This is a genomic window from Burkholderia cepacia (genome assembly GCF_001718835.1).
Classification (GTDB): Bacteria; Pseudomonadota; Gammaproteobacteria; order Burkholderiales; family Burkholderiaceae; genus Burkholderia; species Burkholderia cepacia_F.
In genome coordinates this window covers 748,697-806,367 of record NZ_CP013442.1, presented here as the reverse complement: position 1 = coordinate 806,367, position 57,671 = coordinate 748,697, and the positions used below count along the sequence as shown (strand labels likewise).

45 protein-coding genes and 1 pseudogene (1 of these 46 cut by a window edge) are annotated in these 57,671 nt (G+C 67.1%); 25 read left to right on the top strand and 21 right to left on the bottom strand.

The features are described 5' to 3' along the window. The 12 genes in view from WT26_RS03150 to WT26_RS03095 are tightly spaced (at most 56 nt apart) and all read left to right on the top strand, a layout consistent with a single transcriptional unit that may run on beyond the window. Nucleotides 1-283, top strand: partial view of an alkaline phosphatase family protein gene (locus WT26_RS03150; protein WP_059807684.1) — the end only. The gene continues 1,220 nt to the left of window position 1, outside the view; only the last 283 of its 1,503 coding nucleotides appear in the window; its start codon lies off the left edge, out of view; its stop codon occupies nt 281-283. A gap of 1 nt (nt 284) precedes the next feature. Further along, entirely contained in the window at nt 285-2,084 is a 1,800-nt protein-coding gene (locus WT26_RS03145; protein ID WP_059879410.1) for a B12-binding domain-containing radical SAM protein, read from the top strand. Next, a complete protein-coding gene (locus WT26_RS03140) occupies nt 2,081-3,202 on the top strand; it encodes a radical SAM protein (RefSeq protein WP_059821079.1) in 1,122 nt (373 codons plus the stop codon). The genes WT26_RS03145 and WT26_RS03140 overlap by 4 nt, the downstream gene beginning before the upstream one ends. After that, the gene (locus WT26_RS03135) at nt 3,189-5,414 is read left to right on the top strand and encodes a class I adenylate-forming enzyme family protein (RefSeq protein WP_069269681.1); all 2,226 of its coding nucleotides are present in this window, start codon (nt 3,189-3,191) and stop codon (nt 5,412-5,414) included. The genes WT26_RS03140 and WT26_RS03135 overlap by 14 nt, the downstream gene beginning before the upstream one ends. Nucleotides 5,415-5,417: 3 nt before the next feature. After that, on the top strand, nt 5,418-5,672 hold the full coding sequence (locus WT26_RS03130) for an acyl carrier protein (RefSeq protein WP_059713100.1): 255 nt from the start codon (nt 5,418-5,420) through the stop codon (nt 5,670-5,672). Nucleotides 5,673-5,709: 37 nt separating this feature from the next. Beyond that, nucleotides 5,710-6,354: a sulfotransferase gene (locus WT26_RS03125; protein WP_155123037.1), complete on the top strand. Its 645-nt coding sequence runs from the start codon at nt 5,710-5,712 to the stop codon at nt 6,352-6,354. Then, on the top strand, nt 6,347-7,006 hold the full coding sequence (locus WT26_RS03120; RefSeq protein ID WP_059713104.1) for an HAD-IA family hydrolase: 660 nt from the start codon (nt 6,347-6,349) through the stop codon (nt 7,004-7,006). Before WT26_RS03125 ends, WT26_RS03120 begins: the two co-directional genes overlap by 8 nt. Continuing rightward, a complete protein-coding gene (locus WT26_RS03115) occupies nt 6,991-7,452 on the top strand; it encodes a type II 3-dehydroquinate dehydratase (RefSeq protein WP_059713106.1) in 462 nt (153 codons plus the stop codon). The genes WT26_RS03120 and WT26_RS03115 overlap by 16 nt, the downstream gene beginning before the upstream one ends. Nucleotides 7,453-7,463: 11 nt before the next feature. Further along, a complete protein-coding gene (locus tag WT26_RS03110) occupies nt 7,464-8,753 on the top strand; it encodes an alkaline phosphatase family protein (RefSeq protein WP_069269680.1) in 1,290 nt (429 codons plus the stop codon). 56 nt (nt 8,754-8,809) lie between these two features. Further along, nucleotides 8,810-10,012 (top strand): DegT/DnrJ/EryC1/StrS family aminotransferase, encoded by a 1,203-nt coding sequence (locus WT26_RS03105; RefSeq protein WP_059886472.1) that lies wholly within the window; start codon nt 8,810-8,812, stop codon nt 10,010-10,012. Nucleotides 10,013-10,017: 5 nt separating this feature from the next. After that, on the top strand, nt 10,018-11,139 hold the full coding sequence (locus WT26_RS03100) for a Gfo/Idh/MocA family protein (RefSeq protein WP_157645158.1): 1,122 nt from the start codon (nt 10,018-10,020) through the stop codon (nt 11,137-11,139). Further along, nucleotides 11,136-11,999, top strand: coding sequence for a glycosyltransferase family 2 protein (locus WT26_RS03095; protein ID WP_059713114.1), 864 nt, complete (start codon nt 11,136-11,138; stop codon nt 11,997-11,999). The genes WT26_RS03100 and WT26_RS03095 overlap by 4 nt, the downstream gene beginning before the upstream one ends. Here the strand turns inward: WT26_RS03095 and WT26_RS03090 are convergent. Together WT26_RS03090 and WT26_RS03085 are read right to left on the bottom strand one after the other, a co-directional pair. Further along, on the bottom strand, nt 11,954-12,712 hold the full coding sequence (locus WT26_RS03090; protein WP_059807709.1) for a PIG-L deacetylase family protein: 759 nt from the start codon (nt 12,710-12,712) through the stop codon (nt 11,954-11,956). The genes WT26_RS03095 and WT26_RS03090 overlap by 46 nt on opposite strands. 57 nt (nt 12,713-12,769) lie before the next feature. Further along, nucleotides 12,770-13,399: a glutathione S-transferase family protein gene (locus tag WT26_RS03085; RefSeq protein ID WP_059807712.1), complete on the bottom strand. Its 630-nt coding sequence runs from the start codon at nt 13,397-13,399 to the stop codon at nt 12,770-12,772. Here WT26_RS03085 and WT26_RS37065 point away from each other — a divergent pair. The 3 genes from WT26_RS37065 to WT26_RS03075 are packed head-to-tail and all read left to right on the top strand — an operon-like array spanning nt 13,394 to nt 15,766. After that, a complete protein-coding gene (locus WT26_RS37065; RefSeq protein ID WP_155774625.1) occupies nt 13,394-13,537 on the top strand; it encodes a hypothetical protein in 144 nt (47 codons plus the stop codon). The genes WT26_RS03085 and WT26_RS37065 overlap by 6 nt on opposite strands. A 31-nt stretch (nt 13,538-13,568) precedes the next feature. Then, the gene (locus WT26_RS03080) at nt 13,569-15,377 is read left to right on the top strand and encodes a B12-binding domain-containing radical SAM protein (RefSeq protein WP_080407956.1); all 1,809 of its coding nucleotides are present in this window, start codon (nt 13,569-13,571) and stop codon (nt 15,375-15,377) included. A 35-nt stretch (nt 15,378-15,412) separates the two neighbouring features. Further along, the gene (locus tag WT26_RS03075) at nt 15,413-15,766 is read left to right on the top strand and encodes a helix-hairpin-helix domain-containing protein (protein ID WP_059713119.1); all 354 of its coding nucleotides are present in this window, start codon (nt 15,413-15,415) and stop codon (nt 15,764-15,766) included. Between the two features lie 234 nt (nt 15,767-16,000). Here WT26_RS03075 and WT26_RS03070 read toward each other — a convergent pair whose 3' ends face one another. Continuing rightward, entirely contained in the window at nt 16,001-17,704 is a 1,704-nt protein-coding gene (locus WT26_RS03070) for a site-specific integrase (RefSeq protein WP_069272156.1), read from the bottom strand. A 160-nt stretch (nt 17,705-17,864) separates the two neighbouring features. Here WT26_RS03070 and WT26_RS03065 point away from each other — a divergent pair, with 160 nt between their 5' ends. Further along, entirely contained in the window at nt 17,865-18,338 is a 474-nt protein-coding gene (locus WT26_RS03065) for a sodium:proline symporter (protein ID WP_069269678.1), read from the top strand. A gap of 54 nt (nt 18,339-18,392) precedes the next feature. On the opposite strand, the gene WT26_RS35150 is transcribed toward WT26_RS03065, so the two are convergent. The 5 genes from WT26_RS35150 to WT26_RS37060 form a co-directional block, all read right to left on the bottom strand. Further along, entirely contained in the window at nt 18,393-23,318 is a 4,926-nt protein-coding gene (locus tag WT26_RS35150; protein ID WP_081333700.1) for a beta strand repeat-containing protein, read from the bottom strand. Between the two features lie 553 nt (nt 23,319-23,871). After that, the gene (locus WT26_RS03040; RefSeq protein ID WP_059713129.1) at nt 23,872-24,165 is read right to left on the bottom strand and encodes an H-NS histone family protein; all 294 of its coding nucleotides are present in this window, start codon (nt 24,163-24,165) and stop codon (nt 23,872-23,874) included. Between the two features lie 31 nt (nt 24,166-24,196). Then, nucleotides 24,197-24,955, bottom strand: coding sequence for an IclR family transcriptional regulator (locus tag WT26_RS03035; protein ID WP_069269674.1), 759 nt, complete (start codon nt 24,953-24,955; stop codon nt 24,197-24,199). A 76-nt stretch (nt 24,956-25,031) separates the two neighbouring features. Further along, the gene (locus tag WT26_RS35145; protein WP_230461536.1) at nt 25,032-25,397 is read right to left on the bottom strand and encodes a hypothetical protein; all 366 of its coding nucleotides are present in this window, start codon (nt 25,395-25,397) and stop codon (nt 25,032-25,034) included. A 252-nt stretch (nt 25,398-25,649) separates the two neighbouring features. Beyond that, on the bottom strand, nt 25,650-25,949 hold the full coding sequence (locus WT26_RS37060) for a hypothetical protein (RefSeq protein WP_155123036.1): 300 nt from the start codon (nt 25,947-25,949) through the stop codon (nt 25,650-25,652). Nucleotides 25,950-26,014: 65 nt separating this feature from the next. On the opposite strand from WT26_RS37060, the gene WT26_RS03030 reads away from it, so the two are divergent. Then, entirely contained in the window at nt 26,015-26,485 is a 471-nt protein-coding gene (locus WT26_RS03030) for a YbhB/YbcL family Raf kinase inhibitor-like protein (protein ID WP_059491216.1), read from the top strand. A gap of 96 nt (nt 26,486-26,581) precedes the next feature. On the opposite strand, the gene valS is transcribed toward WT26_RS03030, so the two are convergent. Further along, nucleotides 26,582-29,146 carry a valine--tRNA ligase gene (gene valS / locus WT26_RS03025; RefSeq protein WP_069269673.1) on the bottom strand — a complete coding sequence of 855 codons (2,565 nt, stop codon included), beginning with the start codon at nt 29,144-29,146 and terminating at the stop codon, nt 26,582-26,584. A gap of 560 nt (nt 29,147-29,706) precedes the next feature. Further along, complete coding sequence (locus tag WT26_RS03020; RefSeq protein ID WP_069269672.1) at nt 29,707-30,633, bottom strand: ATP adenylyltransferase family protein; 927 nt, start codon at nt 30,631-30,633, stop codon at nt 29,707-29,709. A 235-nt stretch (nt 30,634-30,868) separates the two neighbouring features. Between WT26_RS03020 and WT26_RS03015 the strand changes: the two genes are divergently transcribed. Next, nucleotides 30,869-32,056: a TIGR03118 family protein gene (locus WT26_RS03015; protein ID WP_069269671.1), complete on the top strand. Its 1,188-nt coding sequence runs from the start codon at nt 30,869-30,871 to the stop codon at nt 32,054-32,056. A gap of 54 nt (nt 32,057-32,110) precedes the next feature. Here the strand turns inward: WT26_RS03015 and WT26_RS03010 are convergent, their stop codons facing one another. The 5 genes from WT26_RS03010 to WT26_RS02990 all read right to left on the bottom strand — a co-directional run bounded on the left by WT26_RS03010 (nt 32,111) and on the right by WT26_RS02990 (nt 38,332). Beyond that, complete coding sequence (locus tag WT26_RS03010; RefSeq protein WP_081333699.1) at nt 32,111-33,370, bottom strand: porin; 1,260 nt, start codon at nt 33,368-33,370, stop codon at nt 32,111-32,113. 332 nt (nt 33,371-33,702) lie between these two features. After that, entirely contained in the window at nt 33,703-34,116 is a 414-nt protein-coding gene (locus WT26_RS03005; RefSeq protein WP_069272153.1) for a DoxX family protein, read from the bottom strand. Nucleotides 34,117-34,377: 261 nt separating this feature from the next. After that, complete coding sequence (locus tag WT26_RS03000; protein WP_059739346.1) at nt 34,378-35,643, bottom strand: MFS transporter; 1,266 nt, start codon at nt 35,641-35,643, stop codon at nt 34,378-34,380. Between the two features lie 23 nt (nt 35,644-35,666). Beyond that, nucleotides 35,667-36,947, bottom strand: a complete 1,281-nt coding sequence (locus WT26_RS02995) for a Zn-dependent hydrolase (protein ID WP_059556087.1) — start codon at nt 36,945-36,947, stop codon at nt 35,667-35,669. Then, on the bottom strand, nt 36,944-38,332 hold the full coding sequence (locus tag WT26_RS02990) for a dihydroorotase (protein WP_069269722.1): 1,389 nt from the start codon (nt 38,330-38,332) through the stop codon (nt 36,944-36,946). Before WT26_RS02990 ends, WT26_RS02995 begins: the two co-directional genes overlap by 4 nt. Before the next feature lie 99 nt (nt 38,333-38,431). Here WT26_RS02990 and WT26_RS02985 point away from each other — a divergent pair, with 99 nt between their 5' ends. The 6 genes from WT26_RS02985 (at nt 38,432) to WT26_RS02960 (ending at nt 46,410) form a co-directional block, all read left to right on the top strand. Further along, entirely contained in the window at nt 38,432-39,322 is an 891-nt protein-coding gene (locus tag WT26_RS02985) for a LysR family transcriptional regulator (protein ID WP_059897954.1), read from the top strand. 179 nt (nt 39,323-39,501) lie between these two features. Continuing rightward, nucleotides 39,502-40,593 (top strand): DUF917 domain-containing protein, encoded by a 1,092-nt coding sequence (locus tag WT26_RS02980; RefSeq protein ID WP_069269670.1) that lies wholly within the window; start codon nt 39,502-39,504, stop codon nt 40,591-40,593. Nucleotides 40,594-40,608: 15 nt separating this feature from the next. Continuing rightward, the gene (locus WT26_RS02975; RefSeq protein WP_069269669.1) at nt 40,609-42,249 is read left to right on the top strand and encodes a urocanate hydratase; all 1,641 of its coding nucleotides are present in this window, start codon (nt 40,609-40,611) and stop codon (nt 42,247-42,249) included. A gap of 26 nt (nt 42,250-42,275) precedes the next feature. Next, a complete protein-coding gene (locus WT26_RS02970; protein WP_069269668.1) occupies nt 42,276-43,598 on the top strand; it encodes an MFS transporter in 1,323 nt (440 codons plus the stop codon). Nucleotides 43,599-43,614: 16 nt separating this feature from the next. Further along, nucleotides 43,615-45,249, top strand: a complete 1,635-nt coding sequence (locus tag WT26_RS02965) for an HAL/PAL/TAL family ammonia-lyase (RefSeq protein WP_069269667.1) — start codon at nt 43,615-43,617, stop codon at nt 45,247-45,249. Nucleotides 45,250-45,306: 57 nt separating this feature from the next. After that, nucleotides 45,307-46,410 carry a porin gene (locus WT26_RS02960; protein ID WP_069272152.1) on the top strand — a complete coding sequence of 368 codons (1,104 nt, stop codon included), beginning with the start codon at nt 45,307-45,309 and terminating at the stop codon, nt 46,408-46,410. A gap of 34 nt (nt 46,411-46,444) precedes the next feature. Here the strand turns inward: WT26_RS02960 and WT26_RS02955 are convergent. The 5 genes and pseudogenes from WT26_RS02955 to WT26_RS02935 all read right to left on the bottom strand — a co-directional run. Further along, nucleotides 46,445-46,900: pseudogene (locus WT26_RS02955) on the bottom strand (IclR family transcriptional regulator domain-containing protein); the annotation flags it as partial. Then, the gene (panE, locus tag WT26_RS02950) at nt 46,861-47,805 is read right to left on the bottom strand and encodes a 2-dehydropantoate 2-reductase (protein WP_069272151.1); all 945 of its coding nucleotides are present in this window, start codon (nt 47,803-47,805) and stop codon (nt 46,861-46,863) included. The gene panE and the pseudogene WT26_RS02955, both read right to left, overlap by 40 nt. A 222-nt stretch (nt 47,806-48,027) precedes the next feature. After that, nucleotides 48,028-49,563: an efflux transporter outer membrane subunit gene (locus WT26_RS02945; protein WP_069272150.1), complete on the bottom strand. Its 1,536-nt coding sequence runs from the start codon at nt 49,561-49,563 to the stop codon at nt 48,028-48,030. After that, nucleotides 49,563-52,763 carry an efflux RND transporter permease subunit gene (locus WT26_RS02940; protein ID WP_069272149.1) on the bottom strand — a complete coding sequence of 1,067 codons (3,201 nt, stop codon included), beginning with the start codon at nt 52,761-52,763 and terminating at the stop codon, nt 49,563-49,565. The genes WT26_RS02945 and WT26_RS02940 overlap by 1 nt, the downstream gene beginning before the upstream one ends. A 15-nt stretch (nt 52,764-52,778) precedes the next feature. Then, nucleotides 52,779-53,969: an efflux RND transporter periplasmic adaptor subunit gene (locus WT26_RS02935; RefSeq protein ID WP_069272148.1), complete on the bottom strand. Its 1,191-nt coding sequence runs from the start codon at nt 53,967-53,969 to the stop codon at nt 52,779-52,781. Nucleotides 53,970-54,690: 721 nt separating this feature from the next. Between WT26_RS02935 and WT26_RS02930 the strand changes: the two genes are divergently transcribed. Continuing rightward, nucleotides 54,691-56,748 carry an insecticidal delta-endotoxin Cry8Ea1 family protein gene (locus WT26_RS02930; RefSeq protein ID WP_080485602.1) on the top strand — a complete coding sequence of 686 codons (2,058 nt, stop codon included), beginning with the start codon at nt 54,691-54,693 and terminating at the stop codon, nt 56,746-56,748. A gap of 15 nt (nt 56,749-56,763) precedes the next feature. On the opposite strand, the gene WT26_RS02925 is transcribed toward WT26_RS02930, so the two are convergent. Continuing rightward, nucleotides 56,764-57,654 (bottom strand): LysR family transcriptional regulator, encoded by an 891-nt coding sequence (locus WT26_RS02925; protein WP_069272147.1) that lies wholly within the window; start codon nt 57,652-57,654, stop codon nt 56,764-56,766. Between the last annotated feature and the right edge of the window lie 17 nt (nt 57,655-57,671).

Below are 57,671 nucleotides of genomic sequence, written 5' to 3'. Positions count from 1 at the left end.
GCCCGCGCAGCGCGGCGTGCACCGGCCGGACGGCATCGTGTTCGTCGCCGGCCCGGCGTTTCCGCGCGGCGCGGCGCTGTTCGCCCGCATCGAGGACATCTACCCGACCATCCTCGCCCATCTCGGCCTGCCGGTGCCCGATCGTCTCGACGGCCACTGGCTGGTCGAGCCCGGCGGCGATGTCGCCCGCGAGGCGGCGCAGCAGCACGCCGGCGGCCGGCGCATGACCGACGCCGAATCGGCGTTCATGGACAGCCAGCTGCAACAGATCGGCTATTTCTGACATGCCGGCTGTGCTTCACATCAAGCCCGTGATTCCGCTGATCCCGTTCGCCGCGCCCGGCGACGAGGACGCCGATCCGCTGCGCTCGGCCGTCGACTTCACGCATCCGCGGCCGATGCGGGTCTGCTTCCCGGTGCTGCTGGACGGCGATCTCGTGGTCAGCTCCGAGCATCTCGGCGTCAGTTATCTCGTCGCGATCCTGCGCCGCCTGAGCATCGACTGCCGCATCGTCGAGGTGCCGGCGGGCGGCGCCGGCGATGCCGCCGCGATCGAGCGAATCCGGGCATTCCGGCCGGACCTCGTCGGCCTGTCGCTCACGACCGTCAGCATCTCGCATGCGACGGCGTTCGGCCATGCGCTACGCGCGCACCTCGGGCCCGCGACCGCGTTCCTGGCCGGCGGCCCGCTCGCGACCTCGCTCGGCTCGCAGCTGCTGCGCAATCCGAACTGGTCGTTTCTCGACGCGCTGGTGCGCGGCGAAGGCGACGTGCCGCTCGTGCGCTATGTCGAGGCCCTCTGGCAGGACAGCGACTTCGCGAACGTGCCGGCGCTGAGCTGGCGGCGCGCGGCCGACGACTGTGTCGACAATCCGGTCGGCCGCACGGTCGTCGAGCTCGACATGCTGCCAGAAGCGATGCGGGACCAGTACGAGGCGAACGACGGCCGCCTGTCCAGCATGCGGGTGGCGACGACGCGCGGCTGCAGCGGCAGCTGCGCGTTCTGCAACGCGCCGCATGCGGGCAACAAGATCAACGGCGGGAAGCTGTGGCGCACGCGCTCGACCGCGCGGATCCTCGACGAAATCGAGCGGCTGCACCGCCAGTACCGGGTCGACACCTTCGAGTTCGTCGATTCGACGTTCGAGGATCCGGGCGGCGGCACGCTCGGCAAGCGCCGCATCGGCGCGATCGCGCAAGGCATGCTCGATCGCGGGCTGCACATCCACTACAGCTGCTGCACGCAGGCGCGGAGCTGGCACGAGGCGGATCGGCCGCTGCTGGCGCTGCTCCATCGCTCGGGGCTCGAAAAAGTGCTGATCGGCATCGAATCCGGCTCGCAGCGCGGCCTCGACCGCTGGAACAAGAAATCGACGGTCGAGGACAACATTCGCGCGATCGGGCTGTTGCGCGGCGCCGGCATTCACGTCGAATTCGGTTTCATCGCGTACCACCCATGGTCGTCGTTCGACGAGATTTACGCCAACAACGCGTTCCTGCACCGCTTCCTCGGCCAGCATCTGCGCCGCTATACGACGCCGCTGGAGCTCTACCCCGGCGCCAGCGTGCTCGACACGTTGCGCGCGGAGCGGCTGCTGCACGACGACTACGCGCTATCGCTCGACCCGTTCGCGTACGACTTCCAGGATGCGCGCATCGCGGCGCTGGCCGCGTCGATGCCGCTGCTGTTCAGGAAGGACGCCGCGTCGACGGACGGTGCGCTGCCGCCCGTATTCGAATTCGAGCGCAACGATCCGGCCTTCAGCCTGCGCCTGTCGCGGTTGAAGCGCCGGGCCGCTACGCCGGCCGGCGCGCGCGCGATCACGGCGGCTGAAGCCGGAGTGCGCGCGCTGCGCGACGCGCTCGCCGAATTCAACCTCGCGCTGATTTCGCGGCTGACGCTACGCGCCGAGCAGGGTGTGCTGACCGAAGCGGACGTGCTCGCCGAGCGGCCGGCCGTCGACGCCCGGTATCGCGCGGCGCTCAACGCGCTGCGCACGCTCGACGCCGAGCTCGCCGCCGGGTGGCGGCCGGCCGGCTCCCGACCATTCCATTCCCAACCCGACGAGGCGGTCCGACCATGAATCCACTCGCGCATGAACCCGACGTCGCCAGACAACTGCTCGGCAACGACCTGGTGATCAACGAGAACGCGTGCAACCTCAGCTGCGAATACTGCCTGACCGGGCAGAGCAACCTGAAGGCGTCGCACGAAGGCAAGCTGATCTTCCAGACGCCGACGATCGCCCGCTATGTGCAAGGCAACGATCTCGGCACGCGGCTCGACACGATCGTCGAGCGTGTCGACGAAGCGCTCGCCCCGCCGTTGCTGAAGCTCACCGGCGGCGAGATCTTCATCGTCAAGGGAATCATGACGTTCATCGAGAAGATGGCGCCGCGCTATGAAACGCTGATCGTGCAGACCAACGCGCTGCCGCTGACCGACGACAAGATCGAGCGGCTCGTCAGGCTCGGCAACATCACCGTGCAGGTGTCGCTCGACAGCAGCGACTACCGCGGCAACAGCTACCGCGTGCAGTCGGAATCGATTCATTCGATGGTGCTCGACCGGATCCGCCGGATCGTCGAGGCCGGCCTGCCGCTCGAAATCTACGGCGTGCTGAACGATCGCAGCGCGCCCTACCTGCGCGCGCTGGTCGAGTGGTGCGGGCAGTTTCGCGAGAATCCGCCGCAGCTGTTTCCGTTCCCGGTGCGCGGGCCCGACAGCGAGCGATTCCAGGTGCGTCCGGACCAGTACCACCACATCGACGCGCTGCCGTCGATGCTCGCGGAATTCGCGCACGTGCTGCCGCCGAGGCCCTATCTCGACCGGCTGATCGCGTTCTATCGCGACGGCGTGCGCTCGTGGCGCTGCCACCTGCCGCGGCTCGTCGTGTCGACGTTCGACGACGGCGTCGTGACGCCCTGCCCGAACATCTGGTTCCACAAGATGGGCGACCTGACCACGGACCATTGGGAAGCGGCGCTCGAGCAGGTCAACCGCACCGGTTTCTACGAACTGCTGCTGGGCGAGCGCCCGCGCCTCGACGCGTGCAAGGGCTGCTTCACGCCGTGGGACACGCTCAGCCTGTATTTCGAGGACCAGATCACGCTCGACGAGCTGTGCCGCGCGCCGTCCTATGCGCCGCCCGGCGTGCGCCGCCTGCTCGAAGCCAAGAAGGCCCACTATGCCGGACACTGAATTCATCGCGCGGCCCGCGCCGCCGGGCGACCCGTCGTTCGAGCAGGTGGCGGCGCGCCATGCCGGCGCGGCGGCGCTCGCCGCGTGGCGCGACGCGCTGGCCGCCGAGCACGGCATCGGCACGCGGGCGGTCGTCTACGTCGACAACACGCTGCCGCATGCCGCGCTGCTGTTCTTCCTGCTGGCGCACGGCATTTCGCCGCTCGTCCTGCCAGCCGACAGCACGGCCGACGAGGCGCGCGGCTACGCGCGCGAAATCGGCGCCGACTCCCTCTGGCGCCTGGCGGACGGCCAGTCGCTGACGATCGAGCGCATCGCGGCCGCGCCGGCGCTTTCCGGCGACAACCCGCTGGAAAGCGGCTTGCACCTGCTGACGTCGGGCTCGACCGGCCGGCCGGCCGTCGTGTTCCGTCCGGTCGCGAGCTGGCGGCATGAAGCGCGCCGCTACATCGACCTGCTCGGGCTCGCGCCCGAGCATCACGTGCTGCTCGTCGCGCCCGTCTACCACGCATACGTGCTGGGCTGGCTCTGGGCCGCCGCCGATGCGGGCTGCGCGCTCGAGATCTGTGCGCCGACCCAACTCGGCCGCACCGTCGACGCGCTGCGGCAGCGCGCCACGCATTGCGCGCTCACGCCGTTCATCGCGTCGCTGCTTGCGCGCCGCGCCGGCAGTGGTGCGCGCCCGGCGCGGCTGCGCGTGGCGATGGCGGGCGCGGGGCCGGTCGACGCGCCGCTCGACGCGCAGTTCCAGGCCGCGTTCGGGCTCGGGCTGTCGCGTAACTACGGCAGCACCGAGACCGGCGCGATGTTCGCGGGCATCGCGCCGCTGCCGCCGCTGTGCATCGGCCGACCGATGCCGGGCCTGCGGATCGCCGCAAGGCCGGGCGACGCGTCGGCCTTCCCGCTGGTGATCGAACTCGAGGACGGACGCCTGCATCCGACCGGCGACCTGGTGAGCGAAGGCGAGCACGGCTATCAGATCGTCGGCCGCGAAACGGCCGCGATCCGCCGCGGCGAGGCGTGGATCTCGCCGTTCGAGATCGAAGCGGTGCTGCGCGAGTGCCCGCTCGTCGACGATTGCCAGGTGCGCAGCGTGAAGTCGCGTCGCGGCGACGGCAACGACCACATTCTCGCGTCGATCGTGCCGCGCCCCGGGCTCGCCTGGGACGCCGGCGCGGTGCGCCGGTTCTGCCGCGAGCGGCTGCGCGAGAACAAGGTTCCGGACGTGTTTGAAGCCGTCGACGCCATCCGCCGCACCGCCAACGGCAAGGCTGCGCGCAGCCCGGTCTACCGCTGGGCGGCGCCGGAACGGCTGATCGAGGCGGCCGGCGCGTACAAGCGCTCCGCGCTGCTGTTCGCGCTATGCGGCTCCGGCGTGCTCGAACGGCTCGACGGCGTCGCGAACGTCGACCAGCTCGCGTACGAAAGCGGTCTGCACGCCGACGCGCTGGGCGAGCTGCTGTCGGTCGCGGCGCAATGCGGATTGCTGAGCGACGCGCCCGACGGTGCGCCCGCGCCGCTGCCGGACGCGGTGGCCGACCTGGTGCGGCTCGAAGCCGACGCCGCCGGCAGCTGGAACCGCGCCGAGGATCTGCGCGCGATCCTGCAGGCGGGCCGGCGCGCGCGACCGCTCGCAACGCATGCGCCGTCGCCGGCGTTCATCGCGCGTTACCAGCGCGCGATGAACGGGCCGCACAAGCAGCGCGCCGCGCTATTGGCGATGCGGCGCCTCGCGGCGCTGCACCCCGGGCCGTATCGCGTGCTCGACGTCAGCGCGACGTCGGGCGCCTATTCGGCGCGCCTCGCGGCGCAAGGCCTGGTGCGCGACGGCCGATGCGTGCTCGTCGGCGGGCTCAATGCGGAACCGGCGCCGGGCGTGCGGTGCTGCACGCTCGCCGACGCATGCGCCGGCGCCGGCGACCTCGACGTCGTGATCCTCGACAACGCGGTGCACCACCCCGACGTCGCGTCGAACCTGCTGCGGCTGACGGAGCGCTTGTCGACCGCGGGCGTCGTCGTCGTCGACGAGCTGTTCCTCGGCGACGGCGCGGGCGCCGCGATCGGCGTCGACTGGATCACGCACGGCGGCACCTGCCATCCCACCGAATCGAGCATCGACCTGCTGATGCTGAACCTGGGCTTCCGGAAACAGGACGTCATGAAGGACGACGCCACGGTTTCCCATCGTGTGAACTTTTACTCAAGGACCTGAGCCATGCAAATTTCCGAACGCCTGATCAACGTGTTCTCCGCGGTCACGCAACGCGACGTGACGCTGGACGCGTTGCGGGACAAGAACCTGATCGAGACGCTCGGCCTGAACTCGGTCGACGCGCTCGAAGTGCTGATTCGCGTCGAAGGCGAATTCGGCATCCAGATCGACGACGAAGACCTGTCGATCGACCTGGTCAGCTCGGTCGACACGCTCGAGCAGTACATCCGCAACCGGCTGCCGGCGGCCACCGCATGAAGCGGCGCACGCACCGCGCCCGCCCGGGGAGAACGGCATGCTGAAATCCCTAGCCTGCATGGAAGTCCTCGCGAACGATGCTTGGGGCGACGATGCGGTCACCGTCGTCTCGGGCCTGCCGCGCTCCGGCACGTCGATGCTGATGCGCGTGCTCGCGTTCGGCGGCATCGAGCCGTTGACCGATCACATCCGCGAAGGCAACTCGCGCAATCCGCACGGCTATTTCGAATGGGAGCCGATCAAGGAGCGGCACGGCTACGTGAACTGGATCGACAGCGCGGCCGGCAAGGCCGTCAAGGCCGTGTCGCGGTTCGTGCGGCACCTGCCGGCCACGCGCTGCTATTCGATCCTGTTCCTTCACCGGGACCTCGACGAAATCGTGCGCTCGCAGCGCGACATGGCGCTGCATCTCTCCGACGCGTCGTGGGACGACGCGGCGGCGGACAAGCTCAAGGACGTGTACCGCCGCCATGTCGATGAAACGCTCGCGTGGATCGACGCGCGGCCGAACATGCGGCTGCACACGCTGCACTACGAATCGATGCTGGCCGCTCCCGCGCCGGAGATCGACCGCATCCGCGCGTTCCTCGCGCCGCGCCGGCTCGACACGGCGCGCATGCTGACGGCCGTCGACGCGACGCTGAACCATGCGGCTTCGCCGCGGGAGGCATCGCATGCTTGACACGTTGTCCGCGGTCATCTTCGATCTGGACGGCACGCTGATCGACAGCAAGGACGTGATGCGCAGCGCGTATTTCGCCGCGTACGACGAGGTGGTCGGCGACGGCGCGCCGCCGCCGTTCAGCGAATACTGCCGCTATCTCGGCCAGAGCTTCCCGAACATCATGCGCCAGATGGGGCTGCCGCTCGAGATGCATGCGGCATTCAAGCGCGAGAGCATCCGCAACATGCACCGGGTGCGCGTATTCGACGGCATCGTCGCGATGCTGGAAGCGCTGTCGCTGCGCCGCGTGCCGATGGCGATCGCGACCGGCAAGGATCACGCGCGTGCCGTCGCGCTGCTCGAGCACTTGCGGATCGACTGCCATTTCGCGATGGTGCTCGGCAGCGACGACGTGCCAAACCAGAAGCCGGCGCCCGACATGGCGCTGCGCATCGCCGACGCGCTGGCGCTCACGCCGGCCGACACGCTGTTCGTCGGCGACGCGGCCGCCGACCTCGAATGCGGCGCGCGCGCCGGCATGAAAACCGCGCTGGCCCTGTGGGACCATCCGCCGGCGCACGTGCTGGCGATGCCCGTCGACGTGCGGTTCGCCGCGCCGGCCGATCTCCTGTCACTGCTGAGGATGCCCCTGTCATGCGTACCCTCCTGATGATCAACGGCCCGAATCTCGGTCGGCTCGGCAGCCGCAAGCCGGACATCTACGGCACGGCCACCCTGCACGACATCACGCGGCGCCTCGAGGCGCTGGCCGAGGCCGGCGGGTGGTCGGTCGTCGCGTTCCAGAGCAATCACGAAGGCGAAATCATCGACTGCCTCGAGGCGCGCCGCGACGTGGACGCGCTGATCCTGAACCCCGGCGCGCTGATGATGAACGGCTGGGCGTTGCGCGACGCGCTCGAGGATTTTCCGGCGCCGTGGATCGAAGTCCACCTGTCGAACATCTGGAGCCGCGAGAGCTTTCGCCATACGTCCATCCTCGCGCCGCTCGCGGCCGGCGTGATCGCCGGCCTCGGCAGCGAAGGCTACCTGCTGGCCGCCACCGGGCTGATGCGCGGCGCCGGCCGGCCGGCCGTCGAACCGGCCGCGCGCCCCTGATCTCCTGTCCCATGAAAGCACTCATCATCATCGCCGAAGGCATGGACCCGGTCGTCCTCGAGCATCAGGTGCAGCGCGGCCACCTGCCGTGGTTCGCCGAACGCCTGCGCGCGTCGCGCTACCGCCGCCTGGATTGCGGGCCGGTTCCGTACGAGCCGAGCAACCTGGCCACCGCGTTCTCCGGCGTCAATCCGGGGCGCCACGGCTGCTTCTCGTACTGGAGCACCCGTGGCGACGGGGAGCTGCCGCGCGTGCTCGAGACGGGCGACGTGAAGGCCGCGCGCGTGTGGGAATGGCCCGAGCTGAGCGACCTGCGCTTCAGCGTCGTGAACGTCCAGCTGACCCATCCGCCCAAGCCGCTGAACGGCCGGCTGGTGACGTACCCGATGTCGTATTCGCTGAACACCAGCTATCCGCGCAGCCTGCTCTCCGACCTGCACCGGCGCGGCATCCGCTACGCGCACGACGTGACGCTGTTCTACACCGGCCAGTCGTTCGACGCGTTCGCGCAGGATGCGTGGCGCGTCGCGTCCGCGCAGCTCGACACCGCGTTCGAGCTGGCGGCGGACACCGACGTGATGATCGTCAACCTCACGCTGATCGATCGCGTATCGCATTTCCTGTGGTACGAGATGCGCCAGGACGATCCCGCGCGGCGGCCGGTGGTGCTGCAGGCGTACGACTTCGTCGACGCGGCCTGCCGGCGCCTGCAGTCGCTCGAGCCCGACGCGACGCTGGTGTTCTCCGAGATCGGCTTCGGCGATCTCGACGGCTTCCATTCGATCGACGCGGCGCTGCAGGCCGGCGGCCTGCAGGTGCTCGCGGGCGACGGCCAGGTCGACTGCGCGCGCAGCCTCGCGATGGAGACGGTGCAGGGCTCGCACGGCATCGCGCTGCGCGGCGACCTGCTGGGTGGCCACGGCGCCCGCGACAGCGAAGTCGACGAGGTTCGCGCGTTCCTGCAGGCGCTGCGCTTCGACGACGGCACGCCAGTGCTCGCGAGCGTGCATCACCGCGACGAGCTCTACGTCGGCGACCACCGGCATCTCGCGCCCACGCTGATCGTCAAGCCGGCGAACGCGAAGCGCCCGCCGCTCGGCGATCCGCGCTGGGCACGCCACGTGCGCCGGACCGCCCAGTCGGGCTGGCACCGGGACCAGGGCTTCGTGCTGGTCGACAGCGCGCACGCGATGGCCGACCCGGGCGGCGACGCGCAGCTGCAGCAGATCGCCCCGACGATCGCGCATCTGCTCGGTCGCGCGCCCGCGCCCCAGTGCGAAATGGGCACCTTGCTGCAATGACGAACCGGGGGCGGCGCGGCCGCCCCGATCCCTCACAATTTTCCGGAACACTCCCCATGAAACTTGCAATCGACGGTGGCACCCCGGTCAAGACCGGCGAATTTCCGGCGTGGCCGCACTACGACGAACAGGAAGAAACCGCGCTGCTGCGCAGCCTGCGCCAGGGCCAGTGGTGGCGCGCGACGGGCCAGGAAAACCTGCGCTTCGAAGAGGAATTCGCCGCGCATCACGGCTGCGAGCATGCCGTGACCGTCACGAACGGCACGGTCGCGATCGAGCTCACACTGCTCGCGCTCGGCATCGAACCGGGCGACGAAGTGATCGTGCCGGCTTTCACATTCATCTCGACGTCGATGGCCTGCCAGAAGATCGGGGCGGTGCCGGTGCCGGTCGACGTGCTGCCGACGACCTACTGCATCGACCCGAAGGCGATCGAGGCCGCGATCACGCCGCGCACGCGCGCGATCATCCCGGTCCACATGTCCGGTCATTTCAGCGACATGGACGCGGTGCTCGCGATCGCCGGCAAGCACGGGCTGGCCGTCATCCAGGACGCCGCGCACGCGCACGGCGCACGAGGTGCCCGCGGCCTGCGGATCGGCGAATGGGGCACGACCGCCTGCTTCAGCTTCCAGAACTTCAAGCTGATGACGGCCGGCGAAGGCGGCATCATCACCTGTCCGGATGCCGCGCTTCGCGAGCGGATCTTCCTGTACAGCAATTGCGGCCGGCCGCAGGGCGACCGCGCGTACCAGCACACTGTTGTCGGGACCAACGCGCGCATGAGCGAGTTCTCGGCCGCCGTGCTGCGCGCGCAGCTCGCGCGCCTCGATGCGCAGACGCAGACCCGCGAGGCGAATGCCGCGATCCTGCGCGACGCGCTCGCCCGCATGCCGGAAATCCGCCAGCAGCAGCACGGCGAGCATGCGACCGTCCATCCGCACTACATGACCATCCTGACCCTCGAGCGCGATCGGCACGGCCGCCTGTTCGACCGCAACCGCGTGGTCGACTGCCTCATCGCCGAGGGGATCCCGGCATTCCGCGCGTATCAGGCGCTGTATCGCATCCCGAGCTTCTGGATCGCGCCGGCGCCGGCGACGACGCACGACGCGCTGGTCCAGGCCTGCCCGGCGACCGAGCACATCGCGGCGAACGGCATCTGGATCCACCATCGCGCGCTGCTGGGTTCGCGGGAGGACACCCTGGCCATCGCCGAGGCGCTCCGCAAGGTGCTCGACGGCGTCAACGCGTCGTGACCGCGATGCGCACGGCGACGATCGGCGGCGGCTGGGTCGCCCGCAACGTCTGGCTCCCGCTGCTCGAGGAGGCCGGCGCCACGCTCGCGAGCGTCGTCGATCCGTCGGCAGACGCGCGCGATGCGGTGGCGGCGCGCTTTCCAGGCATCCGCGTTCATCACGCGCTGGACGATGCGGCGCTGGACGGCTGCGATCTCGCGCTGGTCTGCTCGCCGAACGCCCATCACGTCGAGCACGCCGCGTTCGCGCTGGAGCGGGGCTTGCACGTCATCGTCGACAAGCCGGCCTGCTTCAGCCTCGCCGAGGCCGAGTTCCTGGTCGGCCTCAGCGAACGGCGGCAGCGCGGGCTGTGGGTCACGTCGGCCTCGTCGCGACGCGGCGACGTGCGCAGCCTGTACGAGCACGCCCGGCATGGCGCGCTCGGGGCGCCGCATTGCATCGACGTCGGCTGGCGTCGCCGCGCCGGCATTCCGCGCCCCGGCTCGTGGTTCACGCGTGCTGGCAGCGCGCTCGCCGGATCCGGCGGCGACCTCGGCTGGCATCTGCTCGAAGTCGGTCTCGGCCTGCTCGACTATCCGCTCGTGCAGGCCGGCTTCAGCCACCAAGTCATGACGGCCGGCGACCCCGCGGCCCAACTGGCCGCGTGGCGCGGCGACGACGCCACGGCGCCGGACGCCGAGCTCAGCGTCGACACGCAGTTGTTCGGCTGCCTGCTCGCCGACACGGGCGCGGTCGTGCGTGTATCGACCGCTTGGGCGTCGCATCGCGAACACGATGAAACCGTGATCCACGCATACGGGCAGAACGGCGAGCTGGCATTGCGCTGCACGTTTGGATTCAGCACCAACGGCGTGCGCGAGCCCACCCTGACGCTGGCGCAGGACGGCGCCGTGCACGCGCTTGCCTGCCCTTCCGAGGAGCGCATCGCGCCGTATCGGGCCTTCGTGCGCGACGCGCTGGCGCTTGCCGGCCGCGCGGCGGCGGGCGAGCGCGCGGCGCTGTCCGCCGACTACCGGAAGCTGCGCTCGCTCGGCTCGGCGATGGCCGTGCTTTACCCGGCGGCCGCGCGGGCCGGCGCGGGCGGCCCGGCCACCGAACCGGCGCGGGCCGGCGAGGTGGCGGCATGAGCCTGAGCGTGATCGTTCCGGCGCACAGCAAGGCCCCCCGGCTGGCGCTGACGCTGGCCGGCCTCGCCGGCCAGTCCGGGTGCGGCGACGTCGAGCTCGTCATCGTCGCGGACAACGCGACGCCGGCGGTCCGGCAGGTGATCGCCGCCGCGCCGCCGGCACGCGTCGTCGAGACGCCCGGCGTCGGCCGCGCGGCGGCCCGCAACGCGGGCGCAACCGTCGCGCGCGGCGAATGGCTGGTGTTCGTCGACGACGACATCCTCGTGCAGGCCGACTTCCTGGCCTGCCACCGGTCCGCGCAGGCGGAGCAGCCCGGCCTCGTGCACGGCATGCTCAGGGAGCTGATCGGGCTGTTGCGCGTCGACGATCCGGCGCTCGGCGGCCCGTCCTGCCCCCCGATCGACGCGGCGGCGTTGCGCGCCGGATGCTGGTCGCCCGGCGCCGCGCGCGCCGTCGCCAATCCGCTCGAACAGGCCGCCGAGCACGCCGAGGCGGCCCGCTGGCCGTGGCTCGCGTGCGCCGGCGCGAACCTGTCCGTGCCGCGCGCGACCTGGCTTGCCAGCGGCGGCTTCGACGAGGCCTATGGCACCCGCTGGGGGATGGAGGACATCGATTTCGCGTTCCGCCTGTGGGCGTCCGGGGTGCCGGTGCGGCTCGCGCCGCAGGCGCGCGGCTACCACATGTCGCATTACAACGCCGCGCGCTGGGACGAGCACCACGACAACCTGCGGCGGTTCCAGCAGCGCGCGGCCTGCCCGGAGGCGGACGCGCTCGATGCGCTGCTGTCGCCGGCCGGCTCGGTCGAGCGCTACCGTCAGCGCGTCGACCAGATCAGGCAGCGCGGCGTATCGCCGGCGTAGGCCGACAGCGCGTCGATGAAGCGCGCGCGGCCGCCGAACAGCCGGATCACCTGGCTGCGATAGCAGAGGCTCGCGTCGACCCACGCCGGCCAGTCGCATTCGAGCGCGACGGGCATCGCCGCCAGCCCGAGCGCGCGAACCTGCTCGGCGAGCGTGGCGGCATGCGCGGGCGCGTAATACGGAAACTCGGCGTAGTACGCGACGGTGTGCGGCAGGCGCCGCGCGAGCAGGTGGGCGATGCAATGGTCGACGTGGCCGCCGAAGCCGAGCGGCGCGATGACCTGGTCATCCGGGCGCAGCAATGCGCGCAGGCGCGCTTCGAGCGCGTCCGGCACAGTGGGCGCGCCGGCGCCGCCGGGCGCCGCGAACAGCGCGTCCGGCGCCGGGCATTCGAATTCACAGTCCGGCGACGCGCGCAGTGCGGCGTCCCGGTGGCCGAGGCCGATGCGCGCGCACCCGAGCATGGCCGCGGCGCGCGCGTCTTCGTCGCGCCGCGCGGCGACGCCGCCGAACGCGCGCCAGCGGTGCGCCGGCTCGGTCAGGCGCGCGGCGACGGCGGGCTCCGCGTCGCCGTCGCACAGCGTGACGATCGTGACCTCGCGGTCGCGGCGCCACGCCGGCACCGCGCCGCCGAGCGACCACACGGCGTCGTCGAGATGGGGCGACAGCAGCACGAGGCGGGCGTCAGGAACGAGTCGGGCGGTCGAGTTCATGCGGGATCGAGTGGAGAACGAACGATGCAATCCGGATGGGCCGTAGCGTCATGGCGGTCATGCGTGCGCGGCGCGCGCCATGCCGTCGGCCAGCGGGATGAAACCGTCGAGCGCTTCGATGCGCGCGATCCACGCGCGCAAGCGCGGATACGGGTCCAGCGCGAACCCGCCCACCGGCGCGTGCGCGAGGTACGTATGGCAGGCCACGTCGGCGATCGACGGCTGCGGGCCGAGCAGGAAATCGCGGCCCGCGAGATGCTGCTCGAAAAACGCGCACAGCCGCTCGGACAGCGCACGCGCGCGCACCAGGTCGTGCTGCCCGCCGAACAGCGCGTGACGACGCAGCACGGCGGGGCCGAACGCGAGCTCCCCCGCCGCGAGCGACAGGAAGCGCTGCACGGCGCCGGGCGGCGCGTCCGCGCCGCTCCAGTGACGCGCGCCGTATCGCTCGGCCAGGTAGACGAGGATTGCATGGGAGTCCGACAGGACGAGCGAACCGTCCTCGAGCACCGGAACCTGCCCGAGCGGATTGAGCGCGAGAAACTCCGGCGTCCGGTGCTCGCCGCGCAGCAGGTCGATTTCGATTGTCTCGATCGGGAGCTTCAGCAGCGAGGCGAACAATTCGACGCTGTGCGAATGGCCGGACAACGAGAAGCGGTACAAACGAATGGATTGTTTTGAATGCATGACTTCGAGCAGGTGAACACGGCAATGAACAACGTGACGGCGGCGCGATCCGGCACAGGCCCGCGGCCTGTCGCCCGCGCGACCGAGATGGGCGCGGCCGTCCTTCCCGGCCTTCCGTTTGGCGGCCGCTTTTTTTAACGACACGAGCATAGTTCTTTCGAGGCTGACCATGCAATTAATCGATATGCGAAATGCGCCGCTCGAGCGTGAATATCATTTCGAGCTGGATCCGCGCGTCACCGATCCCGGCCGCTTCAAGGTGGCGTTCGTGATATTCCTTGAGGGCGACCTCGTGATGTCACCGGAGCATCTCGGTGTCGCCTACATGGCAGCAGTGCTGCGCCGCGCCGGCTTCACCTGCGTCATCATGGAAGTGCGCGACGACAAGGAAGCCGCGCTCGAGACGCTTGCCGCGTTCGCGCCGGACATGACGTGCTTCACGCTGATGAGCCTGAACATCGTCACGTTCGGCAGCTTCTCCGAGCAGGTCCGCGCGCATCTGCCCGGCACGCGCATCGTGTGCGGCGGGCCGGCCGGCACGTATGCCGGGGTCGACGTGCTGCGCAACTGCCCGCACACCGACATCGTCGCGGTCGGAGAAGGCGAGCCGACCATCTTCGAGCTGGTGCAGCGGGTTTACCTGAACCTGCCGCTCGACACCTGCCCAGGCATCTGCTTTCGCGGCGCGGACGGCGAACCGGTGCAGACCCCGTTGCGGATGATGATGCACAACCTCGACGACCTGCCCTTCCCGTCGCGCGACCAGCTCGAGCTGCACGGCGGCAAGCTGGAATACATCCGCGTCAGCACGAGCCGCGGTTGCATTGCGCGCTGCACGTTCTGCAGCGCGCCGCACGCCGGCAACAAAATCCAGCCGGGCAAGGGCTGGCGCGGCCGATCGGCCGCATCGGTGCTGGACGAGCTCACCCATCTCGTTGACAAGTATCAGTTCCGCACCTACGACTTTATCGATTCCACGTTCGAGGATCCGGACGGACGGCGCATCGGCAAAGGGCGAATCCGCGAGATCGCGAACGGGATTCTCGATCGCAAGCTCGACATCTACTACAACGTCTGCATGCGTGCGGAAAACTGGACCGACGACGATTCAGAGTTGCTGCAGCTGCTGTTCGAGTCCGGCCTGGAGAAGGTCAACGTGGGGATCGAGTCGGGTACCACCGAGGAGCTCGCCCTGTGGCAGAAGCGCGCGAGCGTCGAGGACAACGAGCGGATCATCCGGCTGCTGCGCGAGCACGGCATCTATCTCGCGATGGGATTCATCCAGTTCCACCCTTACTCGACCGTCGACACGTTGCGTCGCAACGCCGAATTTCTGCGACGCAACAACGGCCACAATCTGCGCCGGCTCACCGAGCGGCTGGAAATCTATCCGGGCACGCCGTTGATCGGCAAAATGGAGCACGACGGCCTCCTGAACCCGGACTACTGGCAATCGCTCGACCATTACGGCTACCGCTACCAGGACGAAGCGGTGGCGAAGCTGGCGCTTCACTTCGCGTCGCTCTACAACAACGACGACTATCATGAGCGCGGCGTCATCACCGATCAGTCGGCCGTGTTCGAATTCGAGACGTTCAACGTGGTGCTGTCGACCTTCCTTTCGCGAACCCAGCGGCGCTTCCGGCACAACCCATCGGTCGTCGAGCTGATTCGCGAGTTTCGCTCGGGGCTGCACGCGAAGCACAAGGAGATGTCCGAGTTCAATTTCGCGTTCTTCACGTCGAGCCTCGACACGGTGCTGGCGGACCGGCTGGATGCGGAAAAGCACCGGCGCGACGTGGCGGATGTCGAGCAGTATTTCCGGTCAGCGATCGACGAGATCCGCACACGCCAGTTGCGGCTCGGCCGTGCGCTGCTGCGGGCGGGTGCCGACCTGAGTCAGATCACGTCGACCACCGACACGCGAAACTTCTCGATCTCCAAAACGTATACTGGCAACGGCACGCCCTGCTGGTGACACGGACGGCCGCCTCATTCCCGACCGACTTCACTATGAATCCCGCCAAGGTAGACCGAGCCCGCGTCGTCAAGCTGACCGACTTGCCCAACATCGGCCCCGCGTCCGCCGCCGACCTCGTGCTGATCGGCATCGGCCACCCCGCCGATCTCATCGGCCGATGTCCGTTTTGCCTGTACGACGAGCTGTGCATGCGCACCGCGACACGACACGATCCGTGCGTGATCGACGTGTTCATTTCCGTGACGCAGTTCATGGCGGGCGGCCCGCCCGAGCCTTGGTGGGCATTCTCCGACGCGCGCAAGCGGGTCATGAGCGGCGCGTCGCCTGCCGCCTGCGACACGCCCGCCGGCCGGCCGTGCGCGGTATGCGGGCGGCGGCTGGCCTGAGCCGGGCCACCATCCGGCGGGGCTCGCCGCCCGATCGCCACAAACCGGCGGCACGCCCCCGCTCAAGGCTCGATCAGATGTGCATCGCGTGCTCCAACGCCCGCAGCGCCGCGTCCTGGCGGTCGCGCAGGCGTCGATTGCGCTTGACCTTGCGATCCAGCGCGGGCGCCAGGAGCCGCGTGGGACGGACACCTCGAATTGACATCCTTGCTTTGCTCCACGCTCGCGCCGCCGTCACTTTTCCGCCGAGAACGCGTCCGACAGCTGGCGCGCCCGCTTCACGTCGTCGCCATGCAGGTAGATCGACGTCGTCGAGATCGATGCATGCCGCAGGTTGTCGCGCACGGTCGTCAGCTCCGCGCCGCGCGCCAACGCATGCGTCGCATGCGTATGACGCATCCAGTGCGGGCTCGCCTGCCGCAGCTTCTGCGCGAGCGCGGGGTTGTCGGCCTCGACCTGATCGGCCGTCTGCGCGAAGAAACGCTGCATCACCTTCCACAGGCGCACGCTCGTGATCGCGGCGGCGCCGTCTTCCGCGAGGCTCGCGATCAGCGGCGTATCGGGCCGCCAGCGCACCGGCGTAACCGGCAGCCGGCGTGCGACCAGGTAACGGTCGAGCGCCGTGCGGGCGAGCGGCGGCAGCGCGACCCTGGCCGCCTTGCGCCCTTTCCCGACGACCTTGATCCACGAATCGCCGTGCGCATCCGTCTCGATGCCGCCGAGCGTCGCGCCGACCAGCTCGCTCGCGCGCAGCCCGGTCGCATAGCCGAAATCGAGAATGAAGCGCAGCCGTTGCGCCGCTGCCGGCTCCCAGCCGTACGACCATTCGAGCCCGTCGGCGATCGTGCGCACGAGCAGCCATTCGCCTTCGGTGAACGCATGCGACGTGTCGAGTGCGTTCGCGCCGCGCGTGTCGCGCACCTTGACGCCCGCGAACGGATTCGCGAGCAGGTAGCGCTGCTCGATCAGCCAGCGAAACAGCGCGCCGAGCACCGACAGCGTGTACGCCGCCGAACGCGCGGACAACGCGCCCGAGAACGGCCGCCAGTCGGGCGCACCGCGCGGCCGCACGGGCCCGACCCAGCGCTCGTGCGGGCTCGGGCGCCGCACGAACGCGCGATACGCGACCGCGTCCTCGGTCGTCAGCGACGACAGCGCGCGGCCGCGCTCGACGATCGCCCACAGGATCAACCGCTCCGCCTCCTTCCGGTACGCACGCCGCGTCGCGGCCGATTCGTGCAGCGACAGCCACGCGTGCACGGCCGCGTAATCGTTGTCCGCATCGAGCGTGCTGGTCGCACGCGGCGCGCGGAACGTGCCGGCCGAACCGTCGACTTCGTGCGGCAGCTTCAGCTGCTCCCACGGCACGATGCCGCTCGGCGGCGACACCGCGACGAGCGCTCGCGCGCGCGCCGTCAGTTCCGGATGCGCGGCAAAGAATGCCTCGATGCGGCGCGCGCTGGCGAGGCCGAGCCCGGGAATCGCTTTCCACCACTGGCGTCGGCGCGGAATCCGCACCGTGAGATCGGCAAGCGTCGCGATTCCGTGCGCCCGCAGCGCGGCGACCGCGCGGGCGGGCAGCCAGTCGTCGACGGCGTCGCCGATGTGCGGCGACGGCGCGCGCGCATGCCGCAGGATCTCGATCGCTTCGGCGACTGCTTTTGCCTCCCGTAAATGCTCACCTTCGGGATGCGACAGCACGCGCGCGAGATCGGGCCGGCGCGCCGATTGCGCGACGCGTACGAGGCGGCGGCGAATCGCGCCGATCACGCCGCGCGCCGAGCGTCGTGCGCCCAGCCGGTCTGGCAGATAGCGTTCCACCGCGTCGCGGACCGTCATCCCGGCGTACCACGCGCGCAGCGCGGCCAGTTCGTCGGCGTCGGGATAGCCTGCGGGAGCGGATTCGGTCGGCAGAGGCGGGGGTGGGAGCGGGTTCATCCTGTCAGTGTGACATGGAAGCGATGGCATCAAGATAACTTTGATTATCTTGATGGATCGATCGCAAGGCAGCGGATGCCGACTCCCGGATCCGTCAGAATGGATCACCAGCGCGAAGCAGGCGCGGCACGAATCAACCAACCACCAAGGCAGACGACAAATGAACCCGGGCGCTTCGTTCGGGATCCTCTGGGCAGCGTTGTGCGCCGCTGTCGGCTCGACATGGGTGGAGCTGCTGTTGTGGTGGCTCCACGGCGACGATGCCGTTCGGAACCTGTATCGCGATGCGCGCCTCACGGCCGCCATCGTCATGGGTCGACGCGTGCTCGGGCCGCCAGCCGGCTTCGAGCCGCTCGTCATGGGCATGGCGACGCTCGTGCATCTGTTTCTATCGCTCGCCTACACCGCCGTGCTGGCGGTGGCAATTCATCGGCTATCGCTGCGGCCGGCGCTGCTCGTGGGAGCCGTGTTCGGGCTTCTTCTCTACGGGATCAACCTGTACGGTTTCACCGAGATCTTCCCGTGGTTTATTCCGGTTCGCGGCGCGATCACGCTGGCGGCCCATCTGGCATTCGGGATCACGGCGGCGGCGGCCTACCGGCTCGCCGGATGGTCGACACGGCGGCGCTTGTGACGCCCCCCCGAACGAGGACCGAACGGTCCTGCGCCGGGCGCGTTTGTTACCCCACTACCACTGGTACGACACACCTCCGCCGTATGTGCTGCCCTGCCCGCTCATGCCGACGCCGAGCTTCGCCTTCAGGTTGTCGGAGAATCGAACGGACACACCGATTGCCGATGCCGAATAGCCTTGATAGCTGCCGGCGCCGATCCCGACCGCGATCGTCTTGCCGGGATCGACTTCCGGGATCATCGTCAATGCGGTGGCGGCCGCCACGCCCGAATAGGCCCGGCGAGCAGCCTGGTCGACACTCGATTGCACGCCCCTGAGCTGATTCATGTTCGCCGCATCGGTGCCGCCAATCCCCGGTGCGACGTTCGTGAGCCGGCGTTCATGGTCCGGCGAACCGAATGACACCGTGTTCGGCTCGGACGCTACCGAGTTCGCACCGATCGCCACCGAATTCGGCGCCGATGCCGTCGAATGGGCGCCCAACGCGGTTGCGTTCGTACCGGAGGCGATCGCCCCCTGGCCGAATGCCGATGCTCCGTCTCCCGGCGCGCTCGCGCCCTGCCCCACCGCCGTGGAGCCGCTTCCGGACGCACTCGACGCCTGCCCCAGCGCCGTCGAGTTATCGCCCGATGCATTCGACGCCTGACCGACAGCCGTCGCGTTGGCTCCCGAAGCCGACGCCGCGCCGCCCACCGCCGTGCTGTTGGCGCCCGACGCGTTCGCGCCCGGTCCCACCGATACGCCGCCCACGCTGTTGGCGTGGATTCCGCCGCTGGTTATCGCAGTCGACAGCGACGCGAGACTGTCGTTCGTCGTGCTCAATCCCGTTGAAAGCGACGCAATCCCGCTCTGCGACGTGCTCAAGCCGGTCGACAGCGACGAGACGTTGCTGCTCGTCGTGCTCAGCCCGGTCGACAGGGAACTCACGCTGCTGTTCGTCGAACTCAGCCCCGTCGACAATGAACTCAGGCCGCTTTGCGTCGTCGACAGTGCACTTGCCGTCGAAGTCGACAACGAGGCCAGCGCCTGGGTGACGGCGTTCATCTGCGACCCGTTCACGGCGTCGGTCGACGTCGCGGAAATCCGCCCCGCCGCAACGTTGACGATCTGCCGTTCGGCCCCCGGTGCGCCGACACTCACCACGCTTGTCGGCAGGCCGCCCGCGAACGAATACGTCTGACCGGCAATGGGGGCGCTGCCTACCGGACTTGCGGTCGCGGTAACGCTGCCCGAGCCCAGCGCGACGTCATTGGCATTGCTTGCGATTGCATTGGCGCCCAACGCGATCGCGCCGCCCGCTGCCGCCGTGGAGGCATTGCCGAGGGCCAGCGAGCCCGTTCCCGTCGCAACGTTCGCGTTGCCGAGCGCCACGGCGCCCTGGCCGTTCGCCGAGTTGTTCGCGCCCAATGCAACCGCGCCGGTGCCCGTTGCGACGTTCGGATCGCCGATCGCCACCGCGCCGTCCCCGCTCGCCGTGTTTGCAACGCCGATCGACACCGATTGCCCGCCTGTCGCGACAGCGGTTCGGCCGATCGCCACCGCGCCGCCTGTCGACGCGTTCGCGTTATCGCCCATGGCAATGCTGCTCGCGCCCGATGCCGTGGCCGCCGGGCCGACGGCGATCGCGTTCGTCCCGAGCGCCTGGCTGTCAGGCTGCGTCGAGTTGGTGTGGAAGTACTTCGTTCCGCCGCCGTTGACCGCGGTCGACAGCGAACTCAATCCGGTGGACAGCGAAGAGATGTTGCTGCCCGCGGTGCTCAGGCCCGTCGAGGTCGAGGTGGACAGTGATGCGACCGAGCTGGTGGTCGACGAGAGACCTGTCGACAATGAGTTGATGCCGGTCGACGTTGAGGTCGACAGCGATGCGATCGAGCTGGTTGCGGAGCTGATGCCCGTCGAGACCGAGGTGGACAACGACACGACCGCACTGTTGGTCGACGACAGACCGGTGGACAGCGAATTGATGCCGGTCGACGTGGAGGTCGACAGCGAGGCAACCGCGCTATTGGTCGATGACAGACCGGTGGACAGCGAGTTGACGCCACTTTGCGCCGTGCTGATGCCCGTCGAGGCCGACGTGGACAACGATGCAACCGAACTATTGGTCGACGACAGACCGGTGGATAGCGAATTGACACCGCTTTGCGCCGTGCTGATACCCGTCGACGTGGACGTCGACAGCGACACAACCGCGCTATTGGTCGACGACAGACCTGTCGACAGCGACGATATCGAAGTCGTCGCCGAATCGAGCTTCGACGCGACCGCGTACAGCTGGCTGCCGTTGATCGCGTCGGTACTGGTCGACGTTACCTGGCCGGCGGCGACATTGGTGATCTGGCGTTCCGCGCCCAGCGCGCCGACGCTCACGACCCCCACGGGCGCGCTGCCGGCGAATGCGCCGAACGTGGTCGCGCCGACCGCCGCACTGCTGGTCGGGTTGGACACGGCCGTTGCCGAGTTCGCACCGAGCGCGATCGAGTCGTTGGTCGAGGCGGTCGCGCCCTTGCCGATCGCAACGGCGTCGGCGCCCGTCGCGACGCTGTCCGCGCCCGTCGAGTTCGCGTGGAAATACTTGATGCCGTGCGCGTTGATGTTGTCGATCGCCGAGCCGACGTTGTTGTTGGCCGTCGTCGTGCCGTTCGCGTTGTACGTCGTGTACGACGGCGCGGAAATCGCGCCCGTCGCCGGGTTGTACGCCGCGCCGCCGCCGAGCGCTGCAGCAGTGCTGCTGCCGAGGTTGTTGGTCGTGGTCGAGATCGTCGACAGGCCGGTCGACAGCGAGCCGATGCCCGTCGACGTGGAAGTCGACAGCGAGGTGATCGAGCTGTTGGCCGAACTGATACCGGTCGACGCCGAGGTGGACAACGACGCTACTGAACTGTTGGTCGACGACAGGCCGGTAGACAGCGAGTTGACACCGCTTTGTGCCGTGCTGATGCCCGTCGACGTGGAGGTCGACAGCGACGCAACTGAGCTATTGGCCGATGACAGGCCCGTCGACAATGACGCAATCGAACTGTTCGCCGAACTGATGCCCGTCGAAGCCGAGGTGGACAGCGACACCACCGCGCTGTTGGTCGACGAGAGACCGGTCGACAGCGAGTTGACACCGCTCTGCGCCGTGCTGATGCCGGTCGACGTCGAAGTCGACAGTGACACAATCGAACTGTTCGCCGAACTGATGCCCGTCGAAGCCGACGTGGACAACGACGCAACTGAACTGTTGGTCGACGAGAGACCGGTCGACAGCGAGTTGACACCGCTTTGCGCCGTGCTGATGCCGGTCGATGTGGAAGTCGACAGTGACACAATCGAACTGTTCGCCGAACTGATGCCCGTCAAAGCCGACGTGGACAGCGATGCAACGGAACTATTGGTCGACGACAAACCGGTCGACGTGGAAGTCGACAGCGTATTGATCGCCTGAACGGTTGCAAAAAGCTGCGAGCCGTTCACTGCGTCGGTGCTCGACGCCGTCAGGCTTCCGGCGGCAACGTTCGTGATCTGCCGCTCGGCTCCCGCGGCGCCGACGCTCACGACGCTGGCCGGCGCAGTGCCGGCGAACGTATAGGACGTTCCACCGATCGTTGCGCCCGGCGTCGCATTGGGCGCCGCGGTCACGGAGCTCGAACCCAGCGACACGTCATTCGCGTTATACGCCACTGCGCCGGCGCCGAGCGCCACACCGCCGTTGGCCACCGCGGTCGACGCATTGCCAAGCGCAATCGCGCCCGTGCCGGTTGCCATGTTCGAATTGCCGAGCGCGACCGCGCCCTGCCCGTTCGCCACATTGTTGGCGCCGATCGCAACCGCCCCGGTCCCGGTTGCCGTGTTGGGATCGCCGATCGCAACCGCACCGTTGCCGCTCGCCGTCTGCTGGCTGCCGATCGCGACCGCGCCCGTGCCGCTACTGGCGCTCGACTGGTAGCCGATCGCAGTCGCACCCGTGCCTGCGGACGCAGCAACCACGTTCGAATCGCCGATCGCGACCGAAGACGACGCGCCGGCGGACGCGCCCGACCCCAGCGAGACCGCCTTGGCCGCCGAGCTCGCCGCTCCGCCGATCGCGATCGAGCCGGTGCCGTTCGCGACCGCCGCATTGCCGACCGACACCGTGTTCTGGCCGCTCGCCGTCGCGGCATGCCCGAACGCCACGGCCGATTGCTCGGACGTGCCGGACGTGATGCCCGAATTGGCCGCCGCTTGCGCGCCGATTGCAATGTCGCCCTGCCCGCTGGCTTTCGCAAGCGCGCCCACCGCGAAGGTGTCCATCGCCGACGCGACCGCGCCGATCCCGAACGCGACCGCGCCTTGACCCGACGCAGTCGCATACACCCCAACCGCGACCGCCCCGGCTCCACTCGCATTCGCGCCCCAGCCGAATGCCTGCGACGCCCAGCCGTTCGCATGCGCGTCGCAGCCCATCGCCGTCGTCTGCAGCCCGTATGCAGTCGTGCCTGCGATCCCGTTGGCGCTCTGCTGGACATTGCCGGTCACGCTGTTGTTCGCGGTGTAGCCTTGCATTCCGGTCGTTTGTCCGGCACCTGCGTTCGTCGGCGTGTCGTAACTCGTTGCGGAGTTCTGAACGCCGAAGCCATAGATGCCCCCGGTGAAATTCGCCCCCGTACCGTAAACGCCGGCTACGGTGAATGGCCCTGAAGTCAATCTGTTGCAATCCCCGTCGCCCACCATCGCGATCGAGTTTGCCGATGCCGTCGCGCCAAGCCCCCCGGCACTCCCCCCCGCATGCGCGGTACCGGCACTGTTAGTCGAGACGCCGTTATCCGACACCGTTATCGCCGCATAGGCACTGGACGACAGCACCAACGTCGCAAGCAGCGACACCGCACTCCCGACGGCCGCCACCAGGCCGGTTCCCCGCGACGCGCTGCCAGGCGAGTTTCCGGATGACCGTTCGGAAACGACCACAATCTGGCCCCGCGACCTGTTCCAGACTTTTCTATATATCTTGTTCATAATCATTCACCCATCAAAGCAACGATACGCAGTCCAAATTAAATGTAAAACGACATTTCTTCTGATTTATATGTTTCGGTTACGTCAACAACGGACCCGGCGCACGCTATCCGCAGATTTCCTCGAAAGAAGAACGCCGCGCAGCGGATGCCAAATGAGTCAGATCAATCTCATCGTATTTTTCTGGATATAGACTGATCGAGAATCGCCATGGCGAGAAAAATGATTGATCGGCCGCCACACATCACCAACCGGTTCACACAGTTTATATTCGATTTAAAAAAGTGACGCGAATCGACACCACATCAGTGTTAAATTTGTATAAATTGATATCGCCAGATAAAACACGACATCTATTTTTTATTCAATAAAACAAGACCCGCAATTAATATGATCATCCGTATTGGCAAATAAAACGTCTCGCCCTGCGAAACAGAATGATTGAAATGCAAACGTCTTTCCTGAAGTGTTTTCGCAGAATCGTATCGGCCGCCAAATTGCCGGCATCCACGTCGTGGTTCCCGGTCTCACCTGGCCCACGCGCGTGCATCCGCTATTGCTCGTCGTCCGGGCTCGGAATCAGAAATTGACGTAGATCCTGGCCAACCAGCCACTTGGGCACCCGCCCCCGTCCCGACCACGTCGCGCCCGTGTGCGGATTCCAGTATTTCGGTGAAACTTTCCTCCCGCGGGGCGGCGACTTCGCCATTTCCCGAACGTCCACACCGCTTTCGGCCAACAGTTCAAGCACTCGCCGGGCGATGCGTTGAGCCTCGTGCTCCCTCGCGATTTCGATCTCTTTCTTCAGAAGATCGAATTGCATCATGAGTTCGCTATACGTCTTCATCACGTTCCCCTGCTCATCGAATCGAGGCCCATTACGTCACGGCGCGCGTCGAGACCCGGCTGAGTTCGACGGAGATCGCATTGCTGCAGGCCTGCAGCCGCGCAAGATAGTCGTGAACGTTGACGCGGCTGATCCGCACCTCCGGCCCCGTCACGCTGAGGGACGCGATCGCCGTGCCCGCCCGGTCGCAAATCGGCACCGCAATCGCGACGACTCCCGCCGTCACTTCGCCGACGCTCACCGCGTAGCCTTTGCACGCGACCGCGTCGAGTTCCTCGGCAAGCCTGAACGGATCGCCCTGCCCCGTTCTTCGCACTTTCGCGAAATAGGCGTCGCGCACCTCGCCGGGCGCGAACGCGAGCAGCACCTTGCCCGACGCGCCGAGGCTGACCGGCCGCCGATTGCCGACGGCGCCGATCGTCCGGATTTCGCGGGTTGTCTCGCAGCGCATGATGCAGACCGTGTCGAGTCCGTCTCGCACGCGCAGCACGACGGTCTCGTTGATCGCCTGGCTGAGCGCAAGCATGTGGCACTGTGCGGCGTGCACGAGCGCGGTCTGCCGCAACGCGGCAACACCGATCACAAACGCCTGCGTTCCAAGCGCATAAGTCGACGTGCGCTCGTCCTGCACGACGAAGCGATGGATCTCGAGCGTGCAAAGCATGCGGTACGCGCGCGATTTGTTGATGCCGAGCTTCAACGCAAGCCGGGTCACGCCGAGATGTGGATGCTCGGCCACACAGTTCAAAAGCTTCAGCGCGCTGTCAACCGCTTCGACGACGTAGTTCATTACAGGTCCCCCCCACCCTGGGCAACGCAGTTAATCTCGATTGCGTGGCTGGCTGCCTCGCACCGCACTCATGCGCTCAGCACGAGCCTCTCAAGTCCGCGCCGTGTTTAATGCCGATATGGCGCAGACTTTCCAGTTGATCGCTTGTCCATTTTGAATTCCCGACCGGACAGAGCGGCGACATCGACGATATTTCCACCAAGTCGTAATAGCTCAACGCGACAGACGATCCATAAATATTCTTCGCCTGCACATCCCCGGGTGTGATTTCATTGGATGCGCAGCGCTCGATGATCGTGTTGCCGCGCAGCACGCACCGCTGCGCCCAGACGACGGAGGGAAGATATTGATCGATCGGAAGCGGGCAATTTGCAAGCAGCCACAGACACAACCGTGGCGTCCGCCAACGTTCCGGCAGCCAACGCAGAATGCTCACCATCATCCCCGATCCCCGAATCGATGCCGACAATACCGTTATCCCCTGACGTCCTGCGAATATGTTATTTCGGCGCGAGACATATACTTCCATCACACAAATTCGCAGCTTGTTTTATTAGGCGACACACGGACGGCATCGCATATCATCACACGATTAATCGCCCGCACATCATTATTGCGGGACGCAGTCTAACTCGACTCCTTATTTGTTTACCAATGAAAATGACACGAATTTGTTAAATTTGGACAAGCTGTTTTACCTGTCAAAAATCTCTTCGCTTTGTTTTTCCTGTTGAAACACAAAAATGGATTTCCGCCGGTCATGTATCGGCAGGCAAAACATTTCGTCGAAGGAGCGGCAACCGCCGCCCGCCTTGCAATTCGTCCGACGAGACGATCGCGTTCGCCCCATCGCGCGCCGCGTGTTGAATTTGGCCTCGGCCTGCACTAGCTTTTTTAAATGCCCGAACGATGCTGCGACGCCTCGCCGGCCGCGAATCGACGATCGTCGCAGCGCAATCCGATGGAGCACCTGCGATGCGTTGCCGCGCAGCATTCCTGTTGATCCCGTTGATCTGCGCCGCCGGATTGGCGGCGCAGAGCGTCGCCGAGGAGCACGCCATGACCTTGACCCTGACTTCGTCGGCCTTTCGCGAAGGGGGCGAGATTCCCCGCCGCCATACCTGCATGGGTGCGGACGTGTCGCCGCCGCTCGCGTGGTCCGGGGTGCCCGCCAACGCAAAGAGCCTCGCGCTGATCGTCGACGACCCTGACGCGCCGGACCCGGCCGCGCCGCAGATGACATGGGTCCACTGGGTGCTGTACAACATCCCGCCCACGGCGCCCGGGCTGCAGGAAGCGCTCACCGGCAGCGCGCTGCCGCCGGGCACGCTCGAAGGCATCAACGACTTCCGGCGCGTCGCGTATGGCGGCCCCTGCCCGCCTATCGGCCGCCACCGCTATTTCCACAAGCTGTACGCGCTCGATACGGTGCTGCCCGATCTCCACAAGCCGACCAAGGCGGCGCTGGAGAAGGCGATGCAAGGGCATGTGGTTGCGCACGCGGAACTGCTCGGTACGTTTCGGAAGTAAAAGAGCATGGCAGGCAGAAATGCCCGGTCGCGATGAAAAGAGTCGCGCGATCGGTTCGCGCAGGCTTGGCCGTGCGTTCCAATCGCACGAGTCGCTTCACGCAAGCGTCACGTCGACGCGAAACCGCTCCGACTCGACCATTTCGAGCTCGCCAATATGCCCGGCGTCGCGCAGATAGCCTTGCGCTTGCCGCAACAGCGCGAGGCGCTGCGCCGCATCGCCGATCGTCACGATCGAAGCGGCCGCCTTCATCGACACCTTCGCCTCCGACTTTGCGCGGCGAATCTCGCGCAGCACATCGGAAACGACGACGCTCACTGCGCTGTCCGCATCCGCTCCTGCAAGCATCCGCAGCGAGGCGGCGTCGGGCCACGCCGAACGATGGATCGATCCCGTTTGCCACCATGACCAGCACTCTTCCGCGGCGAACGGCAGGAACGGCGCGAACAAGCGCTGCAACACGGACAGGGATGCAGCCAGCGCGTGGTGCGCGGAGCAGGCACGCGCATCGTTTCCCCGCGCGCGGCCTTTCACCAATTCCACGTAGTCGTCGCAATACCACCAGAAAAACGCCTCGATATGCTCGATCGCCTTGCTGTAGTCGAGCGCGTCGAATGCCGTGGTCGCCAGCGTCACGACCTGCGCGAGACGCGCGAGCATCGCGCGATCGAGCGCCTCGCAAAGCGGCGCGGCGGGCGCTTGCGTGAAGCCGAGCGCTAGCTTCGACACGTTCAGCAGTTTCAATGCGAGACGGCGGCCGTTGCGCATCTGCGTTTCGTCGAAGGCCGTGTCCATGCCCGGGCGCCCGAGCGCCGCCCAATAGCGCACGCCGTCCGAGCCGTGCGTGTCCAGCAATGCGGCGGGCGTCACAACGTTGCCCTTCGATTTGGACATCTTCTTGCGGTCCGGATCGAGAATCCAGCCGGACAGCATCGCGTGCGTCCACGGCAGGCACGCGCTCTCAAGATGCGAACGCGCGACCGTCGAGAACAACCATGTGCGGATGATGTCGTGCCCCTGCGGGCGCAGGTCCATCGGGAACACGCGCGCGCAGCATTCGTCCGGCTCGCCCCATGCGGCGGCGATCTGCGGCGTCAGCGAACTGGTCGCCCAGGTGTCCATGATGTCGCTTTCGCCGATGAAGCCGCCGGGCTTGCCGCGCTGCGCCTCGCCATAGCCGGGCGGAACGTCGGTTTGCGGATCGACGGGCAGCGTCGTTTCGTCGGGCTGGATCGGCATGCGGTAATCGGGCTGCCCGGCCGCGTCGAGCGGGTACCACAGCGGAATCGGCACGCCGAAAATCCGCTGACGGCTGATCAGCCAGTCGCCGTTCAGGCCGTCCACCCAGTTCGCGTACCGGCTGCCCATGAATGGCGGATGCCAATGGAGCTCGGCGCCGCGTGTCAGCAATGCGTCGCGCAGCGCTGGATCGCGCCCGCCGTTACGCAGATACCACTGGCGCGTTGCGACGATTTCCAGCGGGCGATCGCCCTTTTCGAAAAACTTGACGGCGTGACGGGTTGGCCGGGGCGCACCTATCAGGGCGCCGGCCGACGCGAGTTGCGCGACGACCTCGCGGCGCGCGTCGGGTAGCGGCCTTCCTGCAATGCGCGCATAAGCGGTTCTGCTTTCGTCCGACAGGAGCCATTCCGGCATCTCCTGTCGCAAACGGCCGTCCCTGCCGACGATCGCACGCGTCGGCAGTTCGAGTTCGCGCCACCAGATCACGTCGGTCAGATCGCCGAACGTGCAGATCATCGCGATGCCCTTCCCCTTGCCGGGATCGGCAAGCGCATGCGTCATCACCGGAACGTCGATGTCGTACAGCGGGCAGCGCACGCGCTTGCCTGCGCTTGCGCGAAACCGCGCATCGTCGGGATGGACGACGAGCGCCACGCATGCGGCAAGCAGCTCGGGCCTCGTCGTGGACACGATGACGTCGTTTCCCGCGTCATCCAGGAAGCGGAGATCGTGCCATGCACCGTCGATCTCGCGGTCTTCGAGTTCGGCCTGGGCGACCGCGGTCTGGAACGTGACGTCCCACAGGCAAGGCGCTTCCTGCTGATAGAGCTCCCCGCGCCGCAGGTTGCGGAGCAACGCCCGTTGGCTGATGCGCTGCGCGCGTGCGCCGATGGTCGCGTAGTTGAGATCCCAGTCGACCGAGATGCCGAGCCGCACGAACAATTCGCGAAACGCGGTTTCGTCGATGGCCGTCAACCGATGACACAACTCGACGAAATTGCGCCGGCTGATCCGCCGGAACGATGCGCGCTGCGTCGGCGCGACGTCCGGCGTGCGAAAGCCGGGATCGTATCGCGCATGGGGATCGCAGACGACGCCATAAAAATTCTCCACGCGGCGCTCTGTCGGCAGGCCGTTGTCGTCCCAGCCCATCGGATAGAAAACCGTCTTTCCCGTCATGCGCTGATAGCGGGCGATGATGTCCGCGTGCGTGTAGCTGAACACGTGCCCGACGTGCAGCGAGCCGGAGACCGTCGGCGGCGGCGTGTCGATCGAGTACACCGCGTCGCGCGCGGCGGCGCGGTCGAAAGCATAAATGCGCTGCGTTTCCCATCGTGTGCTCCACTTCGCTTCGAGTCCGTCGAGACGCGGTTTCTCCGGGATGGAGCGGTGGATGGGCTGTGTCGTTGGTTGAGACATGGTGGCGCTTCCCTGTCGTCGTCTTGATGTGGAAACCGGATGGCGCGGCATGGACGGAATGGGCGCGAGCGCGGTCCGTCCGCGGGCCATGCGGATGCTTGATGAGAATCGCCGCGTTCAACGGCGATGCAGGCGGACGGATGACGTGTCGCGGCGGCTACCCGATGGGCGCGCGAGACGGAGCCGGTTTCGTCGCAGGTCGTCGGGGTCTGGCGGCGTGGGGACGCGCCATCCGGGCGGACGGACTACATCAAAGCCGGGAATGCGTTCGGGAGAAGCGTGACGAGGGTGCGCGCAATGGCACGAGCGCTCGAGGCGGGAGACAGCGATTGAACGGGTTGCCGTGGCGGCGATCAGCGCGGCGTTACGTTTAACGGTGACATAGCATCCTCCACAGGTAAGGGGAATGGAATTCCGGGCTCGTAGCCCGGACAGCAATTTATAGACGAATATCGGAGCGCTCGCAATACCTGCCGGGAGGTTCGAGCGAGAGCGGGCACGTCGGTCATCGCGGCTGGCTTCCACTCGCCACGATAACCTGTGATGACAGGTGTCATCCGTCATGCCACATCAGACGCCCCCGCGACGCGCCGCAGCACCGCCATCGGGCCGAGCGTTCTGATGACCTGCATCTGCGCGGCGTCGCGCACGAAGAGCGATCCCGCAAAGCCCAGCGCGTTGATCGAAATGCCATCGACGCACTCCATGGATCTCGGAACGAGCAGCATGCCTTGCGGCATGACGAGCAGGTTGTAGGCCGAGGATTGATGCGCTTCGCCGTCGACGTCGATCGCGTGCAGCCCCATCGCGTGCAGCAGATCGCGATAGACGCCGAGCGCGCGCTGCGCGCCGTCGCTCGGCGGCGTGCCGGGCGGCAACGCCAGCCTTGCGAACGCGTGGGGAAACGCGAGACCCGCGATGGTGCAGACGGAACCGTCGTCGCGCGCGGAAGCGAGAAGCGGCGCGATCGGCGGCATGGGTTCGCCTTGCGCAAACGGCAGCGGAACGATCTGCAGATGCTTGTGCGGCTGGCTCGCACCGGCCGCCGCCCCGCCGTTGTAGAAACCGAGGCCCTGGAATTCGGCCATGCAGGTGAACAACGCGGTGAAGTCCGCCGCGTTCAACAGCGCTTCCTGCGGCTCGAAGCGACGCGTGACGACCAGCAGATGATGATCGATCACGTTGAACTTGTTGAGCAACGCGAGATGGGTGTCCGTGATGTCGGCGACGAAGAGGTCCGGATCGTAGGGCAGAAACGGATCGATCGATGCGCGTTTCCGGGGCTGCCCGGCTTCCCGCTTCTGTCTCTCTTCGTCCTTGCGCGCGAGGCTCGAAACCTGGCGCACGAGAAAGCGTACGCCGCCGTCTTCGATCGTCGTCCGAGTGGTCTCGACCGGACGCAACGCGCCACAGGCCAATGCGTGTTCGGTCTGGCGCAGGACGGCAGGCCAGAGCATGCCGCGCTGAAGACGCACGGAGTCGCACATGGGAAAGCCTCGAACGTTCACAGTGCTCACCGCCACATACTAGCCGCTTCGGCATGCATTCGTCGTACTCGCGCGTCATCGCGCTTCGGCGCTACCCCTGAAGGTCGAAGCCGTCGTGCAGCAGTGCCGTGAATATTCGAGGACCACGGGAATATTCGCGATGGCGCGAACGTTTAGCTTCCTCGGGCGCTCACGCGTGGAGCGATTTCTCACCAGTCAGACTGAGGAGGACATCATGTCCCAGGTCTCGTGGGGTCTCAAGGCGGCGACCGTCATCGTCCTCGCCGCCGGTTTCACCATTGCGCATGCCGCTGACAATGACGCTTACGTCGTCACGCCACTCGTGTCCAATCTGGCCGGCTCGGCCCCGAAGGTCGACCCCGTGCTGCAGAACGCATGGGGCGTTGCCTTCAGCCCGGCAGGCAGTCCATTCTGGGTCAACGACAATGCCACCGGCTGCTCCACGCTGTATGACGGCCAGGGAACCAAGGTCGCGCTGCAGGTTTCCATCCCGCTGCCGGGCAATGTGACGCCGGCCAGCGCCTGTCATCCCGTCTCGTCCATCAATCCGCCGAATCCCGCGCCCGCGGCGCCGACCGGAATCGTGTGGAATCCGTCGTCGGCATTTCTCGTGCCCGGCACCAGGCTTCAGGCCGCATTCATCTTCGCGACCGAGGACGGCACGCTTTCCGCCTGGGCCGGCGGCTTGAATCCCGCGGACCGCGCCGTGCTCGCGGCCGATAACTCGTCCACGCCATCCGCGGCCAACGGAGCCGTCTACAAGGGTCTCGTCTTCGGCGTGAACGCGAAAGGCGCCTTCCTGTTTGCGACGAACTTCCGCGCGGGACGGATCGATGTATTCGGGCCCAACGGCGCGAACGGCATGTTCACGCCCGCGAAAACGGACGGCGGCTTCATCGACCCGCGCATCCCGGCCGGCTACGCGCCGTTCGGCATCGCGAACATCGATGGCGACCTTTTCGTCACCTATGCGCAACAGGACGATCAGAAGCATGACGACGTTGCCGGCAACGGTCATGGATTCGTCGACGTATTCGATACGGACGGCCACCTGCTGCGCCGCTTCGCCAGCCAAGGCACGCTCAACTCACCGTGGGGCATCACACGCGCTTCGTTTGCATTCGGCCGCTTCAGCGGCAAGATCCTGATCGGCAACTTCGGCGACGGGCGAATCGGTGTCTTCGACGACAACGGCAGTTTTGTCGAGCAGCTGGAGAACGCGGCCGGCAATCCGCTGACGATCGACGGCCTGTGGACGCTGACGCTCGGCGGCGGCCGCAACTCGAGCCCGGACACGCTGTACTTCACCGCGGGTCCGAACAAGGAGACCAATGGCCTGTTCGGCACCATCGCGCCCATGAATGGCGCCAAGGCGCACCGGTCTGATCAGAACGAGCAATAAGCAGCAGTCGCACGTGGCCAGCGGCGGCGTCCGCTGGCCCAGTCCAGTCACGCGTCAGAACCGATGCCGCAGCCCCAGTGCGACGACGACCTGGTTGCTGTTCGCCGACGGCGTCAGCGTCCATATCGTCGCGTTGAATGCCGGATTGCCCCGGCCTCCGCTCACGCTCTGGTAGACCCCCTCGAGATACGCATCCGTGCGCTTCGTGAACGCGTAATCGGCCTGCGCAACCACCTGATTCCACTTCGGCCGGGTTTCGCCCGCACGCGATTCGAAACGGCCCATCGTGTACGTGTACGCGGCCGAGAGGCTCAACGCACGCGTGACGGCGAAGCGCCCGTCGACCGAGAAGTTGTCGAACACCAGCGATTCCCCCTTCAACGGCGCGATGCCGCCGCCCTGGAGCACGCCCGTCACGCCGTCGGTGGTCGAGTGCGACCACGCGGCGCCGACCGAATGCGGCCCGAACGCATAACGGCCGGCCGCGGCCCAGATCTGCTGGTTGCCGCCGGTGATCGTCGCCGAGCCGTCGACCGTGCTCAGTGCGCCATTCGGGTTGGCCAGGTTGCGGTCGCGGCTGATCTTCAGGTAGCCGGCGCCGAGCTTCAGCGGCCCGTTCGCATACGACACGCCCGCGCTCCACGCCGCGTTGTTGGCGAACTGGCCGGCCGTGTTCGAGAACCCGTACATCGCGCCGAACGTCAGCCCGCGATACGTCGGGCTCGTGTACTTCACCGCTTGGTTGATGCGGAGGTTGCGGTTCGAATCGTCGTTGTCGTACGGATGAACCGCGAGGTTGCCGCCCCAGCCGGGGCCGGACGCGCCGAGCGGCGTGACGAAATCGAGGATCAGGTCGTACTGGCGGCCGAACGTGAGCGCGCCGGCCGTCTTCGAGCTCACGCCGACCCATGCCTGGCGGCCGAACATGTCGACGCCTTTCTGCGACAGCGCGCCGGTGGTGCCCGAGAAACCGTTCTCGAGCCCGAAGATCGCGGCCATCCCGCCGCCGAGATCCTCGCGGCCGCGCAACCCCCAGCGCGACGCGTTCAGGGCACCGCTCGTCATCGCGACGGTGCCGCTGCCCGGCGAGCCGGCGCCGTGCGTGCGCTGGTTGGTCGAGTAGGTGATCGACGTGTCGATCAGGCCGTACAGCGTCACGCTGCTTTGCGCGTGGGCCGCGCCCGCGCCGAAGCCCGCGAGGCAGGCCGCGACGACGGTCCCGGCGAGGCCGGACACCCGCCGGCCGCCGAAGGTTGCTCCATGCGCGCTGGCGCGGGTCTTGTCGCGCGTGTTCTTGTTTCTATCGCAGTACATATATTATTTTTTCAGGTTGCTTTGGCGAGAACGCCGGCGTGTCACCGCGGTGGATCGACCGACGGATCGGCGGCCATTATTGGAGATCGCGCGACAGTCGATTAACGCGCTGCACAGAAAAGGTCTTCTGCAAAATCCGGACTAATCGCGCGATGTGCCGCCTCCGCTCACCTCCTTTACGGTTGCGTTCACAACCTTCATCGCACTGTGCGCCGCGTGCGAACCAGTACAGACATTTCGAACATCCCGGGTTTCGCCGCCCCCCAAAACGACGAAGCCCGGTGCGCATTCACGCACCGGGCCCATTGCATCGCCGACGACGCGGCGAGACCTTACTTCCTGTCGAGCGAATACTTGCCCGGCCCGGTCAGCGCGAGCAACAGCAGCCCGCCGATGATGCTCACGTTCTTGTAGAAGTTGATCATCGCCATGTATTGCTCCATCCCGTGCGCCGCCCAGTAGCGATGCCCGATGAACGCGGTGGCGACCGTATAGGCTGCGAACAGCAACGCGAGCGGCCGCGTGTAGAAGCCGATTGCGATCAGCAGGCCGCCGACCAGCTCGACCGCGACCGCGATCACCGCCGACAGCTCGGGCGAAGGCGCCCCGGTCGACGCCATGTAGGCGACGGTGCCCGAGAAGCCGGTCAGCTTCTGCCATCCGAACAGGATGAACAGCACCATCATCAGCACGCGGGCGGCGAGCAGCAGCTCGTCCTTCTTCGACTCCAGCGAAACGTAACGCATGGCAAGCCTCTTTCAATTGACGGGTCGATGCGTCCGTCGGCGGCCGCGTCCCGATGCGGCGGGATACGTAGACGGCGGACTGCTTCTTCGCTCGATCGACCGGCAAACCGGAGCGGATCTCGCGAAGCACAGGTGCAGTTTACTGTCCCGTCATGATTCATCAATCTGTTGCAATCGGATTCGCTGTCGCATTTTGGTGGACAATAGCCGCGCGCCGGCGCGCTGTGCCTGGCCTGAGCGTTTGAGCCGGATCGGAATCCATCAATGGCGCTCGCGCATGACGATCGCAACCACGGCACCCGACATGAACGTGACGGCCGCCACCGAGAAGATCGCGTCAGCGAATCCGAATCGGTCGGCGATGAGGCCCGCCGACAGCGCGCCGATCGCATAGCCGAGGTCGCGCCAGAACCGGTACACGCTCAGCGATCGCGCCCGCCAGCCCGGTTCCGACGCGTCCGACACCGCCGCAATCAGGCTCGGGTAGACCATCGCGGTGCCGAGGCCGAGCAGCACGCTCGCGACCAGCCACCACCGGAACTGACCGGTCGACGCGGTCAGGCACAGACCCGCCGCCTGCACCCACATGCCGGCGACGATCAACCCCTTGCGCCCCCATCGGTCGCTCAACGGGCCGGTGACGACCTGGCTGACGCCCCACACGATCGGGTAGACCGCCTTGAGGATGCCGATTCGCTCGACACCGAGCCCGAGCCCCATGAAAAACAGCGGGAAGATGCCCCAGCTCATCCCGTCGTTGAGGTTGTTGACCAGTCCGGCCTGCGACGCGGCAAACAGGTTGCGATCCTTGAGCGACGTGAGCAGAAACACGTCGCGAAACGACAGCGGCGACGCTTCTTCGTGCGGCTTGCCGGCCTCCAGTCGAACGTGGCCGCGCGTATCGCGGACGACGAACATCGACAGGGTCAGGCCGGCGACCGCATAGCCGATCCCGAGAAGGATCGGCGTCGGCCGCAGGCCGTGGCGGCTCGCCAGATAGCCGGTCAGAAACGCGGTCAGGCCCACCGCGAAATAGCCCGCGAACTCGTTGAGCCCGACCGCGAGGCCACGCCCCTTCGGTCCCACCAGATCCACTTTCATGATCACGGTCATCGACCACGCGAAGCCCTGGCTGAGGCCGAGCAGCACATTGGCGGCGACCACCCATCCCCAATCGGGCGCGGCGATGATCATGAACGGCACCGGCAGCCCCAGCAGCCAACCGGCGACGAGCACGCGCTTGCGGCCCCAGGTGTCGGCCAGCTGGCCGGAAATCAGGTTGGCGACCGCTTTCACGAGGCCGAAACTGACGATGAAGGACGTAACGAGCGTCGTGGATGCGAGGTGAAACGTTTCGGAGCCGATCAGCGGCACGACCGTCCGCTCGATTCCGACCATGCCCCCGACGAACGCATTGATCAGCACGAGCAGCGCGAACTGCCGCCAGTTTTCCTTGAGGCCGAGCCGGACTGCGGTTCCGGCGGCCGGCACGGATGTTTCCTCTGTCAAATCAGGCTTCCTTGACATATTGCCGCGTCCCGTAGCGCGTATCAGCGGCCGGCCTCACGAGCGGCCAGCGTGCGATCGAGCATGACGAGCGTCTGATACAGCATGCGCGTGCCGTCGAGCAGCTGCTGCGGCTCGATCCATTCCTCCGGACAATGGCTGCGGCCACCGAGGCACGGAACGAAGATCATCCCGATCGGCCCGGTCGGCGCGACGTACACGGCATCGTGCCCGGCGCCGCTCGGCAGCCTCATGCTCGGGTAGCCTAGCTGCGCGGCGGCCTGCTCGACCGTATCCATCACGAGCGGCTGGCAATCCGTCGGGCGGGAGCGGCTCACGTGTTCGGCGCGCGCACTCAACCGAAGTGCATCGAGCCGCGCAGCGGCGCCGGACAGCAACGCGTCGGGAAAACCGTCGAGCACGTCGTCGCTGTCGCTGCGCACCTCCAGCATCATCTCCACCTGTCCGGGCACGGCGTTCGGCACGTTCGGCGTCATCGCGATCCGCCCGATCGTCGCCACCACGTAATGCGGATTGCCGGACAGCGCCGACGCGCGCGCATGCGCGGCCTCGACAAGATGCGCTGCGCCGACGAGCGCATCGCGGCGAATGTCCATCGGCGTCGTGCCGGCGTGATCGGGCTGCCCCGTCACGGTGATCAGAACGCGCCGAATGCCGACGATGTTGGTCACGACGCCGATCGGCAGGCCGCGCGTTTCCAGCACGGGGCCCTGCTCGATATGCAGCTCCACGAACGCGGCCGTGCTGTCCGGCGCGCGCAACGGCACACGCAGCGCGCTCGGGTCGCCGCCGATGCGCCGCAGTGCGTCGCCGAGCGTTTCGCCTTCGGCGTTCGCCGCGCGCAGCATGTCCGCGTCGAGCCGCCCCGATAACGCGCGGCTGCCGACGCACGAGATGCCGTAGTCGCTCGGCTCCTCGGACAGAAAGTCGATCACTTCCAGCGGATGGTCGAGCACGATCCCCTGCTCGTTCAGCGTATGAGCAACCTCGATCCCGGCAAGCACGCCGATGATGCCGTCGAACCGGCCGCCGCCGACCACCGTGTCGCAGTGCGAGCCCGTGATCAGCGGCTTCGCGCAGCGGCCGCTGCCCTCGCGGCGGCCGATCAGGTTGCCGCCCGCATCCAGCGATACCGACAGGCCGGCCTGCGCGAACTGCTCGGCCAGCCACGCGCGCGCTTCGATGAACAGCGGCGAAAACGCGCGACGCGTCCATGGCACGTCGGGCCGCGTGAATCGCGCGAGCTGCTCGACGCGCGCGTTGAGACGATCCGCGTTCAGCGGTGGGAAAACCGGCGAATTCATGCGTGCTCCTGTTGCTTGGCAGCCGGCCGGCCGCCGCGATGCGGCCGCAGGAAACGGCCCGCGCCCGCGTGATTGACGATGCGCGCGCCGTCGTACACGAGCGCGCCACGGCTGTAGGTGGCGGCGATGCGCACCGTGAATTCCATGCCTTCGAACGCGCTCCACTGCACGGCAGACAGGCTGCGCGACGGATCGAACGCGTAACGCTCCGGCGTCAGGATCACGAAATCCGCGTCCGCGCCGACGTCGAGCGTCCCCTTGCGATCGTCGAGCAGGAAGTGCCGGGCGGGATTCGTCGCCAGCAATTGCGCCACGCGCGTCGGCGCGACGCCGTGCTGTTCGCAGCCTGTCCAGAACGCGGGCAGCAGCGTTTCGAGCCCGGGCCCGCCCGACGCATTCCTGAATACATTGGGATCGCCCTTGCGTTCGAGCCCCCAGCTCACATGGTCCGACGACACGAACGTGCACTCGCCGCGCGCGACGTGCGTCCACAGCAGCTCGCGCTCCGCGCGCGGACGGATCGGCGGATAGTGCTTCGTCTTCGCGCCGAAGCGTTTCGTATGCGTTTCGTGGTCGAGCATCAGGTATTGCACGCAGGTCTCGATGCTCGCGCGGTGGCCGGCGCGCCGGTACATATTGCACAGCTCGAAGCCGCGCGACGTCGACACGTGCACCGCATGCGCACGCGCGCCCGTCTCGGCGCCGAGCTCGTAGATCAGCGCGGTCGCCAGGTTCTCGATCAACGGCGGATGCGCGCGCAGGAACGCATCCCAGCCCGTGTCGCCCGCCTCGATCATCCGCGCGATGTTCTTGCGCGTCAGCTCCTGCATCTGGTTGTGCACGCCGCAGGCGAGGCCCGACGGCGCGATCAGGCGAAATGCGTCGTACAGCACGTCCTCGTCCACGCGCGGGAACCGGCCGGGCGTCGCCTCGAACGTCGAGAACTTGAACGCGCACACGCCGCCGTCGATCAGGCCGGCCGCGGCGCCGAGCCCGTGTTGCGCATTGAGCGTGCCGAACAGCGCGACGTCGACGTGGCAGTCGCGCTCGACTTCGGCGATCTTGCGATCGAGCTGCGCGCGGGACGCGACCGGCTCCGGATCGTCGTACGGCATGTCGACCATCACCGTGACGCCGCCCGCCGCCGCCGCGCGCGACGCATGGCCCAGCCCTTCCTGGTTCGCCTGGCTGCCCGCGTGCACCTGGCCGTCGACCACACCCGGCAGCACCCATTGCCCGCGCGCGTCGATCACGTTGCGCGCCGCCGGCGGCACGCCCGCGCCGCGCGCGACGATCACGCCGTCGCGGATCGCGAACCAGCCGTCGTCGACGACCTGCCGCGCGTCGGCCAACCGGCCGCGCACCACCTGCTCGAAATCGCTCATCCCGACCTCCTGCATTTTTGATCACGAGCAGTTTAGGCAGCGTTCTGCCAGAATGTCTTATGCCTATTTATCACCCCCGCATAACACGGAGTTAAGGCTGTGCGTCTCAACCTTCGGCAGATCGAAGTGTTTCGCGCCATCATGCTGACCGGCTCGATCAGCGGTGCGGCCAAGCTGCTGCACGTGTCGCAGCCCGCCGTTTCGCGACTCATTTCATATGCGGAACAGCGGCTCGGCCTCGCGCTGTTCGAGCGCATCAAGGGGCGCCTCTATCCGACGCCCGAAGCGCAGCGTCTGTTCGTCGAAGTCAATGCCGTGTACGAAGGCGTGCAACGCGTCAACGAGATCGCCGAAGACATGATCGAAAACCGGATGGGCCACCTGCGCATCGCGTGCAGCCCCAGTCTCGGCCAATCGTTGCTGCCGCGCGCGATCGCGACGTTCTACGAGCGCTTTCCCGATGTGCGCATCATCCTGCATACGATGATTCCGAACGTGCTGCTCCAGGCTGTCCTGACCCAGCAGGTCGAAGTCGGGATTGCGTTCCTGCAGGACACCCACCCGAACGTCGAAATTTCCCCGCTCTACGAAAACCGGCTGGTGGCTGCAGTGCCGGCGTCGCACCCGTTCGCACGTCGCAAGTCGCTTGCCGTGCGCGACCTCGTGAATACGCCGCTGATCGGCTACGGCAGCGACATCCCGCTCGGCCAGCTGGTGCGCAAGCTGTTCAGCGACGAAGGCCTGGTTCCGCAGGTGAAGATCGAAGTACAGCAGGCGCACGTCGCGTGCGCGCTCGTGCAGGCCGGCACCGGCATCGCGCTGATCGACGAGTTGACCGTCGCGGGCCCCGTGTGGCCGCAGCTGGTCGTGAAGCCGGTCGTGCCGACCATCGGCGCGCCGGTCAGCGTGCTGCACCCGGTGCTCGCGCCGCTCTCGCGTCTCGCGCACGAGTTCATCGACACGCTGCGCGCACTTTCCGTCGACGCGTGAATTTGGCTGTTTTGACGCCAGAGCGGGAATACCCTAGCCTTAACATCGCGTTATGAACTCTCCATAAAATAGCAATAACGCTCAATATTCGGCATCCCTAGAATCGTTTGAACAGTACCGCTGCACAAGGCTTTCCGCCCGGCGCGTACCTCCTTTTTTCTCATCAGGACAAACGACACATGGGACGCATCCTGTCTTTGAAAGACGTCGAAGCCGCGGTGAAGGGCGGCTCGGTTTTCGCGTGCGGCGGCGGCGGCTGGGCCGATCATGGCCGTGAGCTCGGCACGCTCGCGGTCACGATCGGCCGCCCCGAGCTGGTGTCGATCGACGAGCTGCCGGACGACGCCTGGGTCGCCACGGCCGCCGCGATCGGCGCGCCGGGCGGCCTCACCGACTGGCAGATGCTCGGCGCCGACTACGTGAAGGCCGCGCAGCTCGTGCAGGACGCACTCGGCGCACCGCTTGCGGGGCTCATCATCGGGCAGAACGGCATGTCCAGCACGCTGAACGGCTGGCTGCCGTCCGCGCTGCTCGGCGCCAAGGTCGTCGACGCGGTGGGCGACATTCGCGCGCATCCGACCGGCGACATGGGCTCGCTCGGGCTCGCATCGAGCACCGCGCCGATGATCCAGGCCGCCGCGGGCGGCAATCGCGACAAGCACGCGTATATGGAAGTGGTCGTGCGCGGCGCGACCGCCAGGGTCTCGCCGGTGCTGCGCAAGGCCGCCGACATGGCGGGCGGGTTCATCGCGAGCTGCCGCAATCCGGTGCGCGCCGCCTATGTTCGCGAGCATGCCGCGCTCGGCGGCATCAGCCGCGCGCTGGCGCTCGGCGAAGCCGTCATCGACGCCGAGCGGCGCGGCGGCAGCGCGGTCATCGACGCGATCTGCGCATCCACGCACGGCGACATCATTGCGAGCGGCAAGGTCGAGCGCAATACGCTCGCCTACACGCACGAGGCGTTCGACGTCGGCCTCGTCTATCTCGGCGCCGGGCCGAACCGCGTGGTCATCCACGTGATGAACGAGCACATGGCCGTCGACGACGCGCATGGCGAACGCATCGCCACCTATCCGGACGTGATCACGACGCTCGATGCGCAAGGGCGCCCCGTCAGCGCGGGCCAGTTGAAGGAAGGCATGGAAATCCACGTGTTGCGAATCGCGAAGGCCCACATTCCGCTGTCGTCGTCGGTGTTCGATCCCGCCGTCTACCCGCCGGTCGAAGCGGCGCTCGGCATCTCGATCGCCGACTACGCGCTTGCACGCTGACCCGGAGGCACGACGATGAAACAGACATTCGAGGTCACCTCGGGTAATACGCTGCGCTGCAAAGGCTGGCGTCAGGAAGCACTGCTGCGCCTGCTCGAGAACGTGCTCGCCGTCGGCGAGAATCCCGAGCAACTGATCGTCTACGCGGCGCTCGGCCGCGCCGCGCGCGACTGGCCGTCGCACGACGCGATCGTCCATGCGCTGAAGACGATGGACGAAAACCAGACGCTCGTCGTCCAGTCCGGCAAGCCGGTCGCGCTGCTGCGCACGCACGCGCACGCGCCGCTCGTCGTGATGGCGAATTGCAACCTGATCGGCCAGTGGGCGAAGGCGGAACACTTCTACGAGCTGGAGCAGCGCAACCTGATCTGCTGGGGCGGGCTGACGGCGGGCGACTGGCAGTACATCGGCTCGCAGGGCGTGATCCAGGGCACCTACGAGATCTTCTCGCGCATCGCCGAGCGCCATTTCGACAACGACCTGCGCGGCCGCTTCATCCTGACCGCCGGCCTCGGCGGCATGGGCGGCGCGCAGCCGCTCGCGGGACGGATGGCCAACGCGGCGACGCTCGTCGTCGAAATCGACCAGTCCCGCATCGACAAGCGCCTGCAGATCGGTTTTCTGGAGCGCCAAGCGCGTGATCTCGACGAATCACTCGCGTTGATCCAGGACGCCCAGGCGCGCCGCGAACCGATTTCGGTCGGCCTGCTCGGCAACGCGGCCGACGTGTTTCCGGCCATTCTCGCGCGCGGCGTCGTGCCCGACATCGTCACCGACCAGACCGCCGCGCACGATCTCGTCTACGGCTACGTGCCGGCCGGCTACACGCTCGACGAGGTGCGCTCACTGCGCGACAGCGACCGCGCGACGCTGATGGACGCGAGCCGCGCGTCGATCGTCCGTCACGTCGAAGCGATGCTGGGTTTCAAGGACCGGGGGGCGGTCGTGTTCGACAACGGCAACCTGATCCGCACGCACGCAAAGGACGGCGGCGTCGCGCGCGCGTTCGAGATTCCGGTCTTCACCGAGGCGTTCCTGCGCCCGCTGTTCTGCCGCGCGATCGGGCCGTTCCGCTGGATCGCGCTGTCGAACGACCCGAACGACATCCGCATCATCGACGACTACCTGCTCGAGCGCTTCCCGGACAACCGGATCGTGTCGAACTGGATCCGCCTCGCGCGCGAATGCGTGCCGTTCGAGGGCTTGCCCGCGCGGATCGCGTGGCTCGGTCACGGCGAGCGCACGCAGCTCGCGCTCGCGGTCAACGCGATGGTGCGCGATCGCGTGCTCGCCGGCCCGGTCGCGTTCACGCGCGACCACCTCGACGCTGGCGCGATGGCCCATCCGAACATCATGACCGAGAACCTGCGCGACGGCTCGGATGCGGTGGCCGACTGGCCGTTGCTGAACGCGATGCTGAACTGCTCGTCGATGGCCGACCTCGTCGCGATCCATTCGGGCGGCGGCGGCTACAGCGGCTACATGACGAGCGCCGGGGTGACCGTCGTCGCCGACGGCAGCGCGTCGGCCAACGAGCGGCTGACGCTGTCGATGACCAACGACACGGCGCTGGGCGTGATCCGCTATGCGGACGCCGGGTACGACGACGCGCTCGACGAAGCCGCACGCAAGTACATTCCGCACATCCGGCTGTGAGCCGCCCCGCACGACAGGAGATCGAAGTGAAACAATCCGCGGTTCCCCTCGACACGGCCGCCGCCGCGTCGCCTCCCGCCTCGCCTGCCGGGCGCGCGATCGCCGCGGCGTCGATCGGCAACGCGCTCGAGTGGTACGACTTTTCCGTCTACGCGTTCTTTGCCGTCTACATCGCGCAGAACTTCTTCCATCGCGGCGATGCGGGCACCCAGCTCGTCGAGGCGTTCATGGCGTTCGGCATCGGCTTCATCGCGCGGCCGCTCGGCGCGCTCGCGATCGGCGTGTATGGCGACCGGGCCGGCCGCAAGGCCGCGCTCACGCTGACGATCCTCGTGATGGCGGCGGGCACCGGCATCATCGCGTTCGCGCCGCCGTTCACCGCGATCGGCGTCGGCGCGCCGCTGCTGATCCTCTGCGGACGCCTGCTGCAGGGGTTCTCCGCGGGCGGCGAAGTCGGCGGCGCGGCGGCGTTCCTGATCGAGCATGCGCCCGCCGATCGCAAGGGCATGTATGCGTCCTGGCTGCAGGCCAGCATGGCGGCATCGAACATCCTGGGCGCGCTGGTCGCCACCGCCGTAACGCTAACGCTGTCGCACGAACAGATCGGCGATTGGGGCTGGCGGATTCCGTTCATCCTCGGGCTCGCGATCGCGCCGGTCGGCCTCTGGCTGCGCAAGACGCTCGACGAAACACCCCATTTCCGCGCGGAGATGGCGCGTGCGCAGCGCGAGCACGCGGCGCGCAAGGCGCCGCTGCTGCAGGTCGTGCGCGACTATCCGCGCGAGTTCGCGATCGGCACCGGCTTCTCCGTGCTGTGGGCAGTCTGTATCTACGCGCTCGTCATCTACATGCCGACCCACGCGCAGCGCGCGCTGCGTTTCGACGGCCGCGACGCGTTCATCGCGTCGCTGGTCGGCAACTGCCTGATGGCGGTCACCTGCGTCTGCGCGGGCGGCTGGTCGGACCGCTTCGGGCGGCGCACCGTGCTCGCCGCGGGCGCCGCGCTGATGATCGTGTCGGTCTACCCGCTGCTGAACTGGTTGAACCACACCCATACGCTGGCCGCGCTCGTCGCGGTGCAAAGCGCATTCTGCGTGATGGTCGCGATCTTCACGGGCGTCGCGCCGGCCGCGTTGTCCGAGCTGTTTCCGACGAGCGTGCGCGCGACCGGCATGTCGCTGGCGTACAACCTCGCCGCGACCTTCTTCGGCGGCTTCGCGCCCGCGATTCTCGCGTGGCTCACCCAACAGACCGGCAGCCCGTTCGCACCCGCGTGGTACGTGATGGCCGCCGGCGCGATCGCGCTCGCATCGATCACCGCACTGCCTTCCACACCTCGTCACCCCTGAATACGGAGACCACCCCATGCACCGCTTCATCACGCGAAGCGCGGCCGCGCTCGCGCTGCTCGCCGCCCTTCCGGCCTTCGCCGACGTCACGCTCGACGGCCGCTCCGCCACCCCCGAATCGATCGCACGCATCGCCGACGGCGAAGCCGTCGCGATCGCGCCCGCCGCACGCGAGCGGGTCGCCGCCGCGCACGACGTGCTGCTGAAGGCCGCAGCGGCCGGCCAGCAGATCTATGGCCTGACGGTCGGCGTCGGCCTGAACAAGGATCGCAAGATGGTCGATGCGCACGGCAAGCTGACGAGCGAGGTCATTGACGCGTCGACGCAATTCAACGTCGGATTGATCCGCGCACACTCGGGCAGCGTCGGGCCCGACATGAGCGTGCGCGTCGCGCGCGCCGCGATGGCGGCCCGCCTCAATGCGATGCTCGACGGCGGTGCCGGCGTGCAGCCCGCGATCGTCAACGCGTACGCGCAGTTCCTCAATCGGGGCATCACGCCGGCGATGCCGGCGGACGGCTCGATCGGCGAGGCGGACATCACGATCCTGAGCCACGTCGGACTTGCGATGCTCGGCGAGGGCGACGTGTACTACCAGGGGCGCAAGCGCCCCGCCGCCGACGCGCTGAAGGCGGCCGGCATCGCGACGATCCGCCCGTACGGCAAGGACGCGCTCGCGATTCTCAGCTCGAACGCCTATTCGGCCGGCATGGCCGCGCTGGCGCTCAACGACATGGCGCACCTCGCGCGCGTGTCGAAGCTCGTGTTCGCGCTGAGCGTCCAGGGGCTCAACGGCAACGTCTCGCCGTTGCGCGAGGACACGCTCGCGCTGCGGCCGTTCCCGTCCACCATGCGCACGGGCGCGGCGCTGCGCACGCTGCTCGCGGGCAGCAGCCTGTGGAACCGCGATGCGGACCGGCCGCTGCAGGACCCGCTCAGCTTCCGCTCCGGCGTCTATCTGCTCGGCGAGGAGGACCGGACCAGCGACGCAGCCCGCGAGCTGCTGCGAATCCAGCTCAATTCGAGCGACGACAATCCCGGCGTGGCGGTCGGCGTCACGCCGAAATCCGGGCGCGCGCAGGATGCGGCCGGCTACGTCGACGGCGGCGGCGCCGTGCTGCCGAGCGCCAACTTCGAGCCGCTGCCGTGGGTGCTCGCCTTCGAGCAGCTGGGGCTCGCGCTCGGCCACAACGCGCTCGCGTGCGCCCAGCGCATCGTCAAGCTGAACGATCCGCACCTCACCGGCCTGAGTCGCTTCCTCGGCACCGACGAAACCGTTCACGCGTTCGGCGCGATGGAGAAGCCACCGACCGCGCTCGCGATGACGGTCAAGTCGCTCGCGACGCCGGTGTCGCTCGACTACCTGCCCGTCGCCGGCGGCATCGAGGATATCGCGACGAACGCGCCTGAAGTCGTGCAACGCGTGCAGCGGCAGATCGACGCGAGCTATGCGCTGCTCGGCCTCGAACTGGTGCAGGCCGCGCAGGCGATCGACCTGCGCCAGCGCAAGCAGCCGGATTTCGAGCTCGCGCCTGCCACCGTGCCGCTCTATCGCACGCTGCGCGCCCGCGTCGCGTTCCTGCAGCGCGATCGCCCGCTCACTGCGGACTTCCGCGCCGCCGATGCGCTGCTGCGTGCCTATCGCGATTAAGCAACCTTCGCCTCTCATTGCCCTTCACCCCATACCTGTCGGAACACGAACCCCACCATGAAAAAACTCATCTCCATCGCGTCGCTGTGCGGGCTGTCCGCGGCCGCCCATGCGCAAGGCAGCGTCACGCTGTACGGCGTCGTCGAGGACGGCGTCGACTACGTCAGCAACGTGCAGGGCAAGCATCTCGTGCAGATGGCGTCGGGCGTGACCGCCGGCAGCCGCTGGGGCATTCGCGGGACCGAGGATCTCGGCGGCGGGCTCAGCACGCTGTTCCGCCTCGAAAGCGGCTTCGACCTGAACTCGGGGCGGCTCGGCAGCGGCCTCGCGTTCTCGCGCAACGCTTACGTCGGCCTGAGCGACGCGCGGCTCGGCACGCTGACGCTCGGCCGGCAATGGGATTCGGTCGTCGACTTCGTCGAGCCGTTCACGCTGAACGGCAACGTCGGCGGCTACTACTTCGCGCATCCGAACGACATGGACAACACCGACAACGGGTTTCCGATCTCGAACGCGGTCAAGTACCGCAGCCCGACGATCGCGGGCCTCACGTTCGGCGGCCTGTACGCGTTCGGCGGCCAGCCGGGCCGGTTCTCGGACAACGCGACCTTCAGCGTCGGCGCGAACTACGCGTGGGGGCCGGTCGGGTTCGGCGTCGGCTATCTGCGCATCAACGATCCCGGCGTATCGACGCAGGGCTACCAGAACTATCCGGGCTTCACGAATGCGATCTACGGCAACTACCTGGGTGCCGCGCGCGCGCAGAAGGTGTTCGGCGTCGGCGCGTCGTACCAGGTCGTGCAGTGGCTGAAGGTGCTGGCCGACTTCACGAACACGAACTTCCAGCAGGGCAGCGCCGGGCACGACGCGACGTTCCAGAACTACGAGCTGTCGACGATCGTCACGCCGACGCCGGCGGTCACGCTCGCGGCCGGCTACACGTATACGACCGGGCGCGATCACGCGACGGGCGCCGTGCCGAAGTACAGCCAGTTCAACCTGAGCGCCGAATATGCGCTGTCGAAGCGCACGAGCGTCTACGTGATGGGCGCGTTCCAGAAGGCGGCGGGCGATGCGCCGGTCGCGCAGATCGCCGGCTTCAATCCGTCGGGCAACCAGAAGCAGGCGGTCGGGCGAGCCGGCATCCGCCACCTGTTCTGATCGGGAATCGGCATCTCGATCAGCGGAAATCCCATCACACGACCGCCTGCCCCACCGCCCCCGCCAACCCGTGCATTGGCCGCCGCAACGCGGCGTCGAACGGATTGGTACGTGGCCCGATCGCATCGGCCTGGCGCCGCAGCAGTTCGACGACCATCGGCATCCGGTCGTCACCGAGGCGCGATGCGAGCGTGCCGACGCTCAACGCGCCGACCGGATAGCCGGTGCGATCGAGGATCGGCACCGCGACACCAGCCATCCCGTCGAGCACGCCGCTGTTGCGGCCCGCGTAGCCGAGCTGCCGCACGCGTTCGATCTCGGTACGCAGGTACACCTCGTCGAGCACGCCGTAGCCGCGAATGCGCGGCACGTTGAAGCGGATCACTTCCTCGCGTTCGGCTTCCGGCAGGAACGCGAGGATCGGGAGACAGTGCGCTGATGGCGGCAGCCCTACGCCGTGCCCGCCTCGCGCGCCAAGCGCGCTTCGTAAGTCTTCAGATGGTTGTACGCGACACGCAGCAGCGAGATTCCGGCGTTCGCCGCCGGCGCGTCGCCACCGCGCGCGAGCAGATCGCCGATCACGTGATCGGCCTCGACGCGCGCATGGTTTTCGACGTCGCGCAGCATCGACGCGGTCAGGCTGGACGGCGTGAACAGCGTCTTCTGCGCGCGGGCGTCGAATTCGCCGCTCGGCGCGTAGCCGTTGTGCCGGGCAATCGCCACGCATTCGTCCAGCAGGGTTTCGAGCAGGCGCCTGCCGTCCGGCGCGGCCAGAATGTCGCCCACCGAGCCGCGAAACAGCGACGTGCCCGCCGCGAGCGTGGCCAGAAACACCCACTTCTCCCACATGCGCGCGATGATCGCGTCGCTCAGCGTGACGTCGAAACCCGCGCCGCCGAGCACCTCGGCCACCGCCTGCGTGCGGGCGGACACGCCACCGCCCAGCTCGCCGAACGACACGCTGTGCGTGTCGTTGAGGTGCACGATGCGCTGCTCGCGATCGAGCGTCGCCGCGATCACGCACAGCCCGCCGAGCACGCGCGACGGCCCGAACTTCGCCTGCAGCACGTCGAGGTGACGCATCCCGTTGAGCACCGGAAGAATCATCGTGGCCGGACCGACGAACGGCGCGATGGCGGCGATCGCATCGTCGAGGCTGTACGCCTTGCAACTCAGGAAAATCAGGTCGAACGGCTGGGCCGGGTCGCTCGCGCTGACGGTATTCACGTCGGAAAGCGTCAGATCGCCACGCGGGCTGCGGATGACCAGGCCGTCGCGGTCGAGCGTCCGCGCGCGGGAATCGCGCACCAGAAACGTCACGTCGCGCCCGGCCGCCGCGAGGCGACCGCCGAAATAGCCGCCCGTCGCCCCTGCTCCAAGTATCAGGATTCTCATAGTCGCCTCAATCTCTCCGTGTCGTCATCGCATCGGCGAATGCCGATATCGCGATGCATGTGAACGAAAAGGTAGCGCAAATTGCGCCGGCGTGCCGGCTCGCCGGCGGACGTCGGGCTATCGGAGTCGTGCCGCCCGATTCACGGCGCGCGCACGCGTGCCGCGGCGCATGGAGACCGCCTCGATCCTTGGTCTTGCGAACCATCTTTCTGCTCGCAGCGGTCAGTTCGCCCGCGCTGACGCGGCCGATGCAACCGGTGCGCCCACCTTGCCGTAATCGACCGGCTGGTCGGCCGGACGCGGCGTCTCGCCGGCCCGCTGGATCCAGCCGCCGCCCAGCGAGCGGTACAGGTCGACGAGGTTCGTCCACCGTGCCAGCCGCGCGTTGATCAGCGACTGCTGCGCCGCATACAGGTCGGTCTGCGCGGTCAGCACCGACAGGTAGCTGTCGACGCCGTTCTTGTAGCGCAGGTCCGACAGGTCGAAGCGACGCTGCTGCGCGTGCTCGTTGCGCTGCAGCGCGGCGATCTGCTGGTCGTACGTGCCGCGTGCGGCGAGGCCGTCCGACACCTCGCGGAACGCCGACTGGATCGCCTTCTCGTAGTTCGCGATCTCTATGCGCTTTTGCACGTTCGCGAGATCGAGATTGGCGAGGTTCGCGCCGCCCTCGAAGATCGGCATCGTGATCTGCGGCGCGAACGACCACGCCGCCGTGCCGGCCTTGAACAGGCCGCCCAGCGTCGGGCTGCCGGTGCCGAACGCGCCCGTCAGCGAGATGCGCGGGAAGAACGCCGCGCGTGCCGCGCCGATGTTCGCATTCGCGGCCAGCAGCGCCTGCTCGGCCTGCATCACGTCCGGACGACGCGTCAGCAGATCCGACGGCAACCCGGCCGGGATGTCGGTCAGGAAGTTTTGCGCATCGAGCGGCAGGCCCGGCGGCAGGTCGTCCGGCAGCGGCTGGCCGATCAGCAGCACCAGCGCGTTCACCGCCTGCGCGCGGGCGCGCGCCTGCGCCTGCTGATTCGCGAGCGCGGTCTCGACGATCGTCTGCGCCTGGCGCAGGTCGAGCTCCGAGCCGGTGCCGTTGTCGAACTGCAGCTTCGTCAGGTCGTATTGCGCCTGAGCGGACTTCAGCGTGTTCTCCGTGACCTTCAGCAGGTCGTCGGTCGACAACAGCGTCAGGTACTGGTCGGCAACCTGCGCGACCAGCGCGATCTCCGACGCCTTGCGGGCCTGCGCGGTCGCGAGGTATTTCGCGAGCGCCTGGTCCTTCAGGCTCTGCACGCGGCCGAACAGATCGAGCTCCCACGACGCGGACAGCCCGACGTTGTAGGTCGTCGTGATGTTGCGCCCCGGAACCGCCGTGAGCGCGTTCGGCAGCCGCTGGCGATCGCCGGTGCCGACCGCGTCGAGCGTCGGGAACAGCTCCGCGCGCGTGATCTGGTACTGCGCGCGCGCCGCCTCGATGTTCAGCACCGACACGCGCAGGTCGCGGTTGTTTTTCAGCGCGATCTCGATCAGCCGCTGCAGGCGCGGATCGACGAAGAATTCGCGCCAGCCGATGGCGGTCGCCGCCTGGCCGTTCGCGCTGCGCGCGCCGGCCGCACCCGGCTGCGTCGCGTAGACGCCGCCGGCCGGGTACGCCTGCGAAACGGGTGCATCCGGCCGCGTGTAATGCGGCGCCATCGTGCAGCCCGTGGCGAAGAGCGCGGCGGCGAGTGCGACTGCACTTGCAGTCAAAGCGTGTTTTTGCATCATCACTGTCCCTTCTTCTCGTCGTCGCCGTGGTCGCCCTTCTCCGTCTTGTGCATGTGATCCTGCGCGAGACGCAGCGCGACATCGGCATCCTCCTGCTCGCCGCTGAAGATCTGGCGTACCTTCACGAAGAACATCGGGATCATGAAAATCGCGAGGAACGTCGCCGTGATCATCCCGCCGATCACGCCCGTGCCGATCGCATGCTGGCTCGCCGAACCCGCGCCGTTGCTGATCGCGAGCGGCAGCACGCCAAGCATGAACGCGAGCGACGTCATCAGGATCGGGCGCAGCCGCAGGCGCGCCGCTTCCAGCGCGGCCTCGATCGGCCCCATCTTCTCCGTCTGCTGCAGTTCGCGCGCGAACTCGACGATCAGGATCGCGTTCTTCGCGGACAGGCCCACGGTAGTCAGCAGGCCGACCTGGAAGAACACGTCGTTCTCGAGGCCGCGCAGCATCGTCGCGAGCAGCGCGCCGACCACGCCCAGCGGCACCACCATGATCACCGAGAACGGGATCGACCAGCTTTCATACAGTGCCGCCAGACACAGGAACACGACGAGGATCGAGATCGCGTACAGGATCGGCGCCTGCGAGCCGGACTGGATTTCCTGGAACGACAGGCCCGTCCACGAATAGCCGATACCTTCCGGCAGCTTCTTCGCGAGCGCTTCCATCGCGGCCATCGCCTGGCCGGTCGACTTGCCCTCCGCTGCCTGCCCCTGGATCTCGATCGACGATACGCCGTTATAGCGTTCCAGCTTCGGCGACCCGTAGCTCCAGTGGCCGGTCGAGAACGCGCTGAACGGCACCATCCCGCCCGACCCGTTGCGCACGTACCAGACGTTCAGGTCTTCCGGCGTCGTCCGGAACGGCGCGTCCGACTGCACGTACACCTTCTTGATCCGGCCGTCGGTATCCAGGAAGTTGTTCACGTACTTCGATGCCCAAGCGATCGAGAACGTCTGGTCGATCGCATCCGCCGTCACGCCGAGCGCATCCGCCTTCTCGCGATCGATGTCCACCTTGTATTGCGGCGTATCGTTCAGGCCGTTCGGGCGCACGAGCGCCAGCGCGGGATCCTTCGCGGCCATCCCGAGCAACTGGCCGCGCGCGGCCATCAGCGCATCGTGGCCGAGACCGCCGTTGTCGGTCAGCTGGAAGTCGAAGCCGGACGCGTTGCCGAGTTCCCGGATCGACGGCGGGTTGAACGGAATCACCATCGCATCCTTGTACTTCGCATAATGCGCGGCGGTCCTTCGCAGCAACGCCTGCACCTTCTGGTCCGAACGCTGGCGCTCCGAGAAGTCCTTCAGCTTCACGAACACGAGGCCCGCATTCTGGCCGCGGCCCGCGAAGCTGAAGCCGTTGACCGTGAACACCGAGTCGACCACGTCCTTTTCCTGGGTCGTCAGGTAGTCGTTGATGTTGTCGAGCGTCTTGCCGGTCGTTTCCTGCGTGGAGCCCGACGGCGTCTGCACGATCATGAACATGTAGCCCTGGTCTTCATCCGGCAGGAACGACTTCGGCAGGCGCACGAACATCACGCCGACCGCGATGAACACGGCCAGGTAGATCACGAGCCAGCGCCCCGAACGCCGGATCACGTGGTGCACGCCGACGTGGTACTGGTCGCGGCTCTTGTCGAAGGTACGGTTGAACCAGCCGAAGAAACCCTTCTTCTCTTCGTGGTGGCCCTTCGGGATCGGCTTGAGGATCGTCGCGCACAGTGCCGGCGTCAGGATCAACGCGACGAGCACCGACAGCACCATCGCCGACACGATCGTCAGCGAGAACTGGCGATAGATTGCGCCGACCGAGCCGCCCGAGAACGCCACCGGCACGAACACCGCCGACAGCACCAGCGCCACGCCGACGAGTGCGCCGGTGATCTGGCCCATCGCCTTGCGGGTCGCCTCCTTCGGTGACAACCCCTCCTCCGCCATCACGCGCTCGACGTTCTCCACCACCACGATCGCATCGTCGACCAGCAGGCCGATCGCGAGCACGAGGCCGAACATCGACAGCGTGTTGATCGAGAAGCCGGCCAGGCCCATGATCGCGAACGTGCCGAGCAGCACGACCGGCACCGCGATCGTCGGGATGATCGTTGCCCGCAGGTTCTGCAGGAACAGGTACATCACGAGGAACACGAGCACGATGCCTTCGAGCAGCGTCTTGACCACTTCCTCGATCGACAGGCGCACGAACGGCGTCGTGTCGTACGGATAGTGGACGACGAGCCCATGCGGGAAGTATCGCGACAGCTCCGCCACCTTCGCCTGGATCGCGTTCACGGTCGCGAGCGCGTTCGCGCCGGTCGCGAGCTGGATGCCGAGGCCGGCGGTCGGCTGCCCCATGTACTTCGTGTCGAACGTGTAGTTTTCCGTCCCCAGGGACACCTTGGCGACATCCTTGACGCGCACCTGCGAACCGTCCTGGTTGACCTTCAGCAGGATGTTGCCGAACTGCTCGGGCGTGCGCAGCAGCGTCGATTCGGTGATCGTCGCCTGCAGCATGGTGCCCGGCTTCGCCGGCGTGCCGCCGATCTGGCCGCCTGCGATCTGCACGTTCTGCGCGAGGATCGCGGCCGTGACGTCGGACGGCGTGAGGCCGTAGTTCATCAGCTTCGTCGCATCGAGCCACACGCGCATCGCATATTGCGAACCGAGCAGCAGCGTCTGGCCGACGCCGTTCACGCGGCTGAGCGGATCGAGCACGTGCGACGCCACGTAGTTGGTCAGGTCCTCCTTCGACATGCTGCCGTCCTCGGAGTTGAACGCGAACCACATCAGCCAGTTGCTGCTCGACTTCGTGACCTGCATGCCGAGTTGCTGCACGACCTGCGGCAGGTTCGGCGTTGCGAGCGACAGCTTGTTCTGCACCTGCACCTGTGCGACGTCCGGATTCGTGCCCGGCGCGAAGGTCAGCGTGATCGTCGCGTTGCCCGAGTCGTCGCTCGTCGACGACATATACAGGAAGTTGTCGAGACCGCTCATCTGCTGCTCGATCACCTGCGTCACCGTGTCTTCCACCGTCTTCGCGGAAGCACCCGGATAGTTCGCCTGGATCTGGATCGTCGGCGGGGCGATCGTCGGATACTGCGCGATCGGCATCTTGAAGATCGATGCGATGCCGGCCAGCATCAGCACGATCGCGATCACCCACGCGAAGATCGGGCGATCGATAAAGAACTTGGCCATGAAACGGACTCCTTGTTAATGCGCGCTCGGCGCCGCCGCCGCGCTCGCGGCGGCGGCGCCCTGCGCCTGCGCGAGCTGCGCCGCGACCGTCTTCACGGTCGCACCCGGGCGCACCTTGTCGACGCCCTGCACGATCACGTGATCGCCCGCCTGCAGCCCCCCTTCGACGACCCAGTTCGGGCCCTGCATGCCCGTCGTCTTCAGCGGACGCGGCTCGACCTTGTTGTCCGCCCCCACCACCATCGCGATCGCCTGGCCCTTCTGGTCGTGCGTGACGCCGATCTGCGGCACCAGGAACGCGTTCTCGTTCACGCCTTCCTCGATCCGTGCGCGCACGAACATGCCCGGCAGCAGCACCTTGCCCGGGTTCGGGAAGACCGCGCGGATCGTCACCGAGCCCGTGGTCTGGTCGACCGTCACGTCCGAGAACTGCAGCTTGCCCGCCTCCGAATAGGTCTTGCCGTCTTCCAGAATCAGCGACACCTTCGCCGCGCCCGGGCCGGACGTCTTCAGGCGGCCGCTCTGCACGTCCTGGCGCAGCTTCAGCCCTTCGAGGCTCGACTGCGTCAGGTCCACGTACACCGGATCGAGCTGCTGCACCGTCGACATCAGCGTCGCCTGGCTCGCCTGCACGTACGCGCCCGGCGTCACCTGCGAGATGCCGACGCGGCCGGTGATCGGCGAAACCACATCGGTATAGCCGAGGTTGATCTGCGCGGTGTCCACCGCCGCCTTGCCGGCCGCGACGTCCGCCGCGGCCTGGCCTTGCGTGGCCACCGCGTTGTCGTAGTCCTGCTTGCTGACCGCGTTCGCGGCCACCAGCACCTTGTAGCGTGCGACCAGCGCGTTCTGCGTGACCAGGTTCGCCTGCGCCTTCGCGAGCGACGCCTTCGCGCTGTTCAGTTGCGCGAGGTACGGCGCCGGGTCGATCTTGTAGAGGCGCTGGCCCGCCTTGACGTCGGTGCCTTCGGTGAATTCGCGGCGCAGCACGATGCCGTCGACCCGCGCGCGGACCTGCGCGACGAGGAACGCGCTGGTGCGGCCCGGCAGGTCGGTGAAGACCGGTACGGCTTGCGGCTGGACGGTGACGACGCCGACTTCCGGCGTTTGCGGCGGCGGTGCCGATTCTTTTTTCCCGCACGCGGCCAGGAAAACGGCGGCCGTTGCAGCAGTGATTAAGCGGTATGGAACCCGTTCGACGCGCATGGAGCGACCTCTCACTAACAATGAATAACAACCAATCGGTTCTGGCTTTTCTTCAACAACGCCTATGCCTGCCGGTTCCGTCCGGAACCCTGCATGCGAATTTCCCTCTGGCACATCCCTTTCCGGAGCGTATTGCTCGCGCGACTCAGCCAATTCCTTCGCGGAATCGGGAAAGTCCGATAACGTCACTTATGTTTTTAGTAATCCTGATGTAATATTCAGCGTCGGTTCAGTTGCTTGACTCACGAGCATTCGTCCGTCGGAGTCGACGCGTTTCGATATCGGCGTATGAATCAGCCGTCGCGTGTCGTTGCCCGGGCACCGGGCCTTCGCGTGATCGCTTCTGCTTCGTCAGGTTGCACCGCAGCATTCTGACCGAAGCGGGCCGATCGATAAATGGGAAAACGCTGAGAACAGAATTCAGCCAAAACGAACAATTCATCTGAAATCGCTCAGTCCCGCTGCTTCCCGGAATCAGAAAAGTCGACGAATCCCGCAACGCAGCGAAAATTGACGTTCCCGAAACGACGGTGCTACAGTTGCCACTCGTCGAAAGGACGCAACACGAGACGTCCTCATCCATCACACAGGCAGCGCCCGAACTGCCGCTCCCCGCATCCGTTCCCGTTGCCCGGCACGCCGGGTATCCGCACGTCGCCCGGCCGACGCATCGACACCCGCGCCGGCCGCACGTTGCACCGTCACTTTCCACGGAGACGCGATGACACGCCGAATCGACCGACGAGCCTTCCTGATGTATGGCGCCTGCAGCGCCGTGCTGCCGCTCCTTGCCGCCTGCGGCGACGACGCCGGCGCACCCGTGGCGGGACCGCGCGCCGCGGCAGCCGAATTCGCGAACGGCATTTCGCCGCCTCACACGTTCGACGAAAACGATCTGCTGATCCCCGGTTTCAGGATGAAGCTCGGCGAGCTCATCGCGCAAATCGAGCAGTACCAGCCGACCACGATCGTGAATATCGTCAGTGCGGCGCTGTCGGCGGATACGCTGCCGGGGCTCATCGCATTCGGCGAAGTCACGGTCAAGGCGCTCGCATCGTTCATTCCGGTCGCCGGCCCGCTCGTCGGCGAAGTGCTGAACCTGCTGTTCAGCCGGCTCAACACGCTGTTCGAGCACGCGCCGGACGAAGACGCGATGATCCGGCGCATCGCGACGGAAGAGATTTCGAAAAACAACGTCGAGATCATGCGACAGGTTCTGACGGGCATCGATCGCGTGCTGCAGGACCTTACCGCATTCATGCGAAGCGCGACGCCGCCCTATTCCACATCGATGATCGACAACATCACGGCGAAGTTCGAAGCGTTCGCGAGCATCTGCACCGCGCAGATTCCGATGTTCCTGATCAAGGGCTCCGAGCATCAGGGGCTGACGATGCACGCGCTCGCGGCGAGCGCGCAACTGTCGATGTACAGCGCTTACCTGTCGATGCGCCGCGAGCTCGCGCTCGCACCCGACACGATCACCGCGCTGCTGCGCGAAATGCACGCGAAGATCTTCCAGTATCAGAACGACATGCAGGCGGTGCTCGCGAAGCATCTGGACACGTTGTCCGATCCGGCGAAGAAGAACGATTACGTTCGCAATTTCTATACGCTCGGTCATGCGAAATTTCTCGCGTCGGCGAAAACCTATTTCACGACGCTTCACGAGACGAAGATCGACTTTCGCAACTCGATGGAGATCTACACGAACGAAGTCGTACGAAAAACAGCCGACGCGACGCTCCCGTCACGCACGTCGTACCTGACCGACCTGCTTGCAATTTGTCACTGCGGCTACGGCGGCGATGCGCTCGTCGTCCGAATGAATCAGACCTTCGTCGACGGCACCGGGCGCACGACGCACATCGACACGCAAGGCTGCACAGGCGGCTTCGATGGCGTGTCGGGCTTCTTGCGCACGATTCAGCGCTCGTTCGCCGCGAATCAATCGAAGGGAGAGTTGACGGACGGCCGCGACTGCATATGGAAGGCGGCCAACCGCGGCTCAATCGTCCAGATTGGCGAAAGCATGACGCTGCGCACGCTGCAGGTGCAGGACGGCACAGGCGCGCGCTATACGGCCGCGCTCGACGGATACGGCAATGTGCTCGATCTGATCGACAATCCGGACTACGTCCAGTCGTACTCGCCCGGTAATGCGGCGAAGCTCGAGCCAGGCTATTTCGTCTCGGCGTTCCTGACCGAACCGGGCACGTATTCCGGCAAGACCTGCCGAGAAGATTCCGGCTACGGGATTCCGTACGGCGGCATGGCGTTGCGCCACTATACGTCTGCCGCGCAGCTTGCGGAATTGCGCAGCGCCGATGTCGGCCTCGAACTCGACCTGACCTGCGGCTTCAGCAGCGCGGATTCATCGGCACCCGGTGCGCCGACAGCCTACCCGGACGTGATGATCGGCAAATCGATCCTCATCGGCAACAGCCTCACGTTCGTCGTGACGAACCGGACCGCCGCACCCATCGCATGCCGCTTCATTCCATTGCTCGCAGACGTCAAAACGACCTCGGACGCGTTCGTCACGCTGACGCTGCTCGCACAAGACAAAACGCAGGTGCTCGGCTCGACGACGCTCGCCGCGCGCGACGGCGAGCCCGTGCTGCTGGGCGAAGACGGCCGCGCGTTCGCTTACTACGAAACCGGCGACGTCTTTCCGTTTGCGCCCGGCGTGAACTACGTGCGCCTCGCACGCAACGCGGATCTCGGCGACAACGCCTTTCGATTCGCGAGCCTGCTGGTCGTGCCGGCGCGCACGTGACCAACGCGCGTCGGGCTAGCCCGACGCGCGCGGCCCCAGCCGTTCCGCGAGAAACCCGATGAACGTGCGCAGCGTGACGAATCCCTCCCGATGCTGCGGAAAGATCGCGTTCAGCTGCAGCGCAGGCGGCGCGTAAGTGTCGAGCACCGGCACGAGCGCGCCGCTGTCGAGCGCCGCGCCGACGATGAAGTGCGGCAGCAGCGCGATGCCGAGCCCCGCGATCGCCGCATCGCGCACCACTTCGCCGTTGTTCGCGACGAGCGGCCCCTGCACGTCGAACGTGCGCGCCGCGCCGTCGACGCGGAATTCCCAGCCGATGCGCCGCTCGCGTCCGTACAGCAGGCACACGTGCTCGCCCAGGTCCGCCGGCGTCGCCGGCGCGCCGCGACGGCGCAGGTAGGCCGGGCTGCAGCACGCGATCATCCGCGACTGCCCGAGCGGGCGGGCGATCAACGTCGAATCCTCGAGCGAGCCGATCCGCAGCACGAGATCGAAGCCCTCGCCGATCAGGTCGACGCGCCGGTCGGTCAGGTCGAGGTTCAGCCGCACGGCCGGATGCGCGGACAGGAATTCGGCGATCAGCGGCGATACGTGCGTGATCCCGAACGACAGCGGCGCGCTGATTTTCAGCGACCCGTGCAACTCGGTGCTGCGCACCGACATCGCCTGCTCGGCGTCGGCGATCTCCGCGAGGATCCGCTGCGCGCGCGCATAGAACTCCTGCCCCGATTCGGTCACCGCGAGGTTGCGCGTGTTCCGGTGCAACAGCCGCACGCCGAGCGACGCCTCCAGCGCCATCGTGCGCCGGCTGACGAACTGCTTGGACAGCATCAGTTGATCGGCCGCCGCCGTGAAGCTGCCGGCATCGACCGTCGCCACAAAAATCCGGAGATCGCCCAGTTCCATATTGTCCACCTGAATGT

Coding starts and splice junctions, on each gene's coding strand:
- WT26_RS03145 (WP_059879410.1), top strand. CDS start 285: ATGCCGGCTGTGCTTCACATCAAGCCCGTGATTCCGCTGATCCCGTTC.
- WT26_RS03065 (WP_069269678.1), top strand. CDS start 17,865: ATGAACCCGGGCGCTTCGTTCGGGATCCTCTGGGCAGCGTTGTGCGCC.
- WT26_RS03140 (WP_059821079.1), top strand. CDS start 2,081: ATGAATCCACTCGCGCATGAACCCGACGTCGCCAGACAACTGCTCGGC.
- WT26_RS37060 (WP_155123036.1), bottom strand. CDS start 25,949: ATGCTGCGCGGCAACGCATCGCAGGTGCTCCATCGGATTGCGCTGCGA.
- WT26_RS03070 (WP_069272156.1), bottom strand. CDS start 17,704: ATGAACCCGCTCCCACCCCCGCCTCTGCCGACCGAATCCGCTCCCGCA.
- WT26_RS03010 (WP_081333699.1), bottom strand. CDS start 33,370: ATGTACTGCGATAGAAACAAGAACACGCGCGACAAGACCCGCGCCAGC.
- WT26_RS03040 (WP_059713129.1), bottom strand. CDS start 24,165: ATGAAGACGTATAGCGAACTCATGATGCAATTCGATCTTCTGAAGAAA.
- WT26_RS03100 (WP_157645158.1), top strand. CDS start 10,018: ATGCGCACGGCGACGATCGGCGGCGGCTGGGTCGCCCGCAACGTCTGG.
- WT26_RS03125 (WP_155123037.1), top strand. CDS start 5,710: ATGCTGAAATCCCTAGCCTGCATGGAAGTCCTCGCGAACGATGCTTGG.
- WT26_RS03115 (WP_059713106.1), top strand. CDS start 6,991: ATGCGTACCCTCCTGATGATCAACGGCCCGAATCTCGGTCGGCTCGGC.
- WT26_RS03000 (WP_059739346.1), bottom strand. CDS start 35,643: ATGTCAAGGAAGCCTGATTTGACAGAGGAAACATCCGTGCCGGCCGCC.
- WT26_RS02965 (WP_069269667.1), top strand. CDS start 43,615: ATGCACCGCTTCATCACGCGAAGCGCGGCCGCGCTCGCGCTGCTCGCC.
- WT26_RS03005 (WP_069272153.1), bottom strand. CDS start 34,116: ATGCGTTACGTTTCGCTGGAGTCGAAGAAGGACGAGCTGCTGCTCGCC.
- WT26_RS37065 (WP_155774625.1), top strand. CDS start 13,394: ATGCATGACTTCGAGCAGGTGAACACGGCAATGAACAACGTGACGGCG.
- WT26_RS03105 (WP_059886472.1), top strand. CDS start 8,810: ATGAAACTTGCAATCGACGGTGGCACCCCGGTCAAGACCGGCGAATTT.
- WT26_RS03090 (WP_059807709.1), bottom strand. CDS start 12,712: ATGAACTCGACCGCCCGACTCGTTCCTGACGCCCGCCTCGTGCTGCTG.
- WT26_RS03035 (WP_069269674.1), bottom strand. CDS start 24,955: ATGAACTACGTCGTCGAAGCGGTTGACAGCGCGCTGAAGCTTTTGAAC.
- WT26_RS03130 (WP_059713100.1), top strand. CDS start 5,418: ATGCAAATTTCCGAACGCCTGATCAACGTGTTCTCCGCGGTCACGCAA.
- WT26_RS03135 (WP_069269681.1), top strand. CDS start 3,189: ATGCCGGACACTGAATTCATCGCGCGGCCCGCGCCGCCGGGCGACCCG.
- WT26_RS03120 (WP_059713104.1), top strand. CDS start 6,347: ATGCTTGACACGTTGTCCGCGGTCATCTTCGATCTGGACGGCACGCTG.
- WT26_RS02930 (WP_080485602.1), top strand. CDS start 54,691: ATGACACGCCGAATCGACCGACGAGCCTTCCTGATGTATGGCGCCTGC.
- panE (WP_069272151.1), bottom strand. CDS start 47,805: ATGAGAATCCTGATACTTGGAGCAGGGGCGACGGGCGGCTATTTCGGC.
- WT26_RS02980 (WP_069269670.1), top strand. CDS start 39,502: ATGGGACGCATCCTGTCTTTGAAAGACGTCGAAGCCGCGGTGAAGGGC.
- WT26_RS02940 (WP_069272149.1), bottom strand. CDS start 52,763: ATGGCCAAGTTCTTTATCGATCGCCCGATCTTCGCGTGGGTGATCGCG.
- WT26_RS03095 (WP_059713114.1), top strand. CDS start 11,136: ATGAGCCTGAGCGTGATCGTTCCGGCGCACAGCAAGGCCCCCCGGCTG.
- WT26_RS03015 (WP_069269671.1), top strand. CDS start 30,869: ATGTCCCAGGTCTCGTGGGGTCTCAAGGCGGCGACCGTCATCGTCCTC.
- WT26_RS35150 (WP_081333700.1), bottom strand. CDS start 23,318: ATGAACAAGATATATAGAAAAGTCTGGAACAGGTCGCGGGGCCAGATT.
- WT26_RS03110 (WP_069269680.1), top strand. CDS start 7,464: ATGAAAGCACTCATCATCATCGCCGAAGGCATGGACCCGGTCGTCCTC.
- WT26_RS03030 (WP_059491216.1), top strand. CDS start 26,015: ATGACCTTGACCCTGACTTCGTCGGCCTTTCGCGAAGGGGGCGAGATT.
- WT26_RS03075 (WP_059713119.1), top strand. CDS start 15,413: ATGAATCCCGCCAAGGTAGACCGAGCCCGCGTCGTCAAGCTGACCGAC.
- WT26_RS03085 (WP_059807712.1), bottom strand. CDS start 13,399: ATGCATTCAAAACAATCCATTCGTTTGTACCGCTTCTCGTTGTCCGGC.
- WT26_RS03080 (WP_080407956.1), top strand. CDS start 13,569: ATGCAATTAATCGATATGCGAAATGCGCCGCTCGAGCGTGAATATCAT.
- WT26_RS02975 (WP_069269669.1), top strand. CDS start 40,609: ATGAAACAGACATTCGAGGTCACCTCGGGTAATACGCTGCGCTGCAAA.
- valS (WP_069269673.1), bottom strand. CDS start 29,146: ATGTCTCAACCAACGACACAGCCCATCCACCGCTCCATCCCGGAGAAA.
- WT26_RS02935 (WP_069272148.1), bottom strand. CDS start 53,969: ATGCGCGTCGAACGGGTTCCATACCGCTTAATCACTGCTGCAACGGCC.
- WT26_RS02945 (WP_069272150.1), bottom strand. CDS start 49,563: ATGATGCAAAAACACGCTTTGACTGCAAGTGCAGTCGCACTCGCCGCC.
- WT26_RS02990 (WP_069269722.1), bottom strand. CDS start 38,332: ATGAGCGATTTCGAGCAGGTGGTGCGCGGCCGGTTGGCCGACGCGCGG.
- WT26_RS03020 (WP_069269672.1), bottom strand. CDS start 30,633: ATGTGCGACTCCGTGCGTCTTCAGCGCGGCATGCTCTGGCCTGCCGTC.
- WT26_RS35145 (WP_230461536.1), bottom strand. CDS start 25,397: ATGATGGTGAGCATTCTGCGTTGGCTGCCGGAACGTTGGCGGACGCCA.
- WT26_RS02960 (WP_069272152.1), top strand. CDS start 45,307: ATGAAAAAACTCATCTCCATCGCGTCGCTGTGCGGGCTGTCCGCGGCC.
- WT26_RS02925 (WP_069272147.1), bottom strand. CDS start 57,654: ATGGAACTGGGCGATCTCCGGATTTTTGTGGCGACGGTCGATGCCGGC.
- WT26_RS02995 (WP_059556087.1), bottom strand. CDS start 36,947: ATGAATTCGCCGGTTTTCCCACCGCTGAACGCGGATCGTCTCAACGCG.